The organism is Embleya sp. NPDC127516, assembly GCF_044765325.1.
In the GTDB taxonomy this organism is placed as follows: Bacteria; Actinomycetota; Actinomycetes; order Streptomycetales; family Streptomycetaceae; genus Embleya.
Map to the genome: position 1 here is coordinate 57672 of NZ_JBIWJT010000035.1, position 55048 is coordinate 112719.

At 69.6% G+C, this 55048-nt stretch carries 42 protein-coding genes (1 of these 42 running past the window's edge); 18 read left to right on the plus strand and 24 right to left on the minus strand.

Annotated features, from left to right (window positions below; all coding sequences use genetic code 11):
* The 4 genes from ACIRL2_RS42425 to ACIRL2_RS42440 form a co-directional block, all read left to right on the plus strand.
* Positions 1–140, plus strand: the 3' portion of a protein-coding gene (locus ACIRL2_RS42425) for a hypothetical protein (RefSeq protein WP_402239767.1). It extends 88 nt beyond the left edge of the window; only the last 140 of its 228 coding nucleotides appear in the window; the start codon falls outside the window, past its left edge; its stop codon occupies positions 138–140.
* Between the two features lie 64 nt (positions 141–204).
* Positions 205–435 carry a zinc-binding dehydrogenase gene (locus tag ACIRL2_RS42430; RefSeq protein WP_402239770.1) on the plus strand — a complete coding sequence of 77 codons (231 nt, stop codon included), beginning with the start codon at positions 205–207 and terminating at the stop codon, positions 433–435.
* Positions 436–763: 328 nt separating this feature from the next.
* Positions 764–2044, plus strand: a complete 1281-nt coding sequence (locus ACIRL2_RS42435; protein ID WP_402239772.1) for a low temperature requirement protein A — start codon at positions 764–766, stop codon at positions 2042–2044.
* 246 nt (positions 2045–2290) lie between these two features.
* A complete protein-coding gene (locus ACIRL2_RS42440) occupies positions 2291–3700 on the plus strand; it encodes a tol-pal system YbgF family protein (protein ID WP_402239775.1) in 1410 nt (469 codons plus the stop codon).
* A 506-nt stretch (positions 3701–4206) separates the two neighbouring features.
* Here ACIRL2_RS42440 and ACIRL2_RS42445 read toward each other — a convergent pair.
* From ACIRL2_RS42445 to ACIRL2_RS42460, 4 genes are all read right to left on the minus strand, one after another.
* Positions 4207–6489 (minus strand): TIGR03617 family F420-dependent LLM class oxidoreductase, encoded by a 2283-nt coding sequence (locus ACIRL2_RS42445; protein ID WP_402239776.1) that lies wholly within the window; start codon positions 6487–6489, stop codon positions 4207–4209.
* Entirely contained in the window at positions 6486–12914 is a 6429-nt protein-coding gene (locus ACIRL2_RS42450) for an acyltransferase domain-containing protein (protein ID WP_402239778.1), read from the minus strand. Before ACIRL2_RS42450 ends, ACIRL2_RS42445 begins: the two co-directional genes overlap by 4 nt.
* A 141-nt stretch (positions 12915–13055) precedes the next feature.
* Positions 13056–14564 (minus strand): ABC1 kinase family protein, encoded by a 1509-nt coding sequence (locus ACIRL2_RS42455; RefSeq protein ID WP_402239780.1) that lies wholly within the window; start codon positions 14562–14564, stop codon positions 13056–13058.
* A gap of 429 nt (positions 14565–14993) precedes the next feature.
* Positions 14994–15248 carry a hypothetical protein gene (locus ACIRL2_RS42460; RefSeq protein ID WP_402239782.1) on the minus strand — a complete coding sequence of 85 codons (255 nt, stop codon included), beginning with the start codon at positions 15246–15248 and terminating at the stop codon, positions 14994–14996.
* A gap of 484 nt (positions 15249–15732) precedes the next feature.
* On the opposite strand from ACIRL2_RS42460, the gene ACIRL2_RS42465 reads away from it, so the two are divergent.
* Complete coding sequence (locus ACIRL2_RS42465) at positions 15733–17103, plus strand: hypothetical protein (RefSeq protein WP_402239785.1); 1371 nt, start codon at positions 15733–15735, stop codon at positions 17101–17103.
* 985 nt (positions 17104–18088) lie between these two features.
* Here ACIRL2_RS42465 and ACIRL2_RS42470 read toward each other — a convergent pair.
* From ACIRL2_RS42470 to ACIRL2_RS42500, 7 genes are all read right to left on the minus strand, one after another.
* Positions 18089–18988 (minus strand): alpha/beta hydrolase, encoded by a 900-nt coding sequence (locus ACIRL2_RS42470; RefSeq protein ID WP_402239787.1) that lies wholly within the window; start codon positions 18986–18988, stop codon positions 18089–18091.
* Positions 18989–19335: 347 nt separating this feature from the next.
* Positions 19336–21078 carry an ABC-three component system protein gene (locus ACIRL2_RS42475; protein ID WP_402239790.1) on the minus strand — a complete coding sequence of 581 codons (1743 nt, stop codon included), beginning with the start codon at positions 21076–21078 and terminating at the stop codon, positions 19336–19338.
* On the minus strand, positions 21056–21322 hold the full coding sequence (locus tag ACIRL2_RS42480) for an ABC-three component system middle component 6 (protein ID WP_402239793.1): 267 nt from the start codon (positions 21320–21322) through the stop codon (positions 21056–21058). Before ACIRL2_RS42480 ends, ACIRL2_RS42475 begins: the two co-directional genes overlap by 23 nt.
* Positions 21319–22242, minus strand: coding sequence for an ABC-three component system protein (locus ACIRL2_RS42485; RefSeq protein ID WP_402239795.1), 924 nt, complete (start codon positions 22240–22242; stop codon positions 21319–21321). The genes ACIRL2_RS42480 and ACIRL2_RS42485 overlap by 4 nt, the downstream gene beginning before the upstream one ends.
* Before the next feature lie 115 nt (positions 22243–22357).
* Positions 22358–23137, minus strand: coding sequence for a hypothetical protein (locus tag ACIRL2_RS42490; protein ID WP_402239798.1), 780 nt, complete (start codon positions 23135–23137; stop codon positions 22358–22360).
* A 302-nt stretch (positions 23138–23439) separates the two neighbouring features.
* The gene (locus tag ACIRL2_RS42495) at positions 23440–24615 is read right to left on the minus strand and encodes a hypothetical protein (protein ID WP_402239799.1); all 1176 of its coding nucleotides are present in this window, start codon (positions 24613–24615) and stop codon (positions 23440–23442) included.
* 746 nt (positions 24616–25361) lie between these two features.
* Complete coding sequence (locus ACIRL2_RS42500) at positions 25362–26198, minus strand: hypothetical protein (protein WP_402239802.1); 837 nt, start codon at positions 26196–26198, stop codon at positions 25362–25364.
* Between the two features lie 647 nt (positions 26199–26845).
* Between ACIRL2_RS42500 and ACIRL2_RS42505 the strand changes: the two genes are divergently transcribed.
* The gene (locus ACIRL2_RS42505; RefSeq protein WP_402239805.1) at positions 26846–26989 is read left to right on the plus strand and encodes a hypothetical protein; all 144 of its coding nucleotides are present in this window, start codon (positions 26846–26848) and stop codon (positions 26987–26989) included.
* Positions 26990–27131: 142 nt separating this feature from the next.
* Here ACIRL2_RS42505 and ACIRL2_RS42510 read toward each other — a convergent pair whose 3' ends face one another.
* Positions 27132–27842 (minus strand): hypothetical protein, encoded by a 711-nt coding sequence (locus tag ACIRL2_RS42510; protein ID WP_402239808.1) that lies wholly within the window; start codon positions 27840–27842, stop codon positions 27132–27134.
* Between the two features lie 1085 nt (positions 27843–28927).
* Between ACIRL2_RS42510 and ACIRL2_RS42515 the strand changes: the two genes are divergently transcribed.
* Both ACIRL2_RS42515 and ACIRL2_RS42520 read left to right on the plus strand, forming a co-directional pair.
* Positions 28928–29050, plus strand: a complete 123-nt coding sequence (locus tag ACIRL2_RS42515; RefSeq protein WP_402239811.1) for a hypothetical protein — start codon at positions 28928–28930, stop codon at positions 29048–29050.
* Entirely contained in the window at positions 29051–30211 is a 1161-nt protein-coding gene (locus tag ACIRL2_RS42520; RefSeq protein ID WP_402239814.1) for a methyltransferase domain-containing protein, read from the plus strand.
* A gap of 166 nt (positions 30212–30377) precedes the next feature.
* On the opposite strand, the gene ACIRL2_RS42525 is transcribed toward ACIRL2_RS42520, so the two are convergent.
* Positions 30378–34169 (minus strand): DUF4365 domain-containing protein, encoded by a 3792-nt coding sequence (locus ACIRL2_RS42525; protein ID WP_402239816.1) that lies wholly within the window; start codon positions 34167–34169, stop codon positions 30378–30380.
* Positions 34170–34609: 440 nt separating this feature from the next.
* Here ACIRL2_RS42525 and ACIRL2_RS42530 point away from each other — a divergent pair, with 440 nt between their 5' ends.
* Both ACIRL2_RS42530 and ACIRL2_RS42535 read left to right on the plus strand, forming a co-directional pair.
* On the plus strand, positions 34610–35977 hold the full coding sequence (locus tag ACIRL2_RS42530; protein WP_402239818.1) for an RNA-binding domain-containing protein: 1368 nt from the start codon (positions 34610–34612) through the stop codon (positions 35975–35977).
* 639 nt (positions 35978–36616) lie between these two features.
* On the plus strand, positions 36617–36907 hold the full coding sequence (locus ACIRL2_RS42535; RefSeq protein WP_402239820.1) for a hypothetical protein: 291 nt from the start codon (positions 36617–36619) through the stop codon (positions 36905–36907).
* A gap of 611 nt (positions 36908–37518) precedes the next feature.
* Here the strand turns inward: ACIRL2_RS42535 and ACIRL2_RS42540 are convergent.
* Both ACIRL2_RS42540 and ACIRL2_RS42545 read right to left on the minus strand, forming a co-directional pair.
* Positions 37519–38742, minus strand: coding sequence for a helix-turn-helix domain-containing protein (locus tag ACIRL2_RS42540; RefSeq protein WP_402239823.1), 1224 nt, complete (start codon positions 38740–38742; stop codon positions 37519–37521).
* The gene (locus tag ACIRL2_RS42545) at positions 38739–38954 is read right to left on the minus strand and encodes a hypothetical protein (protein ID WP_402239825.1); all 216 of its coding nucleotides are present in this window, start codon (positions 38952–38954) and stop codon (positions 38739–38741) included. Before ACIRL2_RS42545 ends, ACIRL2_RS42540 begins: the two co-directional genes overlap by 4 nt.
* Positions 38955–39160: 206 nt before the next feature.
* Between ACIRL2_RS42545 and ACIRL2_RS42550 the strand changes: the two genes are divergently transcribed.
* Positions 39161–39703, plus strand: coding sequence for a hypothetical protein (locus tag ACIRL2_RS42550; RefSeq protein WP_402239828.1), 543 nt, complete (start codon positions 39161–39163; stop codon positions 39701–39703).
* Between the two features lie 306 nt (positions 39704–40009).
* Here the strand turns inward: ACIRL2_RS42550 and ACIRL2_RS42555 are convergent, their stop codons facing one another.
* The 3 genes from ACIRL2_RS42555 to ACIRL2_RS42565 all read right to left on the minus strand — a co-directional run bounded on the left by ACIRL2_RS42555 (position 40010) and on the right by ACIRL2_RS42565 (position 41827).
* Complete coding sequence (locus ACIRL2_RS42555) at positions 40010–40198, minus strand: hypothetical protein (RefSeq protein ID WP_402239829.1); 189 nt, start codon at positions 40196–40198, stop codon at positions 40010–40012.
* A gap of 33 nt (positions 40199–40231) precedes the next feature.
* Complete coding sequence (locus ACIRL2_RS42560; protein WP_402239831.1) at positions 40232–40525, minus strand: DUF6225 family protein; 294 nt, start codon at positions 40523–40525, stop codon at positions 40232–40234.
* A gap of 444 nt (positions 40526–40969) precedes the next feature.
* Positions 40970–41827, minus strand: coding sequence for a methyltransferase domain-containing protein (locus ACIRL2_RS42565; protein ID WP_402239861.1), 858 nt, complete (start codon positions 41825–41827; stop codon positions 40970–40972).
* Positions 41828–41895: 68 nt separating this feature from the next.
* Here ACIRL2_RS42565 and ACIRL2_RS42570 point away from each other — a divergent pair, with 68 nt between their 5' ends.
* The 5 genes from ACIRL2_RS42570 (at position 41896) to ACIRL2_RS42590 (ending at position 46822) form a co-directional block, all read left to right on the plus strand.
* Positions 41896–43116: an IS110 family transposase gene (locus ACIRL2_RS42570; RefSeq protein WP_402239832.1), complete on the plus strand. Its 1221-nt coding sequence runs from the start codon at positions 41896–41898 to the stop codon at positions 43114–43116.
* A gap of 97 nt (positions 43117–43213) precedes the next feature.
* The gene (locus ACIRL2_RS42575) at positions 43214–44434 is read left to right on the plus strand and encodes an MFS transporter (RefSeq protein WP_402239835.1); all 1221 of its coding nucleotides are present in this window, start codon (positions 43214–43216) and stop codon (positions 44432–44434) included.
* Between the two features lie 144 nt (positions 44435–44578).
* Positions 44579–45049 (plus strand): hypothetical protein, encoded by a 471-nt coding sequence (locus ACIRL2_RS42580; protein WP_402239836.1) that lies wholly within the window; start codon positions 44579–44581, stop codon positions 45047–45049.
* A gap of 596 nt (positions 45050–45645) precedes the next feature.
* The gene (locus ACIRL2_RS42585) at positions 45646–46041 is read left to right on the plus strand and encodes a hypothetical protein (protein ID WP_402239864.1); all 396 of its coding nucleotides are present in this window, start codon (positions 45646–45648) and stop codon (positions 46039–46041) included.
* A 382-nt stretch (positions 46042–46423) separates the two neighbouring features.
* Positions 46424–46822 carry a hypothetical protein gene (locus ACIRL2_RS42590; RefSeq protein ID WP_402239838.1) on the plus strand — a complete coding sequence of 133 codons (399 nt, stop codon included), beginning with the start codon at positions 46424–46426 and terminating at the stop codon, positions 46820–46822.
* Positions 46823–46839: 17 nt separating this feature from the next.
* Here ACIRL2_RS42590 and mihF read toward each other — a convergent pair whose 3' ends face one another.
* Positions 46840–47154: an integration host factor, actinobacterial type gene (gene mihF, locus ACIRL2_RS42595; protein ID WP_402239841.1), complete on the minus strand. Its 315-nt coding sequence runs from the start codon at positions 47152–47154 to the stop codon at positions 46840–46842.
* An 82-nt stretch (positions 47155–47236) separates the two neighbouring features.
* On the opposite strand from mihF, the gene ACIRL2_RS42600 reads away from it, so the two are divergent.
* Positions 47237–48103 carry an endonuclease domain-containing protein gene (locus ACIRL2_RS42600; protein ID WP_402239843.1) on the plus strand — a complete coding sequence of 289 codons (867 nt, stop codon included), beginning with the start codon at positions 47237–47239 and terminating at the stop codon, positions 48101–48103.
* A 143-nt stretch (positions 48104–48246) separates the two neighbouring features.
* On the opposite strand, the gene ACIRL2_RS42605 is transcribed toward ACIRL2_RS42600, so the two are convergent.
* The 3 genes from ACIRL2_RS42605 to ACIRL2_RS42615 form a co-directional block, all read right to left on the minus strand.
* On the minus strand, positions 48247–48606 hold the full coding sequence (locus ACIRL2_RS42605) for a hypothetical protein (RefSeq protein ID WP_402239845.1): 360 nt from the start codon (positions 48604–48606) through the stop codon (positions 48247–48249).
* A gap of 480 nt (positions 48607–49086) precedes the next feature.
* Complete coding sequence (locus tag ACIRL2_RS42610; protein WP_402239848.1) at positions 49087–49668, minus strand: transcriptional regulator; 582 nt, start codon at positions 49666–49668, stop codon at positions 49087–49089.
* Between the two features lie 56 nt (positions 49669–49724).
* The gene (locus tag ACIRL2_RS42615; RefSeq protein ID WP_402239849.1) at positions 49725–52211 is read right to left on the minus strand and encodes a DnaB-like helicase C-terminal domain-containing protein; all 2487 of its coding nucleotides are present in this window, start codon (positions 52209–52211) and stop codon (positions 49725–49727) included.
* Between the two features lie 940 nt (positions 52212–53151).
* On the opposite strand from ACIRL2_RS42615, the gene ACIRL2_RS42620 reads away from it, so the two are divergent.
* Complete coding sequence (locus ACIRL2_RS42620) at positions 53152–53568, plus strand: NUDIX domain-containing protein (protein ID WP_402239852.1); 417 nt, start codon at positions 53152–53154, stop codon at positions 53566–53568.
* Positions 53569–53692: 124 nt separating this feature from the next.
* Here ACIRL2_RS42620 and ACIRL2_RS42625 read toward each other — a convergent pair whose 3' ends face one another.
* Together ACIRL2_RS42625 and ACIRL2_RS42630 are read right to left on the minus strand one after the other, a co-directional pair.
* On the minus strand, positions 53693–54343 hold the full coding sequence (locus tag ACIRL2_RS42625; protein WP_402239854.1) for an HAD family hydrolase: 651 nt from the start codon (positions 54341–54343) through the stop codon (positions 53693–53695).
* Between the two features lie 267 nt (positions 54344–54610).
* Entirely contained in the window at positions 54611–54844 is a 234-nt protein-coding gene (locus ACIRL2_RS42630; protein WP_402239856.1) for a recombinase, read from the minus strand.
* Positions 54845–55048 lie beyond the last annotated feature (204 nt).

Consider the following 55048-nt stretch of genomic DNA (forward strand, 5'->3'; position numbering starts at 1 on the left):
TCGCGGACACCCAACTCCCCGCGCTCGCCGAGCGATACGCCCTCGATCACGCCGAGCGCGACCGAATGGCCACCTGGGTCGACGGCGCACGGCCCTTCATGGCCGGGAACCAGGCATGGCATCTCACGGCAGCCCGCTAGGCTACGGACACACGGTTACGCACACCCGCAGCGGAGCGGCCGGTCGCCGGTCCACAGCGTTCGAGTGACCCGTGCCCGCCCCGGGGCTCGACCCGCCGGCACCGGCGCCGGCGGTTCGGCACACGCGTCCCCCGGCGGGCAGCACTACCTCGGCGAGGTGCTCGACATGGCGGCCAAGGGCAAGGTCAAGCCGATCACCGAGACGTTCCCCCTCGACCGGGCCACCGACGCGTACGACCGGCTCGTCTCCGGAAAGATGCGCTTCCGCGGCGTGTTCACACCGCAGAACAGCTGACCTCTCGCCACCGCGCGTGTGGGCGTGAAGGCGAGCGACGGCAAGGACCACCGTCGCGCCCGGTGCTCCCGGGGTGATCCCGGTGGGACCGGTCGTCCTACCGGTCCTCGCCGTCGCGAACCTCGGCCGGGCCTCGACGAACGAGTCGTACGCGGCCATGTGCACGGTTCGCCGTTCGCTCTCCACGATGTCCCGATCGAGCTTCGCGCCGGTGGCCGCTCGCGTCCGGCTCACCGGATCGGCGCGTTCTCGAGGTCCTCGGCGGTTGCGCGTGTGCGCCCGGTGCGGCGCGGGCCCGTGGAGGGGCGGTCTCGGAAACGATGGTGCCATGAATGCTCCCCAGCACACCGGCGACGCCGCCGAGCGCGCACGGCCGCGACGACTGACTCCCATGACCGGTCGCGACCCACAGGAACACGGGCGGGTCTCCTCACCGCTGGAACTCCTGTTCGACCTCACCTTCGTGGTCGCCGTCGGCACCGCCGCATCCCAGTACGCCGAGATGCTCGCCGAACGACACGCCGCGCAGGCGGTCGCCGCATTCGTGATGGCGATGTTCGCGATCAGCGTCGCCTGGATCAGTTTCAGCTGGTTCGCCTCCGCCTTCGCTACCGACGACTGGCTCTACCGGGCACTGACGATGGTGCAGATGATCGGGGTCGTCGTCTTCTCCCTCGGCCTGCCCGCGATGTTCCACTCGGTCGACGAGGGCGGACACCTCGAACTGCGCGTCATGGTGCTGGGCTACGTCGTGATGCGGTTCGCGATGGTGCTGCAGTGGTGGCGCGTCACCCGGGAGTCCTCCTCGTTCAGGGCCGTGGGCATGGCGAACATCCGCTGGACCGTGATCGTCCAACTCGGCTGGATCGTGGTGGCCTTCGCCCCGCTGCCGCTCGCCGCCGTCTTCGCCGCGTTCGTCGTGCTCGGGACGCTGGAGCTCGCGCTGCCGGTGCTCACCCAGGGCAGCGCGGGAGGGACCCCGTGGCATCCCCACCACGTGACCGAACGGTACGGGTTGCTCGCGATCATCGTTCTGGGCGAGGGCGTCGTCGGCACCGTCGCCTCCTCCGGCGAACTCCTCGGCGGAGCCGACGGAACACACTGGAGCGGGAACGCGATCGCCGTCGTGATCGCCGGCGTCGGACTGACCTTCGGCATGTGGTGGGTGTACTTCGCCACGCCCTTCGGTGACATCCTCGTGCTCCGCCGCAACCGCGGATACCTCTTCGGCTACGGACACATCCCCCTGTTCATCGGGATCGCCGGCGCCGGCGCAGGGCTGCACGTGGCCGGCCTCTTCCTGGAACACCACTCGGAACTCGGTGACGTCACCGTCGTCCTGGCCCTGGCGGTCCCCGTCGGCCTCTACCTGGCCATGGTCTACCTCCTGCACACCCTGCTGCTGTCCTCGACGGACCGGTTCCATCTGCTTCTGATCGCCCTCACGCTTCTCGTGCTCCTGGCGGCCGTCCTGCTCTCCATGGCCGGCGTCGCGATCGCGGTGTGCCTGCTCGTCGTCATGCTCGCCCCCTTCGTCACCGTGCTCGGATACGAGACCATCGGCCACCGCCATCAGCAACGGATGCTGGAGAAACTCGCGACACCGTAGGTGGTGGGCCGACTCGACCGACCCCGGGCCGCCGCAGGCGTCCGACGCGCGACGGGCACCGAGACCGGGCACAGGCCGGCGGGAACGGCGACGCAAAGTCGGCAACCGGCCCCACGCCCGCCGCGCCACGCAAAGACGTCCGAACCTTCCCGTCCCGCATCGCCCAGGCGGTGACGACCATTGCGCCCGCAACACGCCAGTGGAACACTTCGGTCAAACCGGATACCGGCGTCCCCGGGGGTGGGCATGTCGAACCGCGAGCCCAACGTACGTCTCGCCGCGCTGCTGACCGAGGCCAACTGGAGCGCCGCAACCCTCGCCCACCAGGTCAACACGGCGGGCGCCGCGCACGGAGTGACCCTGACATACAACCGCTCGACCGTCGCGCACTGGCTCGGCGGATCCAGACCACGCCACCCGGTCCCCGCCCTGGTCGCCTCCGTCCTCAGCCGACGCTGCGGCCGACTGATCACACCACAGGAGACCGGCCTCGTGCCCACACCCGCACACGCCCCGCTGATGGCGGACCGGGCGCGCGGGCCGGGCGCGACCGCGCGCCTGACCGACCTGTGTCGCGCCGACGTCGACCCCGCCCGCCGCGCCGAGACCGCCCGAGCCGTCTTCAGCCCCACCGATCCCCACCGGCCGACCCGGGAACACCCCGGACCGGCGGCCCGCCCGAAGCCGTTCGTCCGGCTCGATTCCGGGCGCAGGGCCACGTCCGCCGATTCCCGCACCACACGCGAGATGACACAGTCGTTCGCCGACCTCGCCGCCCGCCACGGCGGCCGACGGGTCCGAACCTGGCTGGGCCTCTACCTTGCCGAGGACGCCGGCCACCTGCCCGACGCCTCCTCGTCGAACGACCTACGCAGACAACTGCTCGTCGACGTCGCACAACTGGCCCACCTGCTCGCCGACATGACGGCCGACTCCGGCCATCCCGGGCTCGCCCGCAAGTACTTCGAGGCCTCCCTCGACCTCGCCGACGAAGCCGGGAACGACCGCATGCACGCCATCACCCTGCGCGCCATGAGCGTCCAGGCCATGCGCCTGGGACACCACGACCACGCCTTCGAACTGGCCGACGCGGCAGTGACCCGAGCCGGCTCCGCCAGCGACCACCCCGTCATGGCGTTCCTGCTCACCCAACGCGCACACACCGCAGCCATCACCGGACGAGCACGGCCCGCCCGAACGGACCTGGCCGCGGCCGAACGCCACCACAACCGCTCCCAGGCCGCCCCGCCCGGCGCGTTCACCACCTACACCCCCGCAGCGCTCCACTTCCGCACCGGACAAACATTCCGAGCCCTCCGTGACCCCGCCAACGCCCTCACCTCGCTCCAGGCCGCACGCCATCGCACCCCGCCCAGCCGACGAGCCACCGCACTCACCGAGGCAACCGTCGCCGAAACCCTCGCCGACATGGGACACCTGGAAGCCGCCTGCACCCACTGGAACCTCTTCCTCGACCTGTACCCCCACCTGGCCTCCACCGAGGTCGAGCACGCCCGCACCCGCATGCGCCAAACACTGCGCCGCTTCCCGCGTCAGCAGCACTCGACCCCACTGCGCAGACGCGACCGCGCCCTGAGCGCCCTCACGACGGCCCCCGACCCGCGAACCCCGCCGATCCCGACATCCGAGCCCTGACCGACCCCGGCCCGAGCCCCCCGGCCCGGTCGAAGCAGGCCACCCCCACGCCACCGACGAAGGCGGGCCGGGCCCTCGGCGCCCTCCAGAACACGAACGACTCCACCACGGACTCGGCAACCTCGCCCCCACCCTTGCGGGCAGCACCCCGCTGCCCGCCCGGCCCGTTCACCACATTCCTTCCGGAGCTACCATTACCGAGCCCGTCTCCCCCGTCGGCAACGAGGGGACCTCGCCAGTCCCGCTCCGGCCCGGCCGTAGCCGACGGCAGTGGTACCGCTCTGACGAGCCAGCCGCTTCGCGCGGTGGATCGACCGGTCAAACGCTCCGATCTTCACGCCGCCAGGCGTCACGGGAGGGACAGGAGGACTCTTTGAAGATCTAAAGTTGGGGCAGTAGTCCAGGGCCTGCTCAGCCGCCCACATCGCGCTGGGGCGGGCGGCCAGCTGTGGCTGTGCCGGCACCGGCGGTCGCGAACCGTCCGTAACGGTGCGGACGAGCAGCGGTCAGGGGCTGGAGAGTTGTGGGTCTGCGGCAGACAGTCCCAGCGTCTGAGGGCACCACAGGTCTCCGTCGCCACTGTGCGGGGCGGGAAGCAGGAGTCGGTCCGCGCTTCCGCCGTAGCGGGCGCGCAGCTGGGCGCCCATCTGCTGTGGGTCCTCGGCGACGGTGGCGAACGTTTGGAGCGTGTCGTCGTCAACGAGGTCGGCCATGCGCCGGTAGCTAGAGGGGTCGGAGGTCACGGCGATCTGCGCGATGGCGTCCGAGACCCTCCCCAATTGGTACAGCTCGAAGACGGAGCGGTAGGCGCGGGTGCCGCAGAAGAACGCGATGAGGGTCCGGGCTCGTTTTGCCGTCATCTGCCGTTCCGCTGCGTTGCGTCCGGTGACGAGCAGCGGGGGGCACACCACCTCGATGTCGGTACGGTCACGTCCGGCCTTCTCCAGGCCACGTTCGAGGGCGGGCAGGAGAACGCGAGTGAAGAGCAGGGGGGGTGCGTAGGGCGGCGCGATGAGTCCGTCGGCAAGCTCTCCGGTCAGCTCGGCCATACGGGGCCCGGTCGCGGTGAGGAATACGCGTGGCGGCCCGTAAGGGCAGGGCGGTGGCGTGAAGAAGGGGCTGTCCAAGGCGTGCTTGTAGTGCCGTCCGCGGAACTCCAGTGGTTGGCCCGTGTTCCAGCTGCTCCAGATGTGCCGAAGTGCCTGGATGAATTCACGCATGCGGGACAGGCGCTGGTCGGCGGGCATGGAATAGCGGTAGAGCAGATTCGCCTTGAGCTGCGGCGCGATGCCGAGGATCAGCTGGCCTCGCGAGAGGTGCTGGAGGTCGTGCGTCGCGTGGGCGAGGGTCATGGGGTTTCGGGCGAGGGCGACCACGGCTGCGGTTCCCAGAGGGAGGGTCGTGTGGTCCGCCGCCCGGGCGAGGGCGAGCAGGGGATTGTGTTGTTGTTCCTGGACCCAAAACCCGCCGTATCCGGCCAACTCGCACGCCGCGGCTGCGGCCACGGGATCGGGGATGTGGCCGTTGTGCGCGAAGCAGACCGGAGCAGCTAGGCCGTCGATCCGCACGGGCGGGGGCTCGGCCGAGGGCAACGGCGCGTTTTGGTTCGCTGTCCGTGCAGATTGGGCGTGGTGTCCGCGTACGGCGGGGCGGGCCCTCGGCGTCGGCAGCGAGAACGCCGCGATCAGCCGGTCGAAGTACTGGGGTGTCCAGGAAGTCGGAGTGACCCCGGCGTTGGTGAGTGCCTGCCAGGTGGCGTCGCAGCGGATGTGGGGGGCCGCTGCCTGCTCAGTACTGGGGAGCATGGGTTGGCTGATGTCGCGCATGGCGGCCATGGGGCGGATGTACGGGTCGTGTACGTGGTCCTCGACGAGTTTCCACCATGACTCCACCGGCACGTCTTCCAGGCGGTGGCCTGCTCGGCGCAGCGCCTGGAAGAGGTCGTCCATCCGCAGGGGCTCAGGTTCGATGATGTGGAAGACGCCTGTGTCAGGGTCCGGTCGGGGCATCAGCCGCGTGATGCAACGGGCGACGGCGTCGACGCACTGGCCGGGTACCCACAACTCTCCGGCCGGCGCGGCGCCGAGGGCCGTGACGGCTGTGAGGAGTGGGGCCAGGGGGTCGGTGGCCGTCGTCCGCCCGGTTTCCGAGTGCCCGGTGATGGCTCCGGGACGGTAGACGGTGACCGGTAGTCCGTCGGTGGTGGCTGCGGCGCGGAGTGCGGCCTCGGCTTCTCTCTTGGTGCGGGGATAGCCTTGGGGGCCGCTGGTGGCCGAGGAGAGGGGTGTGTTCTCGTCGACTGTGTCCCAGCCGGCGGTTCGCGCGTGGAGGAGGGTGGCGAGGGTGGAGACGTGGTGCAGGTGCGGTGGCAGGCCGGTGAGCGCGGCGCGGCGCCGGGCCAGGGCGATGACGTGGTGGACCGTAACCAGGTTGGCGGGTGCGAGGTCGTCGTAGTCGGCGGCCAGGTTGACGGTGGCCGCAGCGTGCAGGATGGTGTCGACCGTCTGGGCCAGGGCGTCGAACTCCGATGCCGGGAGGCCGAATGCGGGTTTGCTCAGGTCTCCCGGGACGGCGTGCAGACGGGGGTCGTCGAGCGCGTGGGGTGTGCCCAGTTCGCTCAGGCGCTGTTGGAGGCGGCGCCGGGCGCCGTCGGCGTCATGTGCTCGGATTAGGCAGTACACGCTCGCGGCTGTGGTGTGCAGCAGCTCGCGGCACAGATAGCCGCCGAGGCTCCCGGTCGCGCCGGTCAGGAGGACGGCGGTGACCGTGGGGGTTTGCGCCGTGTTCATGAGATGTCGGCTGTCGTGCTGGAGGTCAGTTCCGCGGCAAGGCTGCGCAGGCTCCGGGCCCTGATGATGCGCGAGACCGTCACGTCGTGTCCGCGCTCGCTGCGCAGGCGGGTGGTGACTTCGGCTGCCAGGAGCGAGTCGAGGCCGAGTCGGTTGAGGGGGCGGGTGGGATCGACGTCGCCGACTGGCGACCCTAGGACTCGCGCGACTTCGGCGACCAGCCACGATTCCAGCGCAGCGGAGGTCGCTGTCGCCGGGCAGGGTGTTTCGTCCGGCGGAGCCGCAGCTTTCTCTGTCCGTGACTGCGGCTCCGGTGGTGCAGGGGCGGTCAGAACGGGAGCAGGAGCGGCTCGTCGTTGCGCCGCTGGCACCGGCCGCCGAGCTTCTTCGGCAGTTTGTGATATTGGGGCTGTTTGAGCGGGGCGCGGCGGCTGCGGCGAGGGGACGGAACGCTCGGACGCGGGAGTCGCCGCGGGCACATTGCCGCCGGTAGCGAGGAGTTCGCGCAGGATGGGCGCACCGGCGTCCTGCGGCGCGGCCTGCGCGTAGGCGGGCCAGTCCGTCGGCATGCAGCAGACGGGCTCTTGGCTCGCGAGGACTGCGGGGAACAACTCGGCGGCGTCGGCGGGGCGCAGCGGGTGGATTCCCTCGGGGCAGACGCTGCGGTCACTGCGTTCGCTGATCCGGTGAGCCATGCCCGTCTGATCCCAGTAACCCCAATGCACGATGGTGGCGGGCAGTCCGGCCGCGCGCCGGTGTGCCGCGAGCGCGTCCTGGAAGGCGTTGGCGGCGGCGTAGGCGGCCAGTTGACCGCCCAGGCGCAGCCCGCTCAGCAGGGAGACCGCAGAGGAGAACAGGAGCAGGAAGTCCAGATCCTTGCCGGGGAAGAGGCGGTGCAGGGTCCAGCCTCCGGCGACCTTGGGATGCATGGTCTGATCGATGATCGCGTCGGTCATGTCGACGAGCGGGGTGGGTTCCAGTGCCAGGGCGCTGTGTACCACACCGGCCACTGCGGGGAGTTGTTGCCGCCGGCGTTCACGCAGCAGCTTGCGCATGGCGCTTTCGTCGGCCACGTCCACGGGCGCGTAGGTCACTTGGCACTGCGAGTGTGTGGAGAGCCGGGCAAGCCTTTGGGCGCGCTCGTCACCGTGCGGATCGGCGGTGACGTGGCTGCGGCCGGTGAGCAGCAAGTGTCGTGCGCCCTGGTCGAGGAGCCAGTCGGTGAAGAGGCCGCCGATGCCGCCGAGACCACCGACGACGAGGTAGGTGGCGTCCGGGCGCACCCGGACCTGGGGCGGTGCGCTCAGGGTGGGGCTTGGGCTGTGGGGAAAGGCGAGGGCGAGTTTGCCGGTGTGGCCTGCTCGTGCCATCAGGCTCATGGCCTCGCCCGCCTTCTCCGCGGGGAAGACCCGGGTGCGGGGTGGCGCGAGTTCGCCTCGGGCGAGCAGGTCGGTGACGGTGCGGAGGGTGACGCCCAGGGCTACCGGGTCGTGGTGGCGCAGAGCGACCAGGTCCATGGGGAGGAAGGCGCGGCCGGGCAGGAGCAGGCTCAGGGGCAGCGCTCGTTCCTCGTGCATTTCGTTGCGTGCCGTTTCCACGTACCTGCCGATGGGGGTGAGCAGGGAGAAGTTCGCCTCTCGTGCTTCGGAGCCCTTGAGGGTGTTGAGGACGACGTCCACCGGAGCCTTACCGGGTTCGGCCAGCTGCCGGGCGAAGTCCGCCGAGCGGGAGTCGGCGACCCGGGCCGCTCCCAGCTGCAGAAGGAGGTTTCGCTTGGATTCGGTGCCGGCCGTGGCGTAGACAGTGGCTCCGCGCCGGCGGGCGATGTCCAGTGCGGCCATGCCCATGCCGCCCGTCGCGGAATGGATCAGGACGGTCTCGCCAGGTTGGAGTTGTGCCATGTCGATGAGTCCGCGGTAGGCGGAGACGTGGGCGACGGGCACGCCGGCGGCCTGGGCGGGGGTCAGGTTGTGCGGCCGGTGGGCGGCGCAGGCGGCGGGCGTCACGGTGTACGAGGCAGGCGGGGTGAACGTGTAGGCCAGAACGTCGTCGCCGACCGAGAAGTCGGTGACGCCCGCGCCTACCCGGACCACTGTTCCGGCGCACTCGCATGCGATGAGGTTGTCTTCTTCTCCGGCGGACGATCCGGTCACCCGGAGGACATCGTGGTAGTTCAGGCCGATACAGGAGACCTGTATGGCGATTTCCCCGTGACCCGGGGGCGGGCAGTCGGGAAGGGGCGCGAGGTGGATGCCTCCGATACCGCCCGTGGTTCGCAGGCACACAGCGCCCACTTGGGGCCCGCCCGGCTCGGCGGGTGTCAGACGTGGCGCGTAGGCGTGTTCGCCGCGCAATGCCAGCCGATCCTCTTCGCCGGAAGCCGACAGCAGGGGGACCAGGAGGTGTGCTTCGGCGGTCGGATCCGCGGTGTCGTCGAGGTCGAGCAGGACCGTGGCGCATTGCGGCATCTCCAGGCGGATGGTCTGGGAGAAGGCCCAGAGGCCTGCCTGCCATGGAGCGGGCACGCGATCACCGTCCCGTACGGCCTGTGCACCACGGGTGAGGACGCATAGGTCCGGTGTGGTAGTCAGTCCTGCCTTCTCCAGAGCGCGGGCCAGGGGTAGGAGCCCGGAACACAGATCGGTCGTGGTCCACTGGACTTCGCGGGGTGAGGCGTCGGCGGCCCGGGTGGGGCTGTCCAGGGCGCCGAAGTACAGGATGTGCGTCAGGGGTGCGTGCTTGGACACCTCCGCCAGTACCCTGGCAAGATCGTCCTCCGCGGTGGGGTCTGCGCGGAATTCTCCGGGGCCGACGCGGTGGAACCGCTTCCCGGCCCGCAGGGCGTGGACCGTGCAGCCGGTGGCGAGCAGTACTTGGCGCGCTGCTGCTTCCAGGGGGCCGCCGGGCCCCACCAGCAGCCAGTTGCCCGGGCGGGCGGCGCCGGGTGGGTCGAGAGGACGCCAGCGCAGCGCGAACATGCCCTCCGCGGCAGTGTGCAGGGGAGCTGTGGCGGAGGTGTACGCCTCCTCGACCGGCGGTTCCATGGTGGCCGTGGGTTGCAGCCTTCGGCCCCGTACACCGTGGACCTCGGCCAGCACCCTGCCGTCCGCGTCCATCACAGTCAGGGCGGCGGACAGCTCGCCGTCCGCCGCTGTCGGCAACTGCCGCGCGTGGACCCACAGTTCGTCGACGTCCAGGTCAGCGTGTAGGTGCACGCGGTCCACGCCCAGCAGAACGAAGCCGCGCCCGGCTCCGGTGGTGTCCTGCGTCGTGGTGAGGGCGGCCTGAAGGCAGCCGTCGAGGACGCCGGGGTGGACGCGGTAACCGCCTCGAGCGGTGGGCCGCAGCTTTACCAGGCTCTCCTGCTGCCCGTGGAAGATCTCCGCCATGCAGTGGAAAGGGCCCTGCCAGTCGTTTCCTTCCGGCGCCCGTGCACGGTAGAAGTGTTCACCGGCCTGCCATGTGGTGCAGCGTTGACGGAGCACGTCGAGGGACGGGACCGGGGACGGCGGAGCCGGCTTGGCCTTCGTACGCCGCATCGTGGCGTGCACGCGCCACGGGCCGTCGGGCGTTGAGCGGGTGGCCACTTCGATCCGGCTGCCGTCCTCGCCCAGCGCCTCGACGCGGCATTGCAGGTCCCAGGCGCCGTCGTCGTCGAGCAGCAGCAACTCCCGTAGGTCAACGTCGCTCAGACCGCTGCCGGGGTCCATCTCGTGGGCCGCTGTCAAGGCCAGTTCGGCGTAGAAGGCGGCCGGCGCCACGGGACGGTCGCCGACGCGGTGACCCAGAAGGAAGGCGTGGCGCTCACGGTCCAGACGCCCACTCCAGCGCCGGCGCCCCTCGAGGGTGGTTTCCCGGTCTTCGAGCACGGGATGGCTGTCGGTGATGGAGCTGGTCGCGGGGGGTGTTCCCGTGGGTGTGGGTGTCATGGAGGCCTCCATGGGGTCCGCGCCCAGCGCGGGCCAGGGGAAGTCGGCGGACTGGTGCCAGTAGCGGCTGCGCTGCCACGGATAGTGGGGCAGGTCCACATGGAGCGTGGGTTTGCCCAGTACCCGACTCCAGTCGGGGTCGCAGCCTGCGACATAGAGCGCCCCCAGCGAACGATGGAGGGTGGTCAGTTCGTCGTGGTCGCGGCGCAGCGACGGCAGGCTCTGGGCGCCCTCGCCTGTCAGGGCCGCGGTCAGGACGGGATGCGGTGACACCTGGAGGAAGAGGGTGGGCCGGCCGTCGTCCAGCACGGAGCGTACTGCCGGTTCCAGGCGGACCGGTTCGCGCAGGTTCCGCCACCAGTACGCAGCGTCCAGTCGCTCTCCGGGCAGTGGTGTCGCGGTGACGGTCGACAGCAGGGGCACCTGGGCCGTCTGCGGCCGCAGGGAGGCCAGCTGTTCCAGCAGCGGTTTCTCCACGGGGTCGACGCTCGGGCTGTGGGCGGCGTACGTGACGGGGATCGGCAGACAGGAGATCCCGCGCTCTTCGCAGGATTCGACGATGCGGTCGATGTCCTGCGGCGTACCCGCCACGACACTGGACGTGCGACTTTCCTGGACGGCGAGTTCCGCACGCGCCCCGAGGCTGCGCAGGAGTCCGGGAAGTTTGTGGTGTGACAGCCCGATCCAGCACAGCGCGCCCGGCAGAGCGAGATCGTCGATGAGCCGCGCCCGGATGCAGCTGACGCGGCCCGCTTCCTCCAGGGTGAGCGCGCCGGCGACCTGCGCGGCGGCGATCTCACCCTGGCTGTGTCCCATGACCAAATCCGGCTCGATCCCCCAGGAGCGCCACAGGGCGGCGAGCGAAACCCCCATTGCCCACAGGGCGGGTTGGATTCGCGAGGTGCGGCGCAGCCAGCCGTCGTCGCGGGTCGTCAGCGCCTCGAGCAACGACCAGCCACCGTGGCGGCGGATCACCGCGTCGCACTGCTGCAGCGTCTCGGCGAATTCGCCGTCCGCGGCGAGGAGACTCTTCCCCATGTCCGCCCACTGCGCCCCTTGGCCGGGGAAGACGAACACCAGCCGAGGATGTGACCAGCAGCCCTCCGCCGAGACGGACACTTGCGGGCTCTCCCCGCCGCCGAGGTGCCGGTGCAGCGCCTCGCTCGTGTCTTTGGAGTTGCGGGCCGTGACGGCCAACCGGTACTCGTAGTGATCGCGGTAGGCCGCGGCGGCCGCGCAGACCTCGGCCAGGGGCGGGGCATCCGGGGCGGCCAGCAGCTCCGCGTAGGAGCGCGTGAGGGAGTCCAGTGCGGCGCGGGAGCGGGCGGACAGGGCCAGCACCGCCGAAGCCCCGCGGGCCTCGCGGCCGGGTGTCGGACGGTGGCGTGGCGGCGGCGTCGACAGTACGAGGTGCGCGCCCGTGCCGGAGGCGCCGAAGGAGGTGACGCCGGCCAGCAGGCGCGCGCCCCCTCCCTTCAGTTCTACCGAGTGGCGTGGCATCTCGAACGGCGCGCTGTCCCAGTCGATGTCCGGGCGGGGCGCGGTGAAGTACGGGTTGCCGGGGACGGTGCCCTGTTCCAGGCACAGCACAGTCTTGATCAGTGCGACCACTCCGGCGGCGCCCTCGGTGTGGCCCACGCTTGTCTTCGCGGAGCCGAGCAGGCACCGGGGCCTGCCGTTTTCCCGCGGCCCGAGGACGCGCGCCAGGGCGGTCAGCTCCGCGGGATCGCCGGCGGCGGTTCCCGGGCCGTGCGCCTCCACGTACATCACGTCGCGCGGGTCGACGCCCGACGCCCGGTATGCGGCCCGCAGGATCTCCTCTTGGCCGGCGGCGGTGGGCGCGATCATGCCCTGTCCTGTGAAGCCACTGTTGCCCACGGCTCCGCCCAGGATCACCGCGCGCACCCGGTCGCCGTCGGTGAGTGCCTGACGAAGTGGCTTGAGCAGCACCATTCCGGCCGCTTCCGCCTGAACATAGCCGTCGGCGAAGGCGTCCCCGAACTTGCACCGCCCGTCCGCTCCCAGTGCTCCGGCCTGAGCCAGGGAAAGCGACGCGTACGGTGCGAGCAGGAAGAGTTCACGCAGACGCAGTCCGTCCGCGATGCAGTGGGAGATCTTCAGGAGGTAGGCGCACGTGCCGTCCTCCAGGCCTTCCACGAGGTAGCTCTCCCATGGCGGTCTGCCGGGGACGAACGGCGATTGGGTCAATGCCTCGGCCAGGGTCAGCAGGTCGTGGCGTGTGCCGCGGCCGGGGACCGAGACCCGGTGGACGTGGCGCGCGGGGTTGAAGTGCGGCGCGGGTTCCCAGCGCGGGTGTGCCCACCGGGTGCGCGGGGCGTGCACGCGCGAGGCCATGCGGGGGATCATCTCGGCTGCGCGGTGATGCCAGGCCAGGAGGCTGTTGTGGTCGACGATGCCGTCCAGGACGACCAGGATGACGATATCCGGACGCACGGCGGTCTCCAGGCGCCACACCAGGTGGTCTTTGGCGTTCATTCGGTCCGTGACGGCCGCTTGGGGGCGAGGGGTTCGAGTCACGGTGCGTCCTGTCTTTCGAGGGTGGCTGCCCTGGTTGTTCGTGAGATCCCTGCGTCGCGGGGCGGTCGTCCACGGGATCGGTGAGGCCGTCGCGCGCGACTATCCCCTTCTCCCCAGTCCGCGCCACGCCAAGGCGGCCAACGCGGCCGCCACGAACCGGTGAACGGCCGGCGAGGAGAGCGAGCCGCGCGCGGGGTTGGAGATGTGGATGCTCAGGTCGTGGTCGGCGATGTCCTTGAGGACGCCGCGCGCCTGCGCGGGGACGGTGCCCGCCGAGATGAGGAGTTCCATCAGGATGCGGGCCGCCTGTCCCTCGGACAGCGCCTGTGTGGCGTAGTGGGCCAGGAGGGTGCTGAGTTCTCCGCGGAAGACGTCGGTGACGCGGATCTCGGGGGCGAGGTGGCGCACGGATCCGTCGATGTTCGCGAAGGACTTCCCCAGGATCGACACGACCGGGCTGGTCTGGATACCGCGCCGGGTGCTGTGCCGCAGCGCCGCGGTCAGAGCCGTGCCGAAGTTGAGGTCCGCCAGGGAGGCGTGGGAGATCTTGGGGACGAGTAGGCGGATGTCGTTGGCGAACCCGGCCGTGTCCGCCCAGGGGGTGGGTTTGCCCATCTCGATCCACGCCTTGGCGGCGGCGGTCCCGTCGTTCTCGGCGATGTTGATGAGGATGAGCATCAAAGACATGCCCGTGCCTCGGTCGAGGCGGCCGACCATGCCCCAGTCGATGATCGAGGCGCCTTCGACGGGGTCGATCAGGATGTTGCCCGGGTGCGGGTCGGCGTGGAAGAAGTGCTCGCGGAAGTAGCCCCGGTACATGAACGCCAAGAGCTGGCGGCCGATTTCCAGGCGGTCCTCGTCCTTGAACGCGGCGCGGTCCGCGTCGCGGATGTTGACGCCCGGTGCCAGGGTCTGGATCAGCACGCGGGGTGTGGCGTGGACGACGCGCGGCACCCGCAGGCGGTCGAACCCGGCGATGGCACCCTGGACTTCTTCCATGTTGCGGGCCTCGAGGGTGAAGTCGAGTTCGGGGCGCATGGCGTCGAAGACGACGGCAAGCATGGCCTCGACGTCGACGGTGGCGTTCAGGCGCGGCGCCGTGCGGGCCATCAGGCGTGCGGCGGTGCGGAACAGGCGCATGTCCGATTCCATGACATCTCGCATCCCGGGGCGTTGTACCTTCACGACGACCGGCTCCCCCGTGCGCAGGACGGCCGAATAGGCCTGCGCCAGGGAAGCGGTGCCCAGCGGGGTCGTGGTGTGGATGTGGCCGAAGCGGCCACGCCAGGCACGGCCGAGTTCGGCTTCGAGGACCGGCTGCATGTGGTCGAAGGGCAGGGTCGCGGCGTGGTCGTGGAGCTTTTCCAGTTCGGTGGTGGTCGTCTCGGATACCAGGTCGGGTCTGGTCGACAGGATCTGGCCCACTTTGACGTAGAGCGGCCCCAACTCCTCGAAGGCCTCCCGCAGCGCGACGGCCCGTCGTTCGCGCGGGGTGGTCGGTTCGCCCGCCGGGGAGGTCGGGCCGGGAACGGCCCGGTCCCTCACCGCGCGGGCCATCAGGTGTCCCACCACACTGGCCAGCGCACGCGCCCTGGACGGCGGACTCACCGACGGTGCTCCCACCCCGGTCGAAGGTGGGACACCGCGTCGTCGCCGAGTCGGCCGAGCGACTCGGCCACGCCGGGCCCACAGGGACGGCCGCAGCGACGCGGCGAGTGGACCCGGGGGGCCCACGGGCGCGACCTGGACGAGGTCGCGCGAGGTGCGCAAGGCATCGTTCCCTCCGAGGACAGGAAGTAGGAGTGTCGTGCGATCGAGTCGGGAGGTAACGCGGCGACGCGCAATGCCGGCCACGGGGATGGGTGCGGATCGTTGACCATGCCGGTTCGGCGGGGCCCGGTCCGGCGCGTCCATGGCTTCCGGACGAGCGTTCGAGGGCCGTTCGTCGTTGTTCCTCGCCCCTCGCGCCCACGAGCGTGATTGCCCGGGTGGGAGTCCGGTGCGGACGCGGGTTCCCTTCGGGCGCTGTGCTCCGGGTCAGGGCTTGGTCGCCGTCGACTCGACTCGCGCGGACACGGGGGTGTCCCCGGTGACCGAGTCGGGGTCCTCCGGAAGGTGGGGGCGGTCCCGGTCGGGCGCGGACGAGTCGCGCTCCTCCAGGAGCCTGGTCAGTCCGCGGCGGATGTCGCGTTCGGCGTCGGACAGGCGATCCACGATCTCGTCGGCGAAGTCCTTGACGTTGTCGAGCACCTCGCCGAGCAGCTTCGAGACGCCCTTTTTGCGAGTGGCCATGCGCGATCTCTCCGTTTCGTGTGTCGGGTCGGTCGAGTCCGAGTAGGCAAACGCCGCGCGGCCCGGTTCCTCCAGGCAGTCGGCGCCGGAGCCCGGCGCGCGTCCGCGCCGGCATACCGGATGGTCGGATGGGTGGCGGGCGATCCGGTTCCGGTGTCCAGGAACGCGACGCCCGTGAGGGTGTCCGTCACCTCGCTCGCGCCCCCACCGGAACGTGGTTCCCGAGACCACGCCGCGCCTTCGCCGATCAGGGGCGTGAAGCACGAGCGCCCAGCGCTTCGGGCAGGTCCTCTTTCGTCCCCCAGTCACCTCTTCCCGCCGCCATACGCCCCCCTCCACGACGGAAGGCTTACAAGCAGTCGACCCTCTCTTCATCTCCTCATTAAGTCCCACCATCACGACGGAACACAGCGTCCGTGAAGCGTGGGCCTGTTGAACATCCGTCCGTGTTGAACACACCCCCACGAACGCCGGAAGGCCCGACATGCGTACACGGCGCGCGCCCAACATCCGGCTCCGTTCCCTGCTGCGCGAAGCCCACTGGACAGGTCAGGCCCTCGCCGACGCCGTCAACACGGTCGGCGCCGAATCCGGCGCCCACCTGCACTACGACCGCACCACGGTGGCCCATTGGCTCACCGGCGCCCGTCCCGCCCCACCCGTCGCACGCTACGTCGCCGAAGGGCTCACCCGCCGCCTCGGACGCGTGATCACCCTCGACGACCTCGGATTCGCCCCGCCCCACACCAACCACGAGCCGACATCGGCCCCCGGGCCGATCAATCCCGGGGCCTCACTCGAAACACTGGTCGGTGCCCCGACCGACCCAAGTACCGCTCCAGTTGGCTTCGCCTACAGCCTGGCCGCCACACAACTCCCCTCCTTCGGCGAACTCCCTCCCCTGAAACGCCTGACCCTTCCCGAACCCGGCCGGCGCGTCGACGCCTGCCATGTCCGCCTCGCCACGTTGATGCTGGACGTGTTCGCCGACACCGACACCGCACACGGCGGCGGACGCGCGCGACACGCCCTGGCCCGCTTCCTCGCCACCACCGTCGCACCCTGGCTCCGCGCGCCGGCCGCCCCCGGCGTCCACACCCGGCTGTGCGCCGCCGCCGCCGACCTCGCCTACCTCGCCGGGTTCATGTCCTTCGACGACAACCTCCACGACATCGCCCAGCGCTACTACACCACCGCCGCCCAGCTGGCCACCGCCGCCGGCGACCGCGTCCGCTACGCCCTGGCGCTTCGCGCCATGAGCGTGCAGGCCCACGCCCTCCACCACCACACCCAGGCACTGCACCTCGCCGACGCCGCCGTCACCAGCGCCGCCGCCCACGATCTGACACTCACCGCGTTCCTGCACGGACAACTCGCCGTCGCCCACGCCGCAATCGGCGAAACCCACGCCGCTCTGCTCCACCTGACCACCGCCCACCGCCACCTCGACCGCGCCACCAGCACTCACCCGATAGGCGCTTATCACTTGTCCGCCCTCGCCCACCAACACGCCGACGTCCTGACCAGCCTCGGGCAACTCCCCGCCGCCGCCGACCAACTCGCCCGCTCCCTCGGCCACCGACCCGCCGGCGAACGCCGCGCCCGAGCCATCACCACTGCAACACTCACCCAGTTACGCCTGCGCATGGGCCACCTCGAACACGCCTGCACCCACGGGCACGCCTTCCTCGACGATCTCCCCCACCTCGACAGCGCCCGCGCCGACACCGCCTTGTCCACCCTGCGCACCTCCCTGCGCCCCTACGCCAACACCGTGCCCGCCGCGAAAGAACTCCTCCGCCGTCTCGACACCTTCGCCACGCGGCACGTGAGACCCCGTGACACCTCCCGATGACGCACGCCCGCGCACGACCCACACTCGCCCGCGCGGCACGCCCGAGAACCACCGACCGTGCCGAGTCGTGGGCGGTGCGGCCCGCCGGCAGGGCCCGTTCGGTCGCCCGGTGGTGCGGGCGCCGTTGGGGAACAGCGTCCGGCCGGTAAACCACCAACACCCGGCGACCGGGAACCCGATGACCGAGACGATGTCCTCGACGTGGGTGAGTCGGTAGCCCATCGCCTGCCACGCGTGAAACCGGGCCCGTTCTCCCGGCTCTCCCGCGGGTCGAAGAACGGCGTGTCCACCGACCGGACGCCACGGTGTTCACCGAGACGTACCGACCGGCGAACTCCTCGGCCGCCGCCGGGGTGGAGTACACCAGCGGCGCCTCGCTGCCCGCGTAGATAGAGAAACCGTCCGTGAAGAACGCGGCCGGCAACGACGCGCCCAGGCCGACGACCCTCCCGTGGTCGTTCAGCCGGCGTCCGGCCTTCGGGACGAAGAAGTACACGGCGTCGACACCGAACATGCGGTCGTACTCTTCCTCGGTGATCTCCCTGATCGGGGCTTGCGCGGCACCATCCCGATGGTGCCCACCACCACGTATACACGCCCACAGTGTCCACAACCGTGTCGAAGAGCCGCCGCACGTCCGCGACCTTCGTCAGGTCCCCCCGTTGGACGGAGACGGCCCCGGGTCGCCTCCACTGCCTGCTCGGCGTCGCTCTCCGAGGTGGGGAATTGGACGACCACCTTCGCGCCGAACTCCGCGAACGTCCCCCCGACCGGCCCACCCGGGGTCCTCTCACTCCCACCGACGACCGCGACTTTGTCCCGCAGAGTGTTCTCGGCCATGCTCGGCACTCCCTCAATCACGCTCTGCAATCGAGCCAGGTGGAGATCGAGGGCATCGGGCAGGAAAAGTTCGACAAATCGGCGGAGGCGGAGGTCGGGGGTCCCGGGGACTGTCGCGATCGGTGGGCAACCGGAGCGGGGCGGTCTAGACATCGGTGGCGTCGGCGATGTCTGCGGCGAGGATTGCCATGCCCCGGGCCGCGGTGGGGGAAAGCGCGGCGAACAGGTGGAAGACGTGCCACATGCCGTCGAAGGTTCGGTGGACGACGGGCACTCCCTGCCGGCGAGCAGCGACAGCGAGTCGCTCGGCGTCGCTGAGCAGGATTTCCCGACGCCCGCTGTGCACGATCAGTGGCGGAAGTCCGGCCAGGTCCGCGAACAGCGGGGACGCGTCGGCTCGAAGGCGTGCATTCGGACGGTAAAGCGTCGCAGCGGCCACGAGTGACGAACGGGTGAGGAACGGGTCGCGGCGCCCCACTCGAGACATCGACTCGCCCGACAGTGTCAGGTCGAGCCAGGGCGAGAGGAGCACCACGGCGACCGGCGGCGTCCGTCGCTCAGCGCACAGGCGCCGGGCCGTGGCCAGCGCCAGGGCGCCGCCCGCCGAACTACCCGAGACCACAATGCCCGTCGGCCGGGGACTTTGGTCGGCGAGAGCGTGGTACGCCGCGAGCGCATCGTGTTCCGCCGCCGGATAGGGATGTTCCGGGGCCCGTCGATAGCCGGGCAGGTACACGACCGCGCCGGTGGCCCGCGCCAGATGGGTCGCCAGTGCCTCCTCGCCGGCGGGGGAACCGGTGCAGAACCCACCACCGTGGTAATGCAGGACTGCCAGGTCCGTTCGGGGGCGAGGCGGCGACACACACAACGTGTCGAGGGCTGCCAGGGATGTCCGGCGGCTCCGTGTGCCCGGCGTTCGGGGTATGAATCGGCCGACGAGTTCCACGACGGCACGTTGCAGCGGGAGGGGCACGACGGACCGGGTCAGGGGCTTGAAACCGACGCGCAGGCCCAGAGCGATGAGTGTGTCGGGGACCGTGGGCACGACATTCCTCCAAGGTGGCTGCGAGAGTTCTTCCCCCTGGGCGCCGCCGCGCGGTGCGCCGGCGGCTCGATGTCCGCCCGATCGTAGGGCCGCGAGGCCTTCGGTGTTCCGGAAACACACAACCCAAACGTCCCGGTTGCCATGGGGCCACCCACAGTCACACCCTTACCCTTGGTGGCCCCCAACGGGGCTCCCGGCCTTGGGAATCGGCATGACTGGCAAGCGGGTGGCCGCGGCGTCGAGCGGTGCGGGCCGGGCCGAGCGTCCCGCGTGCGGGGCCCGTCGGGCGGCGAGGGCTGCCGGCCGACCCGGGATGCGCCGCCGATCCCGCCTATCCCAGTCAATTCCTAAAAGCGGAAGCCGAACAGTCCGCCGGTTTCGAGGGCGTCGGTCAGGCGCGCGCGAATGTGCGGCTCGGGGTCGAAGCCTCGCCGGGCGGCTTTGCCGAGGTCGTCGGTATTGAGGGTGGCGATGTACTGCATCCGCTCCTCGTGGGCGACTTCGGCGGCGAGGGTCAGGGCTGCGGAGAGTTGGCGGTCGTCGACGCCGTCGAAGAGATGGCTGTCGTGGATGAGGAAGTCCGGGGCGCGTCCGTGGCGGTGGGCCAGGACCGCGAGGGTGAGGTCGAAGCAGAACATGACCATGTTCCCGATCCCGCGGCTGTCGTCGCTGTGGATCCGGGGGAGGATCTTGAGGCTGTTGCGTCCGGCGTCGATGGCCAGATACGCCTCGCGTCCCTCTCCGTACAGGCGTTGGGCGTAACGGGAGAACAGCAGGGTCGCTTCGGCGGTCTGTTGGGCGCGTTCGTTGAGGTCGGTGGCGACGGCCTGTTCGAGTTCGAGTCGTTTGGTGGTGATCTGGCGTGAGCTGGCTTCGAGGGTTTGGGCGGCCTCGTAGCGGTGGCGCAGGGCTTCGAGGGTGGCTTGTTCGCGGGCGAGGGCTTGTTGGAGGGCGGTGAGTGCCTCGAGTGCGCCGCCTTCGTTGAGGGTGCGCAGGAGGTGGGCTTGTTCCTCGCCCAGGCGGGCGCGTTCGGTGCGGCGTGTTTCGAGGCGTTGGGTGAGTTCGGTGATTTCGTCGTCGAGGAAGCGGCGTCGGTTGCGGACGACGGAGTGGTGGAAGGTTTGGACGTCTTCGAAGCGGCGGCGGACCTGGTCGTTGAGGATGATGCCGAGTTCGCGGTAGACGGATTCGAGGTAGTCGGTCTCGACGTCGGCGGTCTCGGTGACGGCCTTGTGGAGTTCCTCGAGGTTGTTCCGGTCGATGACGTCGTCCTGGGCGAGTTGTTTGATGGCTCGGGCGATCTCGTCGGCCTGGTTTTTGACGTGTTCGTACTGCGGGACGATCTGGAAGTCGGCGATCTGGGCGCGGAGTCGGTCGACCTGGGCCTGGGCGAGGGTGATCTGGCCGCGGAGGTCGGCGGTGGAGCCGACGATGCGTCCCCAGACGGGGTCGTTGACGGCTTTGCTGAGTTGGGTGCGGGTGGCTTGGCGGGCGGCGAGTTGGCGGTAGCCGTCGGCGAGTTGCCAGTCCAGGCCCAGGAGGTAGGCGAGGTTGGTGGTGGCGTCCGCCTCGGCTTGGCGGGCGAAGGTGCGGACGGGTTCGTTGAAGCCGTGCGCGGAGTCGCGTCGGGCGAGGAAGGAGAGCATCGTGCGTCCGCTGACGCCGGAGTGTTCGCCGCGCAGGCCGAACAGGTCGCGTTCGATGAGCCGGTTCCACTCGTCGACGCCCAGCTCGGCGGGGCCTTCGCTGCTGAACAGGCGGTCGCTGTCGGCGCCGGTGACATCGGGGTCGATGCGGACCGTCTTGGGGTGACTGCCCCGGCGGGTCACGCTCAGGGATTCGACGCCGGGCCAGTCCATGTCCAGGCGGAAGGTGGTGTTGCGGAGCGCCTTGTTCATGGCCACGGCTTTGGTGTCGGCGCGTGCGCCGAGCAGGAAGTGGACGAGTTCGATCAGGCTCGACTTGCCCGCGCTGTTGCGGCTGTCGGTGTCCGTGGAGTTGTCGGTGATGTCGGCGACGACGAGGTTCAGGCCGCCGGTGAGGGTGACGGTCTTGAACCTGGGGTCGTCAGCGCTCAGGCGCTTGAGCATCGGCACTCCTCGCGACCAGGACATCGCGGCGCAGGTCCACGGCGCCCATGCTGTAGAGCACGTCCAGGGCCAGGACGAACCAGGCGAACGATACCGGGGAGTGGTGACCGTGTTCGGTGCGCCATGCCTTCAGTCGCGACCATGCCTGGCTGATGGAGCGGGGTTCGTCCAGTTGGAGGATGATCTGTGCGCCGACGGCCAGGAGGCAGCGGTCGGGGGCGATGCCCTTGGTGGGAGTGATCACGCCGGTACCCGCAGGGGGGTGTCGGGGTGCCAGTCGGGAGGTGGGGCGTCGAAGATGTCGCAGCGTTCGAAGAAGTGGGCCAGGACGACGCGGGCGTTGCGTTGGACCCGGCGGGGTTGTTGGCCGTTGCCCAGGACGTACATCTCCAGTTGCCACAGGACGTCCTCGGGGTCGTCCCACTCGGCGCGTACCTGTTCGTAGTACAGGCGGAAGCCGCGGGCGACCTCGTCGTGTTCGACGGCGAGCATGCCGCCGTCGTAGAAGGCGTCGACGAGGTGGCTGTGGCGCATGCCGCGTTGGAGGTCCTCGCGTGCCTCGCCGTGGAGCGCGTTGAAGTCGAGCTTGACGTGGGGCACGTCCGGAAGGTCCATGAAGGGGTCCGCCGGTGTGCGCAGTTCCTGTAGATGTTTGAGGAGTGGCGCGAGGTCTTCGAGGCCGACGCCGAAGACGAGGTCCTTGATGGGGATCTCGCAGCCCAGGACGTCCTCGGCCAAGGCCTGTTCCAGGCCCAGGCACTCCTGCCACAGGCGGCGGCTGCCCATCTGCTCGAAACGCAGGGGGCGGTGGTCGACCGCGGCCTTCGCGAGCACGCCGGCGATCTCCGGGTGCATGCCGCGACGGTCGTTGTGGACGAACACGAACGTGTCGAACTGGCCGTCGCGCTGCGCCTTGGCCGACTTCAGGTCCGAGGCGAACTTCCCCCGGATCTTCGAGGCGTCCGGCGTCTGGGGCGCGTAGCAGGCGTAGAGCTTGCGCGAGTGGAGGGACAGGCCGTCGGCGCCCTGGTCGCCGATGTTGCCGTGGGTGCGCACGTCCAGGAAGTCGGGGTGACGGGCGCACATCAACTTGTGGAAGAAGTCCTCGAACGCGGTCTCGTACAGGTCGTACAGCACGTCCAGGAACCGGATGCGCGCGTACATGCGCTGTTCGAACCTCACAAGCGCCGCCCCCTTGCCGCTCGGCCGCAAGCCTAGCGCTCACCGCCAACGCACCGGGACTCCTTCACTCGATCGAAGGATCGGGTTCGTTTCCTCGTCAGGTGGCGCGCACGGTGTAGCGCGTGCGGGTGTGGTTCAGCAGGGTCAGGACGGGGGTTGTCAGGTTGGCGAGGTGTTCCTCGTCGAGGACCAGGGCGACCATGTGGCCGTTGTTGTTGGCGATCGCGCCGACGGGGGCTCCGACGCGTACGAGGGGCCAGTGGCGGCCGTGGGCGAATCCGGAGCCCACGCGCCAGGCGGCACGCACCGCTGCGGGGTCGAGGCCGGTCTCGGAGGCGGCGGATTCGATGATCTTTCTGACCTCGGGGCGCGGCAACGGTGAAAGGCCCAGTGTCGTGGCGAGGGCGTGGATTTCGTCGCGTCGCTGTGTGCCGGTCCTGGCGTTGGGGCCGGTGGGGGTGTGGCCGGTGTCGTCCTCGTACTGGCCGCGGTTGTGCATGTCCTGGGCCCACGATGCCAGGGCGCGGGTGCGGCGTTCGTCGCGTCCGGTGCCGGCGAGGAGCCAGGTCGAGGTGGCGAAGTTCTCCAACGCGCCGCGCAGGAGCGTCCACGGGCTGTGGGGGTCGATCACGCGGGCCACGGTGATCTGCCGGGCGAGGGCGTCCACGTGGGACAGGCCCGCGGCAAAGGAGTTGCGGATCAACGTGCTCGCCGTCCAGCCGCCCAGGGGCCGGTCGTCGGTCGCGAGGCTGGAGCGTGGGGCCGGCTCGGGGAGCGGGATGTAGGCGTCGGGGCCGTGGTGGGCGGCGACCGCGTCGAACAGTGGTTTCAGGAAAGCGAACTTGCCCTCGGTATCGGGCTTCGTTGTCGTCGTCATCGCGGACGCCACGCTAGGCCACGACGGCGGGCGCACGCATCCGATTACCGGTGCTGTGCGTACTCGGCCCGGAAACGGTCACCGGGCGTGTCGTCGTCCGGAACCCGCGTCGCCGCGCCGGATCGGCGTGGCGACGCCTGCGGCGAACCGTGACGCACGTCAAGCGTCCGAGGGCCGTCGCGCGGGAGGTGTCGCATTGAAGAAGTTCCGCAGGGGGGTCTCGACGAACGTTGTGCGGTCCGGGCCCGGGGTCATCGTCGTGGGTAGTCGCGGCACGATGTCGCTGCCGAGAGCGTGGGAGGTCACGAGCCAGCGCAGGATGGTGTCCCTAGAAGGGTTCGTGCTTCCAGGACGGCGGTCTCGTCGAGGCCGACGACGTCGTCGCCGTGTGCGTACTTGGAGCGGAGTTCGTAGACCTTGTCGAACGTTGCCTCGGTGGTGCCTTGGGCCGTGGCGTCGAGCCACAGGGCCTTTCCGTTGTTCTTCATCGGACGTGAATTCATCTGTTGGCCGCCGGTGAGGATGGCCTCCAGGCCGATGACGCAGCGCAGCAGCAGTTCGTCGGCCTCGTGAGGGTCGACGTGGCCGGGGCCGTGGGTTCCGGCCGTGGCGAGGACCAAGTGGTCCATTGCCCTGCGGAATCGCCGCTTACGCCCTTTGACGTCGGTGGTCTGTGCGTCTTCCGGCGCGACAGCGTCCGCCATGTCCCACACGCGTGCGCAGAAGGCCGTGAACTCTGCGATTTCGGTGTCCCGGACGTTGAAGTAGCCGCGCTCGTGGGCTTCGCCGACCTCGTTGCCTTCGTGGTCGGTCACGACTGTCGTGTTGTAGGTGTTCACGAACATGTTGGTGCGGACGCATCGGCGGGGTTCGACGTGGAAGATCGCCTCTGCGTGTAGGGGTTCGTCGCGCCACAGCATCAGCGGGGCGAGTGCTTTGACGTGCTCGAGCACCGGCCGGATGTCGAAGGACAACCTCAACCCCCCGCGCGCCAGGCGACGATCGGGACGAGGGAGGACCAGAAAAGCGGATCCGCCCAACTCTTCGGGGTTCAGTGTGCGAGGACGCAGGGACGGCAGCGGATGTGCACGGCGCAGCTGTTCGACGGTGAGTGTCCGCAGCGTGTAGGGGCCGATCGGCACGTTCGTTCCGGCTGGCAGGTCCGCGTCCAGGAGGATCCAATCCTGTGCCTGGGGCGTGGGAGCCGCGCAGAGATGCTCAAGATCGGCGGCGATCTCGTCGACGGGCACAGCCGCCCCCGACGCAGCCAGAGTGGCCACTTCCGACAGGCCGACGACCTTCAGGAGGATGTCGTGCGACGGCAACTCCTGCCCATCGTAGAGATCCGCGCGTCTGTCGGGTGGGGCGGCAAGGGCGATGGCGGCACGCAACTCCTCGAACGCGGGGGTGTCAGCCGCCCGGGACCCTTGGGTGTCCGGGGAGATGGAGTCGATCCAGGCCTGCACAACGGAGCGCATGTCTCGACCGTAGACCTGCTACCGGCGCGTTGCCTGCCGATTCGGCTGCCCGGCGCTTGCATCACCGCGACTGCTGCTGCTCCACGGCTATGGCGAGGAGGCTCGCCGGCGTCGCGCCGGGGCACCTGTCAAACGCGAAGTGGGACAACTATCGCCAGCGAGACCCTCGCCGCGCTCTTCGGCGCAGCCGGCGCACTGATCGTGGCGTTCGTCGGCGGATTCTTCGTGATCCGCGGGACGCAACGACAGGCCACCGCCGCCATCGACGCCGCACAACGCGGGGCCGACCGCAACTCGACGTCATACGGCAAACGTTCCGCGACCAGGCTGGCCGCGCGCCGTGAGGCGCATCGCCTACGTCGCCTGCCTCGGGGCCGTCGACCGGGCCCGCAGCGACAGGCGCAGCACCGCGTCGTGGGGGCGTGGTCGGTACTCCAGGACAGGAGGAGGATCGCGCCGGGAGCGGCCTGCTCAAGCTGGCGCGGGCAGTGCGTGAGCCGCGTCGGGGTCAGGCGGATCTGAGGAGAGCGAGCGTCCTTTGCCCGGCGCGCCGATGTCGTTCGCGTCGTCGACGCGAACGTCATCGGGCTCGGTGAGGCTATCGGGGTGTCGTCCCAAGGCGGCGGTGAGCCGTGCGGGCAGAGTCATCCGCACTTCAGTGTCACCGCATGCTGGTGACGATCGCCCACCAGATCATTCTCAACGGACCTGGCGTGGCGTCACCGGGCATTTCTGGCGGCGTAGGGTCATTCGTCTTCGTCAAAGTCGTAAGCGCTATCGCGTACCGCTTGGTGGAAGGCCTCATCGTCGTACTCGACGCTGACGTACTCGGGCGCGAATAGGTCGTCGTCTGGGTCGATGGTCTCGGAAGATCGCATCAGCTTGACCAAGAACTGCTTTGCGTCGGCGAGCAAGTCGGAGTCGTCCAGCCAGACGCCGAACTCGAGGGCGAGCCGCGAGCTCTCGGTTCCGTTGGTGCTTCCCAGCCACAGCCGTTTGGGAGTAAAGCCGGTGGCATCGACGACGCCCGCAGGAGATCCGTCCTCGTCGTGCCACCACAGGTGCCCCATGAGGAACATCTTGGCGTGGATGAGAGGCACGGGACGGTTTCCGGCCTTGCGGAACCCGAAAGAGCGGATCGCCGGGACACGCAGACCCTCGGTGCGGGGCGAGTAAGGGCCGATTACCGGGGGCGGGCCGTCATAGCGGGAGACCAGGTCGGTCATCTCGGCAAAGACGTCGGCGGGGAAGCCGTTCCCCTGCTGGGCGTACTGCTTGAGCCGCTCGAACTTCTCCCTGCCGCGCTTCTTCGACTCCTGCTTCGTGACGACCACGCACGCGGAAGGAAACCGATCGATGGCGCCGAGAAGAGCCGGATCGTCCAGCCAGGGCACGCAACCGAGCACTGCGGCTCCGAGGGACCGGTACTGCCTCCAGCGGCCGTCGGGATCGGTCAGGAACTCGTCCATACCCGCGACCAGCCCGCTGAGCACATCCGTGCCGAAGTAGGCGTTGCTGCTCCGCTGGCCGATTCCCGCCGTGAAGTGGAACGCGTCCGGGAACTTCAGTCCGTCGTCGCCCATCGTCGTCCCCCATCAGTCTTGAGATGAGTACCTTACGCAGTCGGTGCGGTACCTGCGGATCGGTTCGCGGTCGAGCGGGGAGCCACGGGGATGTGGTTGGAGGTCTTGGACAACATCGCATCGTTCGAGGCGGTTTCTTTCGGGCTCTCCCATATGAGGCGGCGCAGAATGGAATCCGTAGCAATGGCTGCTGTTGGAGATGACGGTGGACACGGAAGATGGGCATGGACTGCCAACTGCTCCTGCATCCCGACCGCGCCACCCGCATGACCGCCGCCAGGCTCGTGGACGACCAACGCACACAGTGGGACTCCCGGATGCGGGAGGCGTAGCAACCGCGACCACGCGGTCGAACCCGCAGGATTGGCGCAGGTGGCGAGCCGATACGACGGCCGGTTCAGCCGGGTCCTCGCAGAGGTGTTGGACGAGGTCGCCCGTACAGGTCTGGACACCGACCCGGCTCGCCGACACGTGGCATTCACCGCGGTGGCCTGTCGGATCCGTGCACGCATGGAGCGGAGGCTGGGGCCGCGGGCCGACCCACCGGGTGGGAGACGGCGGACGCGGTCGCAGAGGCGCTGGAGGGCGTGGCGGCCGGTCCGGATCGCTGCTGGGCACCGGACGCCACCGGACACGCTGTGCGCGCCTTGGTCGCGCTCCTGGCCGGCGTCGATATCCGGGTCTCCGACATCCTGCCCTTGGTGACCACCGTCCTCGGCCCGGCGCTCGACGCGCTCGAGGCCCACGTCCAGCCACAGTGGCCAGACCCGGTGGAGGACCCGACCGCATGATTTTCGCGGTCGGGTCATCCCGATATTCTCGTGTGCCGATCCGGACATCTGCGGCTCCCTGAACCGCCGAGGTTCCGGGGCTTGGCCAGGTGCGCAACGCGGTCGGGGGCACCCGACATACGGGTCACGGATGGCCTGGACGTCATGGTCTCGACGGCTGCTCGGCCCGTGACCACGGATAGGTGCTCCACGCCGCCGCGAGGACCGGGTTGTCGCGGCCGGGGTGGCCGCCGGTCGCCTGGCGCAGGGTCCAGCCGCGATTCTGCGCGGGGGCGGTGACCGTCGCCTCGCGCAGCAGCAGTTCCGCAAACGGCGGCTCGGTCACGCACACTGCGGCCTCCAGGTCGCCGACGCAGGTGATCGTCGCCGGTGTCCGTGTCGTGGGCAAGGCATCGCGAATGTCGGCGGCGTTCGCGAGGTGGAAGGGCTCCAGCGTGACGGCGATGCCGAGGATCGGCCGGTCGCCGGGAAGGTGGAGGAACTCGGGGCGACGGTCGCGGATGAGGTCCGCGGTGGTGTCGATCTGCTTGAGGGCCTTGCCGATCCGCGTCTCCATCTGCGCCGCCCAGTCCGCGGCGCCGAGGCGGATCGCCTCGGTCGGCCGGGTCGACTTCACCTCGACGAGCAGGACCAGGTCCTCGAACACGACGATCCAGTCGACACTCTTCTTGCGGTTCCGGCCGTCGGTGTACTCGATCTCGCCGAATACGACTGTGGTGTCGTCGGTGTCCTTCAGCAGCCGCAACTGGCGGCCGACGTACTGCTCGAACAGGTCGCCCAGATCGTCGGCGAACGCGCCGTGGTGCTTCACGCCGGTGTAGTAGAGGCCGAGTGGGCTGGCCTTCGCGGTCACCAGGCCGGGGGACGGGGATCAGGTAGCCGGGTCCGTAGCCGCGGATCGCGGGTGTGCCATGGAGCGGGTTGTAGGTGTAGCGGCGCAGCAGCGGGTCGATGGGGGACGGGCCCTTGTTGGCCGGCCCGTGCTCGCGGCGCAGGTCGTCGCCGGTGGTCGCGAAGTGCGCCTCGACGACTCGGTCGACGGTGGCGAGCGGGACGACGCGTTCGAATGCGGGGTGTTCGTGGGCGGGGATGGTCTGCGGGTCGTAGCGGCCGTGGAAGGAGGTGGCGGTGGCGTGCAGCATCTGCGCGGTGCCGACGAACTCGGCCAGGGAGCAGCCGAGTACTTCCTGGTCCCAGTCGGGACGGATCACCGTCAGCGGGCGGGTGGGTGTCGTGTGTTCGAGCAGGGCTGCCGTGCGGGCGAGTTCGGTCCAGCCGCTGTGCTGCCACACCAGTTGCTCGGCGCTCAGTCGCAGCAGGAACGGGGCGATCCGCTCCTCGGGGGTGTCGTGCCGGAACGGGTCGTCCTGGTTGAGGTAGTGGGCGAGGATGTCGCGGAGGTCGTCCTCGGTCGCCGGGGATCCGCGGTGCTCGTTGCCGCAGCACGCCGACACGCGGGCAACGTCTGCGAGCGCCCACGGCCGGTGGGGGTTGTGGCGATCGCCGAGCCACGTGTCGGGGTAGGCGTGTGCGGCGCCGGCGGCGGCCACCAGTGGGAGCAGGGAGGAGGGCGGGTGCCGGCGCACGCGCTGCACGTACGCGTCCGGGTGCACCAGCAGGGGAACACGAGCCACCACGGAATCGTCTCACTCCCGCTTCGGCCGGCTCACCGGGTTTTCCGCATGCCGGCCACGCCTACCGCCGCGGCGGTGGGCGTGGTCGCACACGGCAGCCCTCGACTGCGGTCGTGCGCGCCCGTGCAACCGTGGGCTCGGAAAGGCATCGGCGGAATCCCCCTGGGAGTTCTGATTCTTCTTCCTCAAGCACTGCGTCCTGCGGCGTGATCGCTTCGGTCGTCATGAACCGTTCCCCCTCCGCCCTCGGTTGCGTCATCATGAGGTTTCGGACCGTGACGACCCGAGAAGGGCGACCACCATCATGGGCGAGCACAACAAGCCTGCTCCCGACCCGTCCAAGGGCAACCCGCCGCCGGGCAACAAGGACGGCCAGCCCACGCCGGAGCCGACGCCGGACGGCCGACACAAGAAGGACCCGAAGTAGATGACCGGCGTCCTCGAGGAACGCCGCCGCGCCCTGGACGACGCGATGCGCGCACGCGGGGCGTGGCCCGAGGACGCCCCGTGGGTGCGCGACGCGTTCGACGCGCTGCCCCGCCACGCGTTCGCGCCCGAGCGCCTGTGGGACTGGGACGGGAGCGCGTACGTACCCGTCGACCGCGGCGCGAGCCCGGGCCGGTGGGCCGAACTCGTCTACGGCGGGCCCGACGACGCGGCCGTCACCGAGGTCACCGACGGCCTCCCTTCCTCGTCCCTGTCGGCGCCGGCGGTCGTGGCGACCATGCTCGACTCCCTCAACGTCCAACCCGGACATCTTGTCCTGGAGTTGGGCACCGGGACCGCCTGGAACGCGGCACTGATCGCCCACCGCGTCGGCACCTCCGGGCGCGTCACCAGCGTCGAGGCTTCGACGAGACTCGCCGCCACGGCGGCCCGCGCGGTGGAGCGTGCCGGGGTTCACGTCGACATCGCGGTCGGCGACGGCAACCTCGGCCGGCCCGGAACGGGATCGTACGACCGGGTGATCGCCACCTACGCGGTCGACCACGTCCCCTGGGCCTGGATCGAACAGACCACTCCCGGCGGCGATCTGGTCTTCCCCCTCGGTCGCATGGGGCACTTCGCCGTCACGGTCGCCGACGACCACCGCAGCGCCCGCGGCTGGATGCACGGCCTCGCCCAGTTCATGAGCGCACGCGACACACCGGCGCCCGCCGCCACCGTCCGCTCGTACACGCAGGTCCGCGCCGGCCGCGCGCCCGACGACAAGCGGGGCGTCGACCGCGACATCACTCCCCTGCACACCGACGTGAACCTGCTGTGGGCGCTGCGCATGGCTCTGCCCGACGTCGTCTACACCACCGACACCGACGAGGACGGCGTCAACGTCTGGATCCACGACGGCGCCTCCTCCTGGGCCGTCGTCACCACCGAGCCCGACGGCAGCGCCCGCACCGAACAAGGCGGACCCCGGCGCCTGTTCGACGTGCTCGAGACCGCCTGGGACGCGTGGACTGCACACGGCAAGGTCAGCCGCTGGGACCACGGCATCACCATCGGCCGGGACGAGCAGTACGTATGGGAGCGCGACCCCGACACCGGCCGCCGTTACCCCCTCACCACTGCGACACCCACCCCCGCCTGAACACCGGGCCCTCAACCGCGCCCGGAGTCACCCACGCCGCAACGGCCGGGAACCCGGTATTCGGTCGGGACTGGTGGTAGATCCGCCGAACCGGATGATGTCGTCCTCGGCCGCTCACGCGGAATGCGGCGCCCGGGCGCCCCGCTGCGATCGGCACGTTGTAGCTCTACCCTTCGAAGGCTTGGGCCACGATGGCGCGCGCCGTTGCGGGGGCGAAGCCGCGGTGATCGACAAGCAGGCTCACGAGCGTCGCTTTCGTGGTCCGCCGCCAATCGCCCGGGTCCGCTGTCGAGCGGGGTTCAACCGCCTCTTCAAGGCCCGCAAGACGGGCTTCGAGGGCTTCGGCGCAGGTGGTGAGCGTGGCTTGGGCGACGGTGTCGAGTGCGTGGACGGGTTCGGGGCCCGCCCCCGCTGCCAGGATGGTCAGCGCGGCGAGGCGGGCGAGGGCGTCGGCAAGTCGGTCCGGCCGGGCCAGTGCGGTGTAGCCGTGGGCGGCCGTGCGATACCAGTCGCCCAGGGTGTGGGGTGCCTTCGCCCAGGCGTGTTCGACGAAGGCGAGCCACAGGTCCTCGCCGTCGTGTCCCCATCGGCCGGGAGTGGCGAAGACGGCCGTAGTGGCGCCACCCGGCTTCCACTGGTCGTTGTCGGCGGCCCACAGGATGTCGTCGGAGCTCAGCGGTAGGTCGACGACGTGTTCTCGAAGGAGCACGCGGATGTCCTGGCGGGCCCGCTCGAGGGTGAAGTCGTTTCGTTGCTCGTCGTGGGTCAGCACGTGCAGCAGTGCCATGGTGCCGAAGGTGGGGATGTCGATCTCGTGGAGGAGGCGACGCATGGCCGCGTCGTCGCACCACAGCGGGGCGGTCTTGTCGAGTGCGAGCTGGGCGCCGGCCAGCCAAGGAGGGTTGTCCAGGGTGGTGTAGCCGTGTTCGTTGAGGCGGGCGAGCAGCGTGTGGTCGTCTCGGATGTCGTGCGGGTTGAGGGTGGGGATCGCGTTGATCAGGTCGGCTCGCCGTTCCCGTAGCGCGCGTTTGTCCTCGTCGCGGACGTGTGTCATGACCACGTGCCCGTCGTGGAGGCCGAGTTGGCCGCTGGTGCGCAGGAGTTCGTCCAGGCCGACGCGGGTCTTGACGAGGTCGTCGTGGCAAGGGGTGGCGATGAGGACGTCGGCGAACTGCGCGCGGAGTTGGTCGAAGCGCTCGGGAATCAGGTTCGCGACGATGGCTGTGCTGGTGTCCAGGATCACCGTGCCGTCCAGGGCGGTGCGGGCCGCGGTGAACTCGCATGCGAGGAGCTGGGGTTCGTGAGTGGCGGCGGGGATGAGGCCGCCGGCGCGCAGGGCGTACGCCAGGCCGACGGGGCGCTCGGCCCGTTCGGCCAGGACGGCCATCGGGATCGCGCCGATACGGACGCCGTCCTCGGCCGCCGCGATCGTGCCTTGTCGGGGACCGAGCGTGGTCCGGACGAGGTGGACGAGTTCGTCCGAGGTGGCGGGGATCCTGCGGAACACGGGGTTGTGCGGGGAAGCCCGGTCCACGAGGGCGCGGAATCTGGCGACTTGGTCTTCGGTGAGATCCAAACGCTCGGGACGCTCCGTGCTGTTCGTGTCTGCCGGGCCCGCGGTGGCGCCGAGCAGGGCTCCGGCGATCTCTTCCGACAGGCGGGTGTCGGTTCGGAACCGGTCGGCGAGGTCGAGGCCTTGTTCGGCTGCGGTCGTGTCCCACCCGGTCTCCGCTTTCAGGCGCAGCCACATCCGGGCCTGGTCCGGGTTCTCGATCGGGGGGCGGAATCGGCGGTGGGTGTCTTGGGCCGCGTCGAGGCGGCGGGCGTTAATCTGTGCGTGGATCGCGACCCAGGCGAAGGCTGCCGCTCGGGGAGGGAGCGGGGTGGGGGGCGTGTCGTCGAGGTCGTGGACGCCGCTCTCCTCCCATATGCCGGCCCAGGCGTGGTCTTCCGTGTCGACCCAGTCTTCGCGTTCTCGTGCCCAGGCCAGGACTTCGTGGCGCAGGTGGCGTCTCGCGCGGACCGACAGCAGCGGTCGTGAGAGCAGGGTCAGGGCTTGGAGTCGGGCCTGTACGGGGTCGTCGGCTCGTCTCCATAGTTCGACGGCGGCCAGGCGCTGGTTGATGTCGCCGAAGCGGATTCCGGCGCGTTCGCAGGCGCGAGCGGCTTCGGGCCACATGTGGGCGCGGGCGTAGGTGTCGGTGAGGGCCAGTGCGGCCGCGGCGCCGTTGTTTTCCCAGCGGCGCAGGACGCGGATGGCGGCGGTGGTGTCGCCTTGCGCGGTCAGCGCGGCCGCGTGGTGGATGTCGTAGGTCATGGGTGGCACGTGGCCGAGGTCGCGCAGCCGTGTGAGGTCGGGAAGCGGCCATATGCCGAGGGTGGCCAGTTCCATGGCCGCGGTCACGCGTTGTTCGTCGTCTTGTGCGGCTTCGGCGGCCGTCGTCCAGGCGAGGACGCGTGCTTGGTGGTCCGTGGAGGCGTCGGCTTCGAGGGCGATGGCGGCGAGTTGAGCCCGTAGTCCCTCGTCGTCGATGCCTTGTTCGAGCTCTCGCGCGAGTTCCGGTCGACCGCTGCGGTACGCCAATCGTGCCGCGTCCATGCGCAGCGCCGGGTGCTCCAGTTCGTGGGGAAGGGCTTCTCCTGCGGGTTGCGCGATGGCGGTGCGCAGCGCCCCGTCGGTGTCGTGGTTGGTGTTCCGGGCGTGCAGGAGGATGTACGCGGCCCGGCCGCTGGGTCCGGCCCAGCGGCGGATCTCCGCCCGGGCGGCCAAGGTCAGGTGATGGGCCCGGTGGCCGTCCAGGAGGGATTGACGGGGTGCTCCTCGTGCGTTGCGGCGCAGCAGGGTCTCCGCCAGGTTCGTCTGGAGGTCGGGGTCGGTGGGAGCGAGGGCCAGTGCGCGTTCCATGAACGCCTCGGCTTGGTCGTGGTGTCCCGCGGCGCCTTTGGCCTGGGAGATGAAGGCCAGGACGGTGGCGTCGCCGAAGACCGCGGGGTCGTGGGTGTCGAGGGCGGTTTGGACGGGCGCCGGGAGTCGGGTGGGGTGGTGGCCGTTCGCGTCGGCGAGGGATCGGACGACGGAGGCGAGGACCGGGCTGTGTTCCCGGGCGGCGTGCAGGAGTTCGTCGACGCGGTGGGGGGCGTGTTCGATGGCCAACGCGGCGCCCAGTGCGCGTAGTCGGGCGGCGCGTGCGGGTTGGCCGGCGGCGTCGGCTGCGGTTTCGATCGTGCGCAGCGCGGTGGGGCCCAGTCGGTGGGCGACGGCGTAGGCCATGATCGTGCTCGTCGCCGCCGGGGCGTCGGGGTGGCCTGCGGGAGGCATCCAGTGGGGCGGGTCGTCGAGCAGGCGCGTCACGACGTTTTCGGGCGTGGGCGCGTGGGCCAGGTGCGTCGCCAGGGGCAGGGCGTGGGGGCGGTCGTCGGCGTGTGCGCGCAGGAGGTTGTCGCGGGCTTCGCCGGGCAGCGCGTCCAGGGCGGTCTGGAAGGGGTCGCGGTCGGGGGCGGTGCGTGCGGGCAGGCCCAGGATGTGAGCGGAGGTGGGGTCCAGCGTCTGGGCTGCGGGAACGTGCACTTTCCAGTGTTCTCGGGTGCGGACGAGAGTCGTCTCGTTGACGTGTTGCCAGTAGACGAGTTGCGTCCTGAGGTCGACGAGCGCGATCACCACGGGTAGGGAGTGGCCTCGCCAGTAGTCCACGTGGGGGGTTTTGCAGTAGAACCACCATCCGGTGTCCGTCGGGTACCGGAAGAAGCTCGGCCCGGACTTGATCTGCACGGCCAGCAGCCGGCCGGTGGCGTTGCGCGCGGGGGTTCCGTCGGCGCTGTCGTCGACCACTTCGAGGTGCGCGTCGATCCCGACATCGCTTACCTGTTGCTCGCGAAAGAGCCATCCCAGCTCGCTTACGCGCAAACCGACCAGGCTGACGCCTCGACGGTCGGTGCCGTGGTTGGAGTCGATGATCATGTTCGCCTGCCTTCGACGCCCTCGACCAGGTCGCGCGCACGTCATGGGACTCACGATCGGAATCCTCGAAGGCATCCGATCATGCCGGCACACGGCGGATGTGATGCGCTGTTTCATCCGTCCGGAGGGGCACCGGCCGGCAGCGATGGGTGGGCCATGAACGCGAACTGCAGCGCGGGGATATGCGGAGCGTTGATCGCCCGCGTCGCTCCACTCGAGTTCATCCGAGGCGGGGCGGGCATGAGCGGGCGCACGGCATCGTTGACCTTGGCCTGTGCTATTCGGCGCGCCGGAGGGCCGGTTGCCGGCAGGGTGGACAAGCGGCGGTGTCCGCGCCGACGTCGAGGGCTCGTCCTTCGCAGGTCTGACGGTGCTCCGCTCGGAGCATGGTCGTGTGGTGCGTCCGCCGCTCTTCGGCGGCGGTGGGGTTGGGGGTTGCCATGGTGACGAGACTGCCTCGGCTGGAAGGGCTGCTGGGGCGTCGTCTCGACGCGGTGGACTACGCGAGCATCGCCGAGCTCGTCGGCAGCCTCGAAGCCGCCGAGAGTGAGGACTTGGACTTCAAGCGGGAGCATTACACCGCTGACGACAAGGGCCGTGAGGAACTGGCCAAGGACGTCGCTTCCTTCGCCAACCGAGCGGGAGGGGTCGTGGTTCTCGGGATGGCCGAGACCAAGGGGGTCCCGAGCAAGGTGTTCGACGTGGATCTGGACGACGCCCACCTGCGGCACATTCGCCAGGTGATCGCCAGCAACACGGCGCCGCCGGTGCGCTACGAGACGATTCGAGTCACCAACCCCAAGAGTCCGGGGAGGGGATTCCTGTTGTTGGTGGTGCCGCGCAGCCCGTACGGCCCGCACGCGATGACCACCCCGCCGACCAAGCCGTCCCAGCACACCCTGCGCTATCCCCGCCGCGGCGTGAGCAAGACGGAATGGCTCACGGAGACCGACGTCGCCACCGCCTATCTCGCCCGGCACACCGCTGCCGTCGAACGCGACCGGCGCCTGGTCGACGTCGAGGAGGACCTCGTCGACGCTTTGGCCGTCCGTACGACGCCGCACCTGATCGTCACTGTCGTCCCCGAGGATCCCGGGGACATGATCATCGACGCGGCGCGGTTCGCCCTCTACCGGGAACAGCTCCTCGCCACACAGCTCTACCTCGGCCACGCTCACCGCATGTTCGGACGTGCGACCGTGGGGCCGCGCCGACTGATCGTGACCGAGGCCTCCGGGAACGATGCCGTGCGGGCGGAGCTCCACCGTGACGGTAGCGCCTCGATCGCCCTGCCCCTGCGCACCTTCCGCTCCCGGGGCGACGACGGTGAAGGCTCGCAATTCTCCGAACCGGGCGAAATTGTCTACAAGTTGATGTGCGCGCTCAGCTTCCTCGCGGTCCATGCGCGGGATCGGGCAGGAGCCGCCGGACCCGCGCGCGTCAACGCCGCCCTGGTGGCGGACATGGCCGACCATCCCGCCCGCGCGAACATCCCCGAATTCGACCGGCCGACGGCGGATCCGTTCCGCGTCGACCCGCTGAGCCCGGTCACGGGGCAGCGCATCGCGCTGAGCGCCCAGGACTGCGCATACGCCCACGCGCGGGCCGGGGTGCTCCTGGACGACCTGGCCGACGAGGACCGCGGCCTGCTCGAGGCGACCGCCGCGCTTGCCGACGAACTCCTGCAGGCGTACGGCTATGCCGAAACGGGCCTGGTCACCCGCACCGGTGAACTCCGCCTCGACGAATTCGACGTCCGCAGTTCCCGGGCCGTCGCCGAGTGGGCCCGCCGGCGGGGCCTGTCGTAGGTCGAGTCGCGCGCACGATGCCCGCAGGCGAGCGCGTGGGCGTTTACCCGCGCCCGGAACTGCAATTCGACGGTGACTCGTTCAACCGAGCGCAGCAGCAAGGTGGCCATCGAGCTGTCTTGGTCACCCCACTTGACTGGAACCGCACCGGGACGATTCGTCACAGTTGCGGCCGCGCTATCGGCCGGCCGGGCGCGGCAGCAGGGCCTTCGGGCCCCGGCGTACTCGTCGACGCCGGCCACGCGCGGGTCGGCTACGACCGGTTCGGGCAGGGCAGTGGGGTCTGTTTGTTTGGGCATCAGGCGGATCCGCGAACGGATACGTTGAATCACGGTCACCAGCGGCCCGGTCGGCGATCCGGGCCGTGGTGGTTGCGACCAGGGGTGAGGCGTTGAGTGGTCCATGGGATTGCTCAGGAGCAGGAGTCCGCTGTCCGTTGTCATCGAACCGAGTCGCCGTGTCATCGAAGTCAGGCGAATGGGGTTTCGTGCCAATGAAGTTAGTCGTCGCAGGTCAGCGGCAGGAGGCGCGATTCGGCACTCGGCGGATGGGCCGAACTCCATGAACGGCTGTGTCACCCAATCCAGTCGTCGCAGGTCAAGACCAGCGGAGCGGACTCGGTTCGATGACAACGGACACTTGGCATACCGCTTCCCCGATCCGCGTGCCCCCGAGATCGACGAGCACGACGGCGATGTCGAGATCGTCTTCTCCCCCGTGTCCGTGCGGGCCTTCGACGCCGTCGACCTCGAGGGTGACGATCGCCGCGCGGGCGCCCGCTCCACGCTTCCTCCCTTGCGCTGGCGTGCCACCGGCACCAACCTGCCCGGCCGGGCGAGCGGCAGCATCGACGTGGACACGGCTTCGCAGCCGAGTGCGTCGCTCGCCGAACGGCTGCTACCCACCGAATCACCCGAGGGCGAGGCCTGAGGCTGTCCCTGCGCCCAGGGGTCGGTACACCAGCGCGAGAGCCCCCTCGGTGGTGCGGCCGTGCGTCGACGTCCCACCCCGGCTCCAGGAGTCCATCATGGCCCACTTCCGGCCCGAATCCGGGAGACCCCGACGCTCGAGTCGTACGCCCCCCGCCGGCTTCGGGAGGAGGAGAACGTGAGGCCCATCGTTCGCGGCGACGACGTCGACAGGCCGGCGGGAAGCGGGACCCCGGGGTCTCAAAAGGGCGGGTCGTCGGCAGCGAACCCTTGGGGCTCCCCATGAATCGGGGAACGTAGGGCGTTGGACGGGGTCGAACATCTGGTTCAGGGTGTGCGCCAGTCCGGCGCCGAAGTAGGGATCTACCTGCTGTAGCCAGGGCATCCCGGCCATCAGGAGGCCGAGTTCGTGCGTGATCGTGTCGTCTGGGACGGCGCGCAGGTCCTCGGGTACCGGGTGAGGGCTCTGGTACCCGGCACCCACCGGGCGGCCGGCCGGCGAGGTGCCTCTCCACATCTGACTCTGTCCGCCACCTCGTTTGCATGGTGGAGGGTCTGGATCGTGCCATCCGGTCACCTGGTGTGGTCAGCGTGTGGCAACGACTTTTGGGCTCAGACGATCGACTTGATGGTCTTGTCCGCGTACCGCAGCGTCTGGTCGACGGCCTTGTCCATCTCGCGCAAGGAGTCGGGCTGTGCGGTGAGGAGAGCACTGACGTTGATGCTGCTCACGGCGAGGAGGCATCCCGCCACGGTCAGGAACTCCTTGTACCGCTTCTGCCCCTCGTGCCCGAGCGATTCCCAGTCCCGGGGCTTCGGCGGCAGACTTGCTCCCCACTTCTCAAGGGCGTGGATGCCGTGCACGCTGACGTATTTCATGGTGGCCGTGGCGCGAAGTAGTACGTCGATCATCGCGTCGAAGCCTTGCTGTGACTGGTCCAGAGCTGCCTCCGCAGCCTCGACCTCGGTTCGGAGACGTTCTTCCTCTTTCTTGTTCCGGCGCTGCCTCACGACGTAGAAGCCGGCGGCCGCCAGCGCTGCCGCCGGGGCGGCGACCATGCCCGTGAGCAGGAGGACTCCACCCGCCATGCCCGCACCGCCGGCAGCCAGCGTGCCTCCTCCCAGGAGGGCCAGAGTCGCGTTGGTCGCGGCAACTCCGGACAGCATCGAAATGGCTGTTCCAGTGGAGGCGGTCCCGAATATCGCGGCGGCGGTGAACGCACCGTAGGCTGCGGCACCGCCGACTGCTGCTCCGGCCGCGCCTCCGGCTGCGGCACCGCGGATCGCATTGGCGATCCCGACGGACATGGCCTCGATACGTATCGCAGTGGGGATCTCGTCCGTGCTCGCGATCTCCTCCTCGTTCGGTCTCTCTGGCTCGGGCGCCCCGCTGATGCTCTCTGCCAGTTCCACGAACCTGAGGAAGAACTCGTCGCGGGTGGCGTCATGGACATGGTTGAAGGCTTCCCCGAGTTCTTGGGTGATCTTCGACCGCTGGGCCGCCTTTTCGTTGATCTCGGTGTGACGTCTTTTTGTCTCCGCGACTTGGTCGCGCAGCTTCACCGATCGCTGGCCCCGCTGACGAGCAAGGGACCTGGTTCGGTCCTCCGCCTCCTGCCTGAGTTGCTCGGGTGTCAGTTGGAGCGGGAGGGCGATGGCGGCCAGGCGGTGCTCCCCGGGGCTGATGAGCCCGCGCTCGATCCGGGAGATCGAGACCGCGCCCCCCTTCCCATAGTCGGCCCGCTTGGCCAACTCTTCCTGGGTCATCAAGGGTCTTTGGGCTTGGCGGTGCTCGCGGATCACGATGCCCATCGCCTCTGCGCTGAAATCATTCACCGGGTTCCGTTCTCTTTGGTCGACGGGCTGTGGCGACGCCAGGAGGATCGAGCCTCACGTACCAGCGCACCACCGGAGCGGAAAGCCTGGGCGCTGTCTTCCGCGAACTGCTTGGCCGCCTTGATAACGGCCGCGTCACGACGGACTTCGTCGGCTGTCTGGATGTTCTGGGCTGCTGTCAGGGCCAGTTGCTCGAGGTTGAGATCAGACATGGCAGTGGACCTTTCGTCGCTGATGGTGGCTGCGCGCGTGCAACATAGCGTCACTTAGTGTTCAGTGTTCGCACTATGGCGAAACCGACTGCATCGGCGACAAACTCAGCGTTTGGAACCGTCTGAAGAGATCCACGACGCAGCAGGCCGTTGCCTAGCGTTCGCTAGACAGATACCTTGTCTCTAGCGAACGCTAAGGAGACGCCATGGCTACCCGCATCACCTTCAACTTCGGTGACGACGGCAGCGAGGAAGTCGTCGTCAAGCACTGGGACGACCTCGCCCGGGCCCTTCACGCATCCCTCGAGAAGGACCGCGACATCACCCCGCCAAAAGCCGCCGACTTTTGGGAACTCGCCAGCAACATCCGCATGGTCAGCCGCATCATTCAGGGCCTCGAAGTCTGGCGGGAGTTGGCAATCGTCGCCGCCGACAAGACCGGTGACGACGCCGACCGCAACGCCATCGCAATCGCCGCCGGCCTGCCGGCCTCGCGCCTCTACCGAATCCTCGACCGCCACGGCCGGCCCCGCGACCGAAAGGGATCGTCCCAGCGGGCCATCCTCGAGCAGACCATAGAGAAGGAGGGCGGCAATTGGACGCCAGCGCGCACCGTCGAAGTCCTGGCCGCCGCCGGGCACATCGTGACACCCAAGCGCGCCCGGCAGCTACTCCGTGACATCGCCGACAGCGGCCTGATCGCCAAAGCCGACCCAGAGCGCGCCGTCTACCGAATCACCGAGCCGTAAAGCGTCGCGGCGCAGGCGAACAGTTCCGCCCGGTCGTCGAGGGTGTAGACGTCTTCGTCGTCGACGGCTTGGTGGACGCCGCGGCTTCTCGGGTTGCCCGACGCGGATGAGGAACTCGCCAAAATCCTCCTGAGGCGTATCGGTACTGGCCAGGCTTCTTGCCGCGGCCGGGCGAACCGACAGAGCCGAGGCGTTGTTTCGCGGAGCCGTCACCGCACGCCGCCGCCCGGTCGCGCTGCTCGTCAAGGCCGAGGAGCCCGAAGCCCTCGCTTCGGGTGACCGCGACAGTGGTGGCGTTCGTCTGCATCAAGGAGACGTAGCGGCGCCGAAGGTCCGGCGCGCAACGCGAATATCGGGCTTGAGGTGCTCCGTGGTCCAGTCGCCGGGATTCCTGAGGACGTGCTGTTGTATTCGCGAACGCAGGTCTCCCGCGTTACCGAGGAGCAGTCCGAGGAGTTGTTCGCCCAGCACCCACAGTCGGTCCCGCAGCGTCATGAATGCGTGCCCCGCCCCGACCCGCCCGCACTGCTATCGGCGGCCGTGGTCGGGTACATGGCGTCCGTCGTCCAGACGCATGTAGTACCCGGCCTCGTAGTCCGCGGCCAGGGTCAGGTGCGGGCGGCCGGTCTCCAGGTCGACCGTCGAGTCCCCGGACCCGCCGGTGAGGATCAGCGGCGGTTCGTCACCGACCCCGCACTCGGTACTCGGCCCCGTGGGGACCACGACCTCGATCGGCGTCGCGTCGTCCAGCCCCGCGATCAGCAACCGCAGACGGCCGACGGTCAGCGGTTGCGGCGGTGTGTGCTCATAGCGATAGACCATGGTCAGAGCCTCCCAGAAAGCCGACCGTCCTCGAGACGATCCCGCCGAGCCGTACCGGGCCCGCGCCCACACTCGGGCAACCCGGCCGACGTCGGTACCCCGCGTGCCCGCCCTGACCCCGCCACCGCCGACCGTGCGGACCCGGCCACCCCAGCCCCGAAACCGGACGCGCCGGTGAACGCGGCGTTGCCCAGAGCCGCATCCCTCCACCAGAGGCCAGGCACCCGAACGACAACCACACCCGAAAGTCGTAAGGAAAATCCGACAGGAAAACCGAGTAGGAAAACCCGGGACGTCACCCGACACTCCACCACCCGGCACAGCCACCGGGGACCCGCACTGCACGCCGAACACGAGCAACTCCCGCACCACGCGCAGGAACCGAGTGGACCGGCCGGGGGTTCGCACCTACGGCGCTCCCATACCGGCCCGCGGCTCCAGAGTTCAGGTGATCATCGCGTGGCGGCCCGTACCCGCCAGGGGCCAGGTCGAGCCGGACGGATCGTCGAACCACACGTGTTGGCGGCCGTCCGGCTCGACGCGCAGGCCGAAGCGTTCGGGCCCGGGGCGGCCTTGGGTCGTCCAGCGTGCGTGGGTGTGTTCGATGTCGGCCCACACGTCGCGTTCACCGTGAACGGTGACCGCGAAGGGGCCCCCGTCACGGTCTCGGACGTGGTCGACGTCGGCCCAGTTCGCTCCCGTGGCGTCGATCACCCGCAGGGTGCAGCACCACTTGCCCGGCTGCGGGTCGTCGGCGCGGGCGGTGAGAAAGCGGTATCCGGGCAGGGTCGCGCCGACGACGAACGCGGCCTCGGGCTCCTCGGGTTGCACCCCCCACGGCGCCAGATCCGACACGCGCTCGCGGGTGGGGGCGTCATGGTCCACGGCCGGCGGGCTGTCGTCGTACCCGGCCGCCGCAGCACGTAGCGGCATGAACGAGCCCAGGGCGGCGAACGGGCCGGTCGCTCCCCCGTCGTCGTCGCGGGTCAGGCGGGCGATGCCGTAGGACACCCACGGCGAGGTCCACGGCACCAGGAGCGTCCCGCCGGGGCGGGTCTGCTCGACCCAGGCGGGCGGGACGACATGGACCGAGCAGGTGGCGACCACTGCGGCGTACGGGGCACGCGACGGGTATCCCAAGGTGCCGTCGCCGGTGACGATGTGCGGGTGGATCCCGGCGCGTTCGCACGCGTCGCGGGCCGATCGGGCCAGGCCCGGGTCGATCTCGACGCTGACCACATCACGCCCCGTGGCGGCGCGCAGGAGGCAGGCGTTCCAGCCGGTGCCCGCGCCGATCTCCAGGAACGGGCCGGTAGTGGGACCTCACCCCCGAGCAGGTGCTCCATCACAGGCACAGGAGTACTTCTTTCGTGTTCATCGGATGGGACTGGGCGACCGAGACCCACGACGTCACCGTCATGGACGACACCGGAAAGCGCGTCGACCGCTGGGAGTTCGCCCACACCGAGGAGGGGTTCACCAAGACCCTGGCCCGACTGCGGAAGCACGGGGCCCCGGCGGATCTCCCGGTCGCGATCGAGACCACCCGCGGTCTGGCGGTGGACCGACTCCTCGCCGCCGGGCACCCGGTGGTACCGGTGCACCCGAACGCCTTCCACGCGATGCGGGCGCGTTGGGGCGCCTCCAAGGCCAAGACCGACGCCGGCGACAGCATGAAACTCGCCGACTACCTGCGCACCGACGGCCACATGCTGCCCCGCCTGGAACCCACCGAGCAGGCCACCATGGACCTCCAGGCGCTCACCCGACAGCGCGCCGACCACATCGAGGCCCGCGTCGCGGCGACCAACCAACTCGCCGCGCTGCTCGACATGCATTGGCCCGGCGGCAAGGCGGTGTTCGCCGACCTCGACAGCGACATCGCCCTCGCGTTCCTGGAGCGATATCCCACCCCGGCCTCCGCCGCCAAGTTGACTGCCGGACGCCTTCAAGCCTGGTGCAAGCGCCGGGGTTACTCGGGCAAGCGACCCGGCAGCGTGCTCATCGAACGTCTGCGTTCGGCCCCGACCGCGGCCTCCCGGCTCGGCGATGTGGTCGTCGAGCGGCTGGTCCGCGTCCAGGTCCAACTCGTTCAGGGCATACGCACAACCATCCGCCTGCTCGACAAGGCCATCGCCGACGCGGTCGAAACCCACCCCTACGCACCGCTGTTCGCGTCCATGCCACGCATCGGCAAGGTCAACCTCGGCCAGATCGTCGGCGAGATCGGCCCGCTCCTGGAACGCGCCCGGACCTGCGAACAACTCATCGCCGAGGCCGGCGTCGTGCCCGTCACCCGCGCCTCCGGCAAGTCCCGCGCGGTGACCTTCCGCTTCGCGACCAACCGAAGAGCCCGCCTCGCCCTGACCACCTTCGCCGACAACAGCCGACACGGCAGCGAGTGGGCCGCGAAGATCTACACCGACGCCCGCGCCCGTCAGAAACGACACCCCCACGCCACACGCATCCTCGCCCGAGCCTGGCTGCGCGTCATATGGGCCTGCTGGCGCGACGGAACCTGCTACGACCGCGAAACCCACCAAGCCAACGGCAAAATCAACATGGCCACCAGTAAGTCCTCGGCTGCATAGAGGTTGACTCAAGGAACTCACTTGTCGTGCTCAAGGGAGTGCACATCGCCACCGCGAGTGGCAGCATCTGTGAATGCGCCGGAATCCCAATCTCGTCGTGTCCGTGGTCGCAGCCACCTATGGCTTGTCCTCGATGGGGGACCAGATGGCCATGGTCGCCCTCACTCTCCGATTACATGACCAAGGGCAATCCGGGGTGGTGATCTCGGCGCTGGTCATCGCGAGCGTGTTGCCGATCGTCGTGGTCGGACCGTTGGTCGCGCCTCTGGTCGACCGGGTGGAGAGCAGTCGACTGATCGTCGTGGCGACCGCTCTTCAAGCTGTCGTCGCAGCCGGCCTGGCGGTGGTGACCGACACTGTCGTCACCATCGGATTGTTGGCGTTGCTGGGTGTTGGGCTGGCGGTCGTCTCCCCTGCTCTCCAGCTCCTGGTTCCCGAGATCATGGGTGAGGAGGGGACCGCGCGCGGCTATGCGCGGCTGGAAATGTTTCGTTCCGTGGGCGGCGTGGCGGGTCCGGCCCTGGCGGGCGTCCTGGTCGCGGCGTTCGACGATCGGGTCGCATTGCTGTGCAACGCCGGGTCGTTCGCCACGATGGCCGTGGTGTTCCTCGGCCTGCGGGTGCGTCGCGAGCCGATGCCCGACGCAGGTGGCAGGCCGAGTTGGCTCGCCCAGGTGCGTGCGGGTGTTGGTGTACTCGGTCACGACCGCCTCCTGCGGACTGCGATCCTTGCCTTGGCGTCGGCAATCGTCTTCACCGCGATGCTCAACGTCGCCCGGGTCTTCTTCATCCGCGACGATCTACACGCCTCCGACACCGGCTACGGCGTTTTGGTCACGGGCCATACCGTCGGCACATTGCTCGCCGCCGCGCTGATCGCCTCCCGGGTCCCGCTCGCGTGGCAGCCGCGGGTCCTAGCCGGCGCAGGCTTCTTGATGGGTGCCGCGTTGCTGATCAGCGCGACCGTTCCCGTGTTCGCGCTCGTGCTGGTCGCCTTCGTTCTCACCGGTGTGGCCAACGCACTGCAGAGCCTGGCGATCCGCAACCTCATCCACGCCCGCGTACCGGCGGAGGTCCGCGGCCGCGCCTTCGCCTCCTCGAGCGCCGCGCTCAACGGCGCCAATCTGACCGGGACCGCCCTGGGTGGCCCGGCAGCCGGCCAACTCGGCGGCGCGGGAGCCCTGCAACTCGCGGGCGTGGGCACCCTCTTGGCGAGCCTGGCCGCAGCCCCCGTTCTCCTGCGTCGACCGGCGGTGCCCGCCCGGGTGTCCGGAGCTCCCGCCGCACGAGCCGCCGAGCCCACCAAGGACCCACCATGATCACCTTGTGTGAATCGGTGTTGACGGCAAGCAACGCATCCAACTAGTTTTCATGTGCACGCTCTGAACATGCATTCGAACCACGGAAGTCGCGGCGACGCGTACGTGTGGTCGCTTGATTGCCAATGAACAGAGGGGAACAGCATGCCCGACACGATCTCCGAGCCGGTCACCCGAGAACTGGTGCTCCTGGGCGACGCCGCTCCCGGTCGCCGTGGCGACCGCACGGTCATCGCCGAATCGCACGTCGAAGTCGACATCGTCTCCGACGAGGCTCTCGCGAGGTGCATCGACGCCCTCCGCGCCTCGGACGACCGTCTCGCCGAGCAGCCCGACTCGAAGTACAACTGGAATCTCACCTGGATGGAACGTCGCAAAGAGGGCGGCGGCAAGGTGATCTTCGACGTCGTCTGGTACGACGAGGAATTCTTCGACGCGAAGAAGAACAGCTACATGTCCCCTGAGCACCTCGCCATGTACACCACCATCGGCGCAGACGAAGGCGCGCTCGCCGTGAGCCACTGGCGCAAGGTGAGGGACCGGCTTCATGGTCAGGGGCCGGCCGCCGGGCCCGAGGCCCGCCGTCGGCGCGCGCCCCTACAGTCGGCGCCGTGACCATCCGAACATGGACGTTCGTCGGAGCCCCGGACGATGCGTCCCGTCTCCCGTCGTGAACGAGAGCGACGACGACGTGCCGATGGCGAAGTTGACCGCTCGCGCCTGGGACCCGGGGCGGCGTTTTCGACACCGGCCGCTTTCCGACCGCCGCTGACCTCCGCTGTGCTCGTGCGACGATTCCCGGCCGCGCTGCCGTTCCGCGCACGCCCTCGGGGAGGCTACGGCCGCCGTACGACAGTCCCGTGGTGGGTTGTTCGTTCGGGTGGTGTCGGTGTCCGCTGGTAGGCAGGGGTCTTTCGGCCGGCGACAGCCACAGGGGGCGACCGTGACGTCCGAGGATCTCGTGTTCGATTTCCGGCGGGTGCATGAACATGGAGTCGGGTGTACGAGGGGGCCGCGCTGGATGTGCGTGTGGTGATGGCGGGGATGTCGAGGGACGTCAGGGACGGGTTCCTTCTCGAGGAGGTGCCGTGGGCCCGATTCTCGCACGCGTACGGTTCGGGCGAGGACGTTCCCGGCCACCTGGGGTCGATGCGCAAGGTGGGCGCCCATTCACCCACGAACAGCCCCCACCGATCGGCACGGTCCACACCGTGGGGCTCGACCTTCATCGACCCCAGCCAGGACAACACCGACAACCCGATCGTGGCTACACCCTCAAACCCCATCTGGACGCGGTCGCGCCGCAGGTCGCCGGTCTGCTCGCGGACAGCGCGGCCGCGCGGCTGGGCCTGGTCGACCCGGCGTACGCGCCGGGCGCATTGACGGACGTGGCGGCGGACGACGGCGGGATGGCGCCGCTGACCCGGTTGCTCGCGACCGAACTGTGGCTGCGGCGCCCCACCCCGGTCGATGTCGGCCCGATCGAGTCCGACGGGCCGGACCGTCCGGCCTGGACGGTGACCGCTCCCGGGGAACCGGCCCGACGATCGCCGTCCGCCCCCTGCGGAGGGGCAACCCCGCCGCGCCCGTCCGCTCCGAATCCGTGACACCGGAGGGATCGGGGGTGAGACCCCGCGTGGTGTCTGCGGGTTCCGGGCCGGGGATGCCGAATCCCCCGGCCGGGCGGTGCGGTTCGCCGCCGACGTCACCGTGGTGGTCGACGACCGAACCGACGACGAGGGCGACGCCGAAGGGCCACAAAACCTTCATCATCTGCAACCCGATCTCCACCCCGCGGTGCCCACGCTGTTCACACGCGTTCCCCGCCATGGCCGCAACTACCATGTAGGGTAACGCGGCTCGAAACTCATACTGCGAACGTAGACGGGGAGTGTTCGCTTCCGGGCTCGAAATGGCGATTCGCCACTCTTCGGGGCTTCCGGCTCTCGGCCGCACCCGGGACCGCGTTACCGGGCGCGGGAGAGCGCCGTGGAGTTGTCCGAGATCTCGGACCGGGTCGCGGCGGCGATCACGGACTTGGAGCGGGCGCCAGACGGCGACACCGCCGCCCGGGGCACGCTGGCCCTGCGGTTGCGGCTCCAGGCCGAACACGCCTCCTGGCTGGTCGTGTTGGCCGCGCGCGTCGCCGACGAGGCCCTCGCCCTGTCCCCCGACGATCCGGCCGCGCGGGCGGATCTGGCGACCGCCGCGGCCCTGGCCCGGTCCGTGCTGCAGGCCGCACGCGCCTGCGTGGCCGGCTGCGTCGCCCGGGGCGAGGAACTGCGCCTGCAGGACGAGCCGTTCGACGTGGCGTCGGCCCGCATCGACAAGCACGTGGCGACGATCGAGATCGCCGCCCGACGCCTGACCCACGAAGTGGCGCGTTAGCGAACCCCGTCTCCGGGTCACGCCTGCGGCGCGCAACGCTCCAGAAGCCGCTCGCGCTGTTGGACGCCCAGGCCACGCACGCGGCGGCTCTCGGAGATCTCCAGCTCGTCGAGGAGCCTCGCGGCCCGTGCCTTGCCGATGTAGGGAAGGGATTCGAGCAGGGCGCGGACCGGCATCTTGCGTACGGCGTCGGAGTCGTCGGCCAGCACCTCGCCCAGCGACAACCGGCCGCGCTTGAGTGCCTCCTTCACCTCGGCCCGCTCTCTGCGCACGGCGGCGGCCTTCGCGAGCGCGGCCCGGCGGTCCTCGAGAGTCAGCGGCGGCACGGTCATCGGGGTGTTCTCCTCGCATCGCCCGGAACGGAACGGGCCCATCATCTCTCTCCGCCATCGGCTTCGACCAGCGACTTTGCCGATGGCGGCGGGCCTGTGGGTCCCGATCGAGACGGTGGGCACGCGACGTCATCCGGCCGCACGGGAAACGTCGCACAGCTCGGGGCCATGCGGAATCCCCGAAACGCGTGTGACCGCCGCGGATCTCTCGTCCAATGGAAACCGGGACCCTGTGCAGGTCGACCACCGGTCGACCGTGAACACCCCGGCGGAGGCACGGGTGAAGTACCAATCGATGTCGTCGCAGGCCAAGGGCCGCTACCTGGCCGAGCACCCGCATTGCATGCTCTGCCCCGGAGTCTCGGTGGTCGTCGACCACGACCACGCCACCGGCTCGGTGCGCGGCGCGCTGTGTCGTCGCTGCAATGGCACGCTCGGATCGTTGGAGGCCGCGCTGCGCCTGCCGGAGCGCGGATTCCAAACCCTGGCGGGCGACCTGCACCGCGCACTGCGCCGCAACAAGGGGCGGGTGAGAACCCGTCACGTCGCGGTCTTCGTCGACGTCGAAGGGCACGGCGCAGTGTCCCGCGGGCGGCGGGTGTTCGGCGAAAGCTTCAACGGCCGGTCGGGCGGTTCACGCGGGCGAACGGCCCGATCGGCCCATACCGAACGTCTCTCGATGTGGCGACGGAAAAGGGGGCGCGATGGCGACGGTCACCGCGAGGGTCCCGCGGGAGGCGATAGGCGAGGCGCTGCGGGATCGGATGAACGCCGATGTCGTGGAGGAGGTCTGTGTCGAGTTGGGTCTGGACCACGACATGGCTTTTGCGAAAGTGGCGGTAGAGCGAATCGTGGGTGCCGAGGGTGCTGTAGCGCCGCGCGAAACAGCTCGCCGGTTCGGCTGCGGTCGGCAGGTGGAACGCTCCCGCGCCGAAACCGGACTCCGTAACGGGTAAATCCGGAGATCGACGGGCGTCTCGTTCGTCTTGCGTTCACGGATGATCGGGTCGGCCGTGTTTCGAGCCGGCACCAGACCCGGGGGCGCCCGTCAGGCCGGCCACCTGCCGAAGTTTGGTCGCTCCCACGCCATTGTCAGGGCCGGAGTTGCCGTGCCTGCGGGTCGAAGCAGTTGAGACCCAGCGACGCGGCAACCTCCGCTGCGTAGGCGGATGCCTCCTCGGCCCTGCTCCAGCTCATGGGGAAGCAGATCAGCGGGCCGCAGGCATCGCCGATCAGCGGCCCCGCCGACCAGGGCGAGTCATCGCCGTCGATCTCCGTGGGATCCGGCCACCGTTCCAACAGCGCGGCGACGAAGGCCGTGATGCGACCCACCGGGGGAACCACGGGCCCCTCTGTGTCCATGTACCGGTCGTACAGATCGGCAAAGCGCTCGGCCGCAGCGGCGTTGTCTGCCGGCCGCTCGCCCTCCCACACGGCAAGGTCGTAGCTCATTGCCGCAACCTGCCATCCCCTACCGACAACGGCGCGACCGACCAGATCTTCGGAAACCACGAGCAAATCGGACCGGATCATCCGAGACGGGACATCGCCAGAACAACCAGGTACATGAGAATCCGCCAACTCGCTATGAGATGCAGTGAGAAGCCGACAACCGAGTTGAGACGAGACAGGAAGAGTCGCAGCTCCATGTCAGATCTGGCATTCACCTGACAGCGCGATTGAGAATCCGACATGCGTTTTGGGAACCTACAGCCGTGTAGGGTCTCGCGGTTCGTGTCCTACGCCGACGCTGTGACCTCGTGTTTCTCACGGTTTCTCACGACGTGTCCGGCACCGGAATCTCACGATCGTGTCCGAATCCTCGAATCGGATATCGAGTGCAAGCCGCTGACCTGCGCAGTCTCACGAACGGAAATTCGCAGGACATCGGCCGTGAGATCAGGACTCGCGAGCTGAGACCCTACAAGCCGACTAGGCTGCGAATCCCACTCCGGAAGCGAACTCGAAGCCGCCCCAGTCCGACCCGAGATCCGCCAATACCTCGTCGGTCCACCGTTCGTCGAGCATCCGTTCGTCCCCGGCCGCCCAGGCACGCACGATCGCGTCCCAACGGCGGACGTTGACGCTGCGGTGTCCGGCCACGCCGGCTCGGCGGTGCGGCTCGCGTACGCCGGACTGGTCGTGGGAATGCAACTCCACGCGGGTGCCGCGGCCGTTGTTGTTCAGGCGACGAGTCAGCGACCGGGCCACGTTGCGCCGGCGCAGGTCGCGGTATGCCTCGTCGATCCGGCGCAGGTTGGCGCGGTTGGGGGTTTGGTCCTCGGCGAGCCAGGCCGCGAGTGTGCGCGGTGTGACGGCGATCCCGGCGTTGTCCATCGCGGTGTAGCCGGCTCCGGAGGCGGTGAGGTAGCGCAAGCGTGCGGCCAGGCCCCGTTCGGTGTCGACGGGCGAGGTGACGCCGTCGGCGAGTTCGTCCAGGCGCTGCGCGGCCAGGGCGGACGCGCGGGCGCCGCGCATCCCGTACTTGCCGGGCTCCAGGGAGCGGTACGGCATCCGGCGTCAGGTCCTCTCGGGCGAAGCGGTGGCGGCTGGGGTGGTGGTGTGGGCCGTCAACTCTTGTCCTTGGTCTGGAGGATGTAAGTATCCTTGATCTTCACGTCGCCGACGCCGCGGCCCTCGGTGAACACGGTGCGCCAGTCGCCGCCGGTGAGGTGGAGTTCGTCGGTGCCCATCACGCGCACCACGGCAAGTCCTCCCTGGTGGGCCTTGAACGCCTTCACCCAGAGGTTGGAGAACGCCTGGGAGCGGATGATGTGCATCCAGTCGGGGCGGTTGATCTCCCGGTTGTAGTTCGAACCACCCATCGTGGACACGAGTTTCGCGTACATCTGCTTCACATAGTCCAAGGTGACATCGTCCCCCTCCGCGATCGCCGTGTCCCGGGCGTCGCGCAACGCGGTCCGCAGACGCTCCAGGAGGTTCTCGGTCGCCACCGCCGTCCAGGACTCGAGGATCTGCGGTTCCTCGCACAGGTGCCCGTAGGCGGGCGACGCGCACCGCAGGAGCAGCCGGAGGGTGGGGTCGGTGATCCACAGCGGGCCGGGCTCGTCGCGGTCGCCGAGCGGGTTCGGGAGATCGTCGTGCTCCCACGCTGGGGGCTCGACGAGGTAGATGCCGGCGCGGCGGCGTTTGCGGCCGCGTGGTCCGTCGAAGTCGTCCAGGTCGGGGCCGGCGCGGTGTTCGAGCGGGCCGATCGGGAGGTGGGCCTTGAGTGCGGACAGGTAGGCGGCGTTCATGTCCAGCGCGACGACCTCGTGATCCCCGGGGGGCAGGTGCGTGTTGCGCCACTTGGGGCGGGCCTCCCAGACCGCGTCCGACTCCTCCTTGCTGCGCTTGCGCAACAACTCCGGCAATGGCGGGTACCAGGTGTGCTCGTACCGGGAGCCGGCGCGGGACAGGCGCAGGAGTTCCATCACGTCCGGGATCGCTCGGCGGGCCAAGGCCTCGCTCGCGGCGGTGATGTCCCCCTCGGCCGCTGCCAGTTCCTCCGCGACCGCGCCCGCGATCGCCCCGGGCAGCGGGTCCTCGTCGGTGTCCACCACGATCTTGCGCGCCGGCTTCGACGTGGCCGGGGCTTTCGGCGCGGCGGACGTGGGGCGGGCGCCGGCGCGGGCGGGCGTGGTCGGGCGGGGCGTGGTCGCCGGTGTGTCGGCCGCGGGCCGTTCCTGTCGACTCTCGGCTCGTTCGCGGGGATCGGGGGCAGGGGGCTCGGCGTTGTCGGCCTGGGGCACGTCGGCCGGGCCGGTCTGGGCCACGGCGGTCGAGGCCGGTGGGGGGTCGGTGAAGCGGACGTGGGCGAGGTCGGCGTGCAGGGCCGCCTGAGCGACCGGGCCGAGATCGCGTTCGGCGACGATCGCGAACGCCTGCTCGCCCTCACGCGTCAGGTGCACGACGGTGTCCGCCTCGGCCAACGCCGCGGCGACCTCGGGCGGTTCGCCGGCTCCGGTCTCCCACACGGCCACCACCGGCACGTCCAGATCCGCAGCCAACCGGCGCAACGCGGCCACACCGTGGCGGATCTCGGGGCCGGCAAGGCCGGTAGCGGCGGGGATCAGGTGGTTGAGCGGGTCGACCGCGACCAGGCGCAGGCCCGCGATGTCGGCGGCGGTCTCCCGGAGCAGGTCCAGGGTCAGGTCGGCGCCGTCGTCCAGGAGAAGCCCCCCTGCCGCCAGGCGCGCCGACGCGGCGTCGGCGGCGTGGCGTTCGGTGTCGGTGAGGGTGCCCGCACGCAACCTGCGATGGTCGACTCCGGCGGCGGCGGTCAGGCGGGCGGCGATGTCGGCGCGGGGGCGGCCGGGCGTGCACGAAAGCACCGCGCTCGGCGCGTCGGGATCGTCGGCCGGCGCCAGGGTCGCGGACAACACCGTGCCAGCCGCGAGCAGGCCCGCGCCGGCGCCGGGCGCGCCGACCACCAGCACCAGGCGACCGGGCAGCGCGCCACCGCCCGAGGCCTCGTCCAAGTCGGCGGGGCCGAACGAGACCGCGCGTCGGCGGGCGTTCGTCGCCTCCCCCAACGCCGTCGCGAACCCCGCCACACGACGACCCGCCCCGGAGGACACGGCAGGGGTGACCGGCGCGGCGGGCGCCGGGGGCGCGACGTCGGGGGTGTCCGATCCGGGCATCGCCCGCGTCGCCGGCACGGGACCGCCGCCGGTGGTGGGCGGTGTGGTGGCGGTGTGGGTGATCTGGGCGTAGACGCGGCGGTAGCGCAGCACCAGCTGCGGGGTACCTGTCGCGGCCGCGCGCACCAGGTTGCCCAGGCCCTGTCGGGCGGCGGTCATCGTGAACGCCGGCAACTCCCCCTGCGCGGCCAATACATCCGGTGTCGGCGGGCCCAACACCGCACGCACCCCGTGGGGAGCGTGGATCACCACCTGGATGCCGTCTGCGGCGTCGGCCACCACCCGCGCCCACTGCCTGCGGACCTCCTCCACCCCGAACCCCACGCCCGGACCGACCGCATCGCACGCAATCCGACCCGAGGCGTCCCCGTCCGGTGTCTGCTCCCCGTCGCCCATCGGTCCCACCCTTCCCATGCTGGCACCATCCCCCCGATCCTACCGTGATCCGACGCGAGAAGCTGACGAATCGTCAGGAAGTCAAGTCGAAGTGAGGGGTGTTCCCATGTGTCAGGGCGGCCTCACCGCAATGCTCACCGGGCGGAGCGATATCCGTCCGGAGGAGCGTTCGCCGTGGTCGGCCGGCACAACCGAGGGCGCTGGCTCCGGACCGGGAAAGGCGACCGCACGTCGTGGCCTCGCACCGCGAAGGAGGGTGCACCCGCCTGGCACCCGCGCGAACCGCGCCCGGAGCCCCGCGGCGTTCCAGGGGGCACGCCGCGCTGCGCGCCTCGCCGAGGCGCGCAGACGCGCGTCGAGGTCGGCCTGGGCGTGGTCGAGCCAGGTGGTCGTGATGTCGGTGCCGGCGGTGGTGTGGTCGGGCGGCGGTGCAGGGGGGTTGTTCGTCGGGGTCGGCGGCGCGGGCGTCGGCTACCGCGTGGCCAACTCGGGCGGCGGCGGCAAGTTCCTCGCCGGCCACGTCCAGGTACCTGCGGGTGGCGGGGTCGGTGACCTTCGCGAGGTTGGCCGGATCCGTCAGGGCACAGGCGATCGCCTCAAGGGCCCTGCCGGTCAGCTTGCGAGCGGTCAACGCCGGTGGCAGGCCGGGGAGCAGATCCAGGTGAGACATTCACTGCTTCTCTGCACTTCACCCAATCGGGTACGTGGCGCATGTCGTTGGAGGTGCAATTCTTGATCGCTGGGCCCGCGCTGGGGTGCCGTCGCCCCTAAGCTCCTCTGGTGCGGTCCCACGAGGTGTCGGCGCCTTGCGGTCGTCATCACGATGCGGATCCCAAGGTTCGGCTTCGGGACGGCGACACTTGGAGAGAAGGGGCGTTTGGTGGCATACACGGGTTCCTACTTGTGGTCGATTCGTCAGAAAGTCGGCTCCCAGCTCGTGCTGATGCCGGGTGCGTAGGTGCTGCTCTTCGACGAGCACGGCGGCTGTCTGTTTCAGCGCCGTTCGGACACCGGGTTGTGGGAGTTCCCAGCGGGCGCGTGCGAACCGGGCAGCACCTTCGCCGGAACCGCTGTCGAGGAACTTCGGGAGGAGACGGGGCTGCACGTGGCCGAGGGAGACCTCGTGCCGTTCGGCGCCTTGTCCGACCCCGAAGTCCACGTCATCCGATACCCGAACGGCGATCTGACTCATTGCTTCGCACTGTGCTTCGCCGCGTACCGTTGGACGGGCACTGTCACCGTGGAAGCCGACGAGGTCCTCGAAGCGCGCTTCTTCGACCTGGACCATGCTCCGCAGCCCTTGCACCCGCCGACCTCGGCGGTGCTGGACATGTATCGGCAGTTCCTCGCAACCGGCCGGTTCCAGGCCCGTTGACCAGGCCCTGCGGCGTAGTTTCCTGCGGGTTCAGTCTTGACGGTCCGCCGCCCTGGCGGGCGGCGGACTGTCCCATGCATTGAAGTCACTGCGGACGGTACGGAGTTCGGCGGGTTGCGGCGCCCTATCCCGGGTTCCGCATGGCGTGATCGATCGCAGAGGCAACGCCGTTGGCGACGTGGGTGGGCCGGTAGGAATCCTGGGGCCAGGGCCGGCCGTTCGCCACCCACACGCTGCGAAGCCCGAGTCGGTCGGCACCGGCGATGTCGGCATGCGGTGAATCGCCGATGATCCACGCACCAGGCAGGGGGATACCGACGGTTGCCGCTGCCGCGCGGAAGATCTCCGGTTCCGGCTTCTTGTGGCCGACGGCCTCGGAGATCACCCAGCCCTGGACGAGTCGGTCGAGCCCGGTATTACGGATCTTCGCTTCCTGCTGAACGGTGCGGCCGTTGGTGACGATCACGCAGGCCCAACCGTCGGCCCGTGCTTTGCTCAACGCCTCGCGGGAGGAGAGCGTCAGGGCGACGTGGTCGGCGCCGCCGTTGTCGAGAAGGGCACGGATGGCGGTGGTTGGCACCACACCGCCGTATCGGCCGGTCAGGGCCGCAGCGACTTCATGCCGCGCGTTATAGCCGCCGGCGTCAAGCGTGGTCACCCACGTGACCTCGGAGTCGGGCAGGCCGTGCCCGGCAAGGAAGTCGACGACGGCGGTACGGAAGGCCGCATCGCGGTCGACCAGGGTGTTGTCGAGGTCCAGCAACAACAACGGCATGACCGGCAGTAGATCACAGGCACTGGGCGGCCGACCACGTCGACGAAACTCGACCCATCGGTGCCGAATTCGTCTGTCTGCGGGCTCGGTTTCGACGGTCCGCCGCCCTCGCAGACGACAGCCCATCCCATGCCCTGACGTCATTTCTCGTGAATACCTCCGCGCCCATCCGTCTCCGTCTGCTGCCCAAACTGCCGGACAAACGCTGCTGCCAAAAGTGAACGAAGCCAGCAGCAGCCCATACACGTAGAGTGAGCCTTCCGGATGTCATGCGCGGGGCTCCTCACATGATGCCCTGGGGCGGGGGATGCCGAGGTCGACGACAGGACGGCGCGCGCGACGCAGGGTCTCGTCCTTCTTCGCACGCAGGAAGGACAAGGTGAGATCGATGCCTTCGATCTCACCGATCCAGTTCTCGACCTCCGCTCGCGCACGTCGGTCGAGCAAATCGGCTTCCAGCTCTTCGAGGCGTGCGAGCATCTTGGGATTGATGTGGAGCATCGGGCAGCGGATGCATGCTTCTCTGAACTTGGCCCGGATCTCGATGCATGTCGTTCTAGGCGACAGCCCGCTTGTATGCTTCCCGGGTGTCGGCTTCCTCAGAGGAACCTCCACGGCCCAAGCCCGTCGACGAGTGTCGAAACCTCTACGACGTGCTCGAACATGCGAGGCTCAGGCCCGCCATGTTTGTCGGTCCTGCAGGGG

Excerpts from the sequence above, each read along its gene's own strand:
- ACIRL2_RS42435 (WP_402239772.1), top strand. The coding sequence starts at position 764 with ATGAATGCTCCCCAGCACACCGGCGACGCCGCCGAGCGCGCACGGCCG.
- ACIRL2_RS42440 (WP_402239775.1), top strand. The coding sequence starts at position 2,291 with ATGTCGAACCGCGAGCCCAACGTACGTCTCGCCGCGCTGCTGACCGAG.
- ACIRL2_RS42445 (WP_402239776.1), bottom strand. The coding sequence starts at position 6,489 with ATGAACACGGCGCAAACCCCCACGGTCACCGCCGTCCTCCTGACCGGC.
- ACIRL2_RS42450 (WP_402239778.1), bottom strand. The coding sequence starts at position 12,914 with ATGAACGCCAAAGACCACCTGGTGTGGCGCCTGGAGACCGCCGTGCGT.
- ACIRL2_RS42460 (WP_402239782.1), bottom strand. The coding sequence starts at position 15,248 with ATGGCCACTCGCAAAAAGGGCGTCTCGAAGCTGCTCGGCGAGGTGCTC.
- ACIRL2_RS42465 (WP_402239785.1), top strand. The coding sequence starts at position 15,733 with ATGCGTACACGGCGCGCGCCCAACATCCGGCTCCGTTCCCTGCTGCGC.
- ACIRL2_RS42475 (WP_402239790.1), bottom strand. The coding sequence starts at position 21,078 with ATGCTCAAGCGCCTGAGCGCTGACGACCCCAGGTTCAAGACCGTCACC.
- ACIRL2_RS42485 (WP_402239795.1), bottom strand. The coding sequence starts at position 22,242 with ATGTACGCGCGCATCCGGTTCCTGGACGTGCTGTACGACCTGTACGAG.
- ACIRL2_RS42490 (WP_402239798.1), bottom strand. The coding sequence starts at position 23,137 with ATGACGACGACAACGAAGCCCGATACCGAGGGCAAGTTCGCTTTCCTG.
- ACIRL2_RS42495 (WP_402239799.1), bottom strand. The coding sequence starts at position 24,615 with ATGCGCTCCGTTGTGCAGGCCTGGATCGACTCCATCTCCCCGGACACC.
- ACIRL2_RS42500 (WP_402239802.1), bottom strand. The coding sequence starts at position 26,198 with ATGGGCGACGACGGACTGAAGTTCCCGGACGCGTTCCACTTCACGGCG.
- ACIRL2_RS42515 (WP_402239811.1), top strand. The coding sequence starts at position 28,928 with ATGGGCGAGCACAACAAGCCTGCTCCCGACCCGTCCAAGGGCAACCCG.
- ACIRL2_RS42520 (WP_402239814.1), top strand. The coding sequence starts at position 29,051 with ATGACCGGCGTCCTCGAGGAACGCCGCCGCGCCCTGGACGACGCGATG.
- ACIRL2_RS42525 (WP_402239816.1), bottom strand. The coding sequence starts at position 34,169 with ATGATCATCGACTCCAACCACGGCACCGACCGTCGAGGCGTCAGCCTG.
- ACIRL2_RS42530 (WP_402239818.1), top strand. The coding sequence starts at position 34,610 with ATGGTGACGAGACTGCCTCGGCTGGAAGGGCTGCTGGGGCGTCGTCTC.
- ACIRL2_RS42545 (WP_402239825.1), bottom strand. The coding sequence starts at position 38,954 with ATGTCTGATCTCAACCTCGAGCAACTGGCCCTGACAGCAGCCCAGAAC.
- ACIRL2_RS42550 (WP_402239828.1), top strand. The coding sequence starts at position 39,161 with ATGGCTACCCGCATCACCTTCAACTTCGGTGACGACGGCAGCGAGGAA.
- ACIRL2_RS42555 (WP_402239829.1), bottom strand. The coding sequence starts at position 40,198 with ATGACGCTGCGGGACCGACTGTGGGTGCTGGGCGAACAACTCCTCGGA.
- ACIRL2_RS42560 (WP_402239831.1), bottom strand. The coding sequence starts at position 40,525 with ATGGTCTATCGCTATGAGCACACACCGCCGCAACCGCTGACCGTCGGC.
- ACIRL2_RS42580 (WP_402239836.1), top strand. The coding sequence starts at position 44,579 with ATGCCCGACACGATCTCCGAGCCGGTCACCCGAGAACTGGTGCTCCTG.
- mihF (WP_402239841.1), bottom strand. The coding sequence starts at position 47,154 with ATGACCGTGCCGCCGCTGACTCTCGAGGACCGCCGGGCCGCGCTCGCG.
- ACIRL2_RS42600 (WP_402239843.1), top strand. The coding sequence starts at position 47,237 with ATGGCGGCGGGCCTGTGGGTCCCGATCGAGACGGTGGGCACGCGACGT.
- ACIRL2_RS42605 (WP_402239845.1), bottom strand. The coding sequence starts at position 48,606 with ATGAGCTACGACCTTGCCGTGTGGGAGGGCGAGCGGCCGGCAGACAAC.
- ACIRL2_RS42610 (WP_402239848.1), bottom strand. The coding sequence starts at position 49,668 with ATGCCGTACCGCTCCCTGGAGCCCGGCAAGTACGGGATGCGCGGCGCC.
- ACIRL2_RS42615 (WP_402239849.1), bottom strand. The coding sequence starts at position 52,211 with ATGGGAAGGGTGGGACCGATGGGCGACGGGGAGCAGACACCGGACGGG.
- ACIRL2_RS42625 (WP_402239854.1), bottom strand. The coding sequence starts at position 54,343 with ATGCCGTTGTTGTTGCTGGACCTCGACAACACCCTGGTCGACCGCGAT.
- ACIRL2_RS42630 (WP_402239856.1), bottom strand. The coding sequence starts at position 54,844 with ATGCTCCACATCAATCCCAAGATGCTCGCACGCCTCGAAGAGCTGGAA.